The organism is Psychrobacter glaciei (assembly GCF_014652895.1).
Lineage (GTDB): Bacteria > Pseudomonadota > Gammaproteobacteria > Pseudomonadales > Moraxellaceae > Psychrobacter > Psychrobacter glaciei.
The window spans coordinates 57,672-115,342 of the sequence record NZ_BMZR01000001.1 but is presented as its reverse complement, the minus strand read 5'-3'; the positions used below and the strand labels follow the sequence as shown (position 1 = coordinate 115,342).

The 57,671-nt window shown below is 43.4% G+C and carries 49 protein-coding genes and 1 pseudogene (2 of these 50 cut by a window edge); 25 read left to right on the top strand and 25 right to left on the bottom strand.

Annotated features, from left to right (window positions below; translation table 11 throughout):
• The 3 genes from pyrG to IE130_RS00475 form a co-directional block, all read right to left on the bottom strand.
• Positions 1–448: the 5' end (the start) of a CTP synthase gene (pyrG, locus tag IE130_RS00485; RefSeq protein ID WP_189580122.1), read on the bottom strand. 1,187 nt of this gene lie to the left of the window's left edge; the window shows 448 of its 1,635 coding nt (coding positions 1–448); it begins with the start codon at positions 446–448; the stop codon falls past the left edge of the window.
• A 230-nt stretch (positions 449–678) separates the two neighbouring features.
• On the bottom strand, positions 679–1,764 hold the full coding sequence (locus tag IE130_RS00480) for a porin (protein ID WP_189580119.1): 1,086 nt from the start codon (positions 1,762–1,764) through the stop codon (positions 679–681).
• A gap of 299 nt (positions 1,765–2,063) precedes the next feature.
• Positions 2,064–3,200 (bottom strand): porin, encoded by a 1,137-nt coding sequence (locus tag IE130_RS00475; protein ID WP_189580116.1) that lies wholly within the window; start codon positions 3,198–3,200, stop codon positions 2,064–2,066.
• A 191-nt stretch (positions 3,201–3,391) separates the two neighbouring features.
• Between IE130_RS00475 and IE130_RS00470 the strand changes: the two are divergent.
• Positions 3,392–4,273: pseudogene (locus IE130_RS00470) on the top strand (IS982 family transposase).
• A 227-nt stretch (positions 4,274–4,500) separates the two neighbouring features.
• On the opposite strand, the gene IE130_RS00465 reads toward IE130_RS00470, so the two are convergent.
• The gene (locus tag IE130_RS00465; RefSeq protein ID WP_189580113.1) at positions 4,501–5,610 is read right to left on the bottom strand and encodes a porin; all 1,110 of its coding nucleotides are present in this window, start codon (positions 5,608–5,610) and stop codon (positions 4,501–4,503) included.
• A gap of 579 nt (positions 5,611–6,189) precedes the next feature.
• Positions 6,190–8,388: a malate synthase G gene (locus IE130_RS00460; protein WP_189580110.1), complete on the bottom strand. Its 2,199-nt coding sequence runs from the start codon at positions 8,386–8,388 to the stop codon at positions 6,190–6,192.
• A 607-nt stretch (positions 8,389–8,995) separates the two neighbouring features.
• On the opposite strand from IE130_RS00460, the gene IE130_RS00455 reads away from it, so the two are divergent.
• The gene (locus tag IE130_RS00455; protein WP_189580107.1) at positions 8,996–9,763 is read left to right on the top strand and encodes a MiaE family protein; all 768 of its coding nucleotides are present in this window, start codon (positions 8,996–8,998) and stop codon (positions 9,761–9,763) included.
• Between the two features lie 144 nt (positions 9,764–9,907).
• Here the strand turns inward: IE130_RS00455 and IE130_RS00450 are convergent, their stop codons facing one another.
• The 6 genes from IE130_RS00450 to mtgA form a co-directional block, all read right to left on the bottom strand.
• Positions 9,908–10,108, bottom strand: coding sequence for a hypothetical protein (locus IE130_RS00450; protein ID WP_189580104.1), 201 nt, complete (start codon positions 10,106–10,108; stop codon positions 9,908–9,910).
• Between the two features lie 93 nt (positions 10,109–10,201).
• Positions 10,202–10,558, bottom strand: a complete 357-nt coding sequence (locus IE130_RS00445; RefSeq protein WP_189580101.1) for a hypothetical protein — start codon at positions 10,556–10,558, stop codon at positions 10,202–10,204.
• Positions 10,559–10,641: 83 nt separating this feature from the next.
• On the bottom strand, positions 10,642–10,905 hold the full coding sequence (locus IE130_RS00440) for a hypothetical protein (protein ID WP_189580099.1): 264 nt from the start codon (positions 10,903–10,905) through the stop codon (positions 10,642–10,644).
• A gap of 85 nt (positions 10,906–10,990) precedes the next feature.
• The gene (locus IE130_RS00435) at positions 10,991–11,161 is read right to left on the bottom strand and encodes a hypothetical protein (RefSeq protein WP_189580095.1); all 171 of its coding nucleotides are present in this window, start codon (positions 11,159–11,161) and stop codon (positions 10,991–10,993) included.
• Positions 11,162–11,563: 402 nt separating this feature from the next.
• Entirely contained in the window at positions 11,564–13,744 is a 2,181-nt protein-coding gene (gene ppk1, locus IE130_RS00430) for a polyphosphate kinase 1 (protein ID WP_373299610.1), read from the bottom strand.
• Between the two features lie 498 nt (positions 13,745–14,242).
• Positions 14,243–14,929, bottom strand: a complete 687-nt coding sequence (gene mtgA, locus IE130_RS00425; RefSeq protein ID WP_010196335.1) for a monofunctional biosynthetic peptidoglycan transglycosylase — start codon at positions 14,927–14,929, stop codon at positions 14,243–14,245.
• A 196-nt stretch (positions 14,930–15,125) separates the two neighbouring features.
• On the opposite strand from mtgA, the gene IE130_RS00420 reads away from it, so the two are divergent.
• From IE130_RS00420 to IE130_RS00410, 3 genes are all read left to right on the top strand, one after another.
• Complete coding sequence (locus IE130_RS00420; protein ID WP_189580089.1) at positions 15,126–15,440, top strand: glutaredoxin family protein; 315 nt, start codon at positions 15,126–15,128, stop codon at positions 15,438–15,440.
• Positions 15,441–15,670: 230 nt separating this feature from the next.
• Positions 15,671–16,651, top strand: coding sequence for a rhomboid family intramembrane serine protease (locus IE130_RS00415; protein ID WP_189580065.1), 981 nt, complete (start codon positions 15,671–15,673; stop codon positions 16,649–16,651).
• Between the two features lie 115 nt (positions 16,652–16,766).
• Positions 16,767–17,579: a MipA/OmpV family protein gene (locus IE130_RS00410; RefSeq protein ID WP_189580062.1), complete on the top strand. Its 813-nt coding sequence runs from the start codon at positions 16,767–16,769 to the stop codon at positions 17,577–17,579.
• Between the two features lie 110 nt (positions 17,580–17,689).
• Here the strand turns inward: IE130_RS00410 and IE130_RS00405 are convergent, their stop codons facing one another.
• Together IE130_RS00405 and fumC are read right to left on the bottom strand one after the other, a co-directional pair.
• Positions 17,690–18,349 (bottom strand): hypothetical protein, encoded by a 660-nt coding sequence (locus IE130_RS00405; RefSeq protein ID WP_189580059.1) that lies wholly within the window; start codon positions 18,347–18,349, stop codon positions 17,690–17,692.
• Positions 18,350–18,617: 268 nt separating this feature from the next.
• A complete protein-coding gene (fumC, locus tag IE130_RS00400) occupies positions 18,618–20,021 on the bottom strand; it encodes a class II fumarate hydratase (RefSeq protein WP_189580056.1) in 1,404 nt (467 codons plus the stop codon).
• Positions 20,022–20,219: 198 nt separating this feature from the next.
• Here fumC and IE130_RS00395 point away from each other — a divergent pair, with 198 nt between their 5' ends.
• The 3 genes from IE130_RS00395 to IE130_RS00385 are packed head-to-tail and all read left to right on the top strand — an operon-like array spanning position 20,220 to position 21,571.
• Positions 20,220–20,870, top strand: a complete 651-nt coding sequence (locus IE130_RS00395) for a 5-formyltetrahydrofolate cyclo-ligase (RefSeq protein ID WP_227676091.1) — start codon at positions 20,220–20,222, stop codon at positions 20,868–20,870.
• Positions 20,870–21,112, top strand: coding sequence for a hypothetical protein (locus tag IE130_RS00390; RefSeq protein WP_189580053.1), 243 nt, complete (start codon positions 20,870–20,872; stop codon positions 21,110–21,112). The genes IE130_RS00395 and IE130_RS00390 overlap by 1 nt, the downstream gene beginning before the upstream one ends.
• Before the next feature lie 3 nt (positions 21,113–21,115).
• Complete coding sequence (locus IE130_RS00385) at positions 21,116–21,571, top strand: hypothetical protein (protein ID WP_189580050.1); 456 nt, start codon at positions 21,116–21,118, stop codon at positions 21,569–21,571.
• A gap of 132 nt (positions 21,572–21,703) precedes the next feature.
• Here IE130_RS00385 and IE130_RS00380 read toward each other — a convergent pair whose 3' ends face one another.
• Positions 21,704–23,065, bottom strand: coding sequence for a Na+/H+ antiporter family protein (locus IE130_RS00380; protein ID WP_189580047.1), 1,362 nt, complete (start codon positions 23,063–23,065; stop codon positions 21,704–21,706).
• A 469-nt stretch (positions 23,066–23,534) separates the two neighbouring features.
• On the opposite strand from IE130_RS00380, the gene lon reads away from it, so the two are divergent.
• The 4 genes from lon to IE130_RS00360 all read left to right on the top strand — a co-directional run bounded on the left by lon (position 23,535) and on the right by IE130_RS00360 (position 28,886).
• On the top strand, positions 23,535–26,189 hold the full coding sequence (lon, locus tag IE130_RS00375; protein WP_189580044.1) for an endopeptidase La: 2,655 nt from the start codon (positions 23,535–23,537) through the stop codon (positions 26,187–26,189).
• 145 nt (positions 26,190–26,334) lie between these two features.
• On the top strand, positions 26,335–27,462 hold the full coding sequence (locus IE130_RS00370) for an META domain-containing protein (RefSeq protein WP_189580041.1): 1,128 nt from the start codon (positions 26,335–26,337) through the stop codon (positions 27,460–27,462).
• Between the two features lie 42 nt (positions 27,463–27,504).
• Positions 27,505–28,152, top strand: coding sequence for an META domain-containing protein (locus IE130_RS00365; protein ID WP_189580038.1), 648 nt, complete (start codon positions 27,505–27,507; stop codon positions 28,150–28,152).
• A 176-nt stretch (positions 28,153–28,328) separates the two neighbouring features.
• Complete coding sequence (locus tag IE130_RS00360; RefSeq protein ID WP_189580036.1) at positions 28,329–28,886, top strand: superoxide dismutase family protein; 558 nt, start codon at positions 28,329–28,331, stop codon at positions 28,884–28,886.
• A gap of 118 nt (positions 28,887–29,004) precedes the next feature.
• Here the strand turns inward: IE130_RS00360 and topA are convergent, their stop codons facing one another.
• Both topA and IE130_RS00350 read right to left on the bottom strand, forming a co-directional pair.
• The gene (gene topA / locus IE130_RS00355; protein WP_010196278.1) at positions 29,005–31,662 is read right to left on the bottom strand and encodes a type I DNA topoisomerase; all 2,658 of its coding nucleotides are present in this window, start codon (positions 31,660–31,662) and stop codon (positions 29,005–29,007) included.
• Positions 31,663–31,941: 279 nt separating this feature from the next.
• Positions 31,942–32,523 carry a hypothetical protein gene (locus IE130_RS00350; RefSeq protein WP_189580033.1) on the bottom strand — a complete coding sequence of 194 codons (582 nt, stop codon included), beginning with the start codon at positions 32,521–32,523 and terminating at the stop codon, positions 31,942–31,944.
• A gap of 358 nt (positions 32,524–32,881) precedes the next feature.
• Between IE130_RS00350 and IE130_RS00345 the strand changes: the two genes are divergently transcribed.
• Positions 32,882–33,418, top strand: a complete 537-nt coding sequence (locus IE130_RS00345) for a DUF2799 domain-containing protein (RefSeq protein ID WP_010196273.1) — start codon at positions 32,882–32,884, stop codon at positions 33,416–33,418.
• Positions 33,419–34,046: 628 nt separating this feature from the next.
• Here IE130_RS00345 and IE130_RS00340 read toward each other — a convergent pair.
• The 3 genes from IE130_RS00340 to IE130_RS00330 form a co-directional block, all read right to left on the bottom strand.
• On the bottom strand, positions 34,047–34,448 hold the full coding sequence (locus IE130_RS00340) for an ExbD/TolR family protein (RefSeq protein WP_189580030.1): 402 nt from the start codon (positions 34,446–34,448) through the stop codon (positions 34,047–34,049).
• 82 nt (positions 34,449–34,530) lie between these two features.
• Positions 34,531–35,220, bottom strand: coding sequence for a MotA/TolQ/ExbB proton channel family protein (locus IE130_RS00335; protein WP_189580027.1), 690 nt, complete (start codon positions 35,218–35,220; stop codon positions 34,531–34,533).
• A 116-nt stretch (positions 35,221–35,336) separates the two neighbouring features.
• Positions 35,337–36,311 carry an energy transducer TonB gene (locus IE130_RS00330; RefSeq protein WP_189580024.1) on the bottom strand — a complete coding sequence of 325 codons (975 nt, stop codon included), beginning with the start codon at positions 36,309–36,311 and terminating at the stop codon, positions 35,337–35,339.
• Positions 36,312–36,834: 523 nt separating this feature from the next.
• On the opposite strand from IE130_RS00330, the gene IE130_RS00325 reads away from it, so the two are divergent.
• The 4 genes from IE130_RS00325 (at position 36,835) to IE130_RS00310 (ending at position 40,991) form a co-directional block, all read left to right on the top strand.
• Positions 36,835–37,887, top strand: coding sequence for a siderophore ABC transporter substrate-binding protein (locus tag IE130_RS00325; protein ID WP_189580021.1), 1,053 nt, complete (start codon positions 36,835–36,837; stop codon positions 37,885–37,887).
• A 195-nt stretch (positions 37,888–38,082) separates the two neighbouring features.
• Complete coding sequence (locus IE130_RS00320; protein ID WP_373299609.1) at positions 38,083–39,045, top strand: ABC transporter permease; 963 nt, start codon at positions 38,083–38,085, stop codon at positions 39,043–39,045.
• Between the two features lie 36 nt (positions 39,046–39,081).
• A complete protein-coding gene (locus IE130_RS00315) occupies positions 39,082–40,218 on the top strand; it encodes an iron chelate uptake ABC transporter family permease subunit (RefSeq protein WP_264997096.1) in 1,137 nt (378 codons plus the stop codon).
• A 14-nt stretch (positions 40,219–40,232) separates the two neighbouring features.
• Complete coding sequence (locus IE130_RS00310; RefSeq protein ID WP_189580015.1) at positions 40,233–40,991, top strand: ATP-binding cassette domain-containing protein; 759 nt, start codon at positions 40,233–40,235, stop codon at positions 40,989–40,991.
• A 433-nt stretch (positions 40,992–41,424) separates the two neighbouring features.
• Here the strand turns inward: IE130_RS00310 and IE130_RS00305 are convergent, their stop codons facing one another.
• Complete coding sequence (locus tag IE130_RS00305) at positions 41,425–42,771, bottom strand: PepSY-associated TM helix domain-containing protein (RefSeq protein WP_189580012.1); 1,347 nt, start codon at positions 42,769–42,771, stop codon at positions 41,425–41,427.
• A gap of 163 nt (positions 42,772–42,934) precedes the next feature.
• Positions 42,935–45,022, bottom strand: a complete 2,088-nt coding sequence (locus IE130_RS00300) for a TonB-dependent receptor domain-containing protein (protein WP_189580009.1) — start codon at positions 45,020–45,022, stop codon at positions 42,935–42,937.
• 486 nt (positions 45,023–45,508) lie between these two features.
• Between IE130_RS00300 and IE130_RS00295 the strand changes: the two genes are divergently transcribed.
• The 5 genes from IE130_RS00295 to IE130_RS00275 all read left to right on the top strand — a co-directional run bounded on the left by IE130_RS00295 (position 45,509) and on the right by IE130_RS00275 (position 49,897).
• Positions 45,509–45,784, top strand: coding sequence for a Trp family transcriptional regulator (locus IE130_RS00295; protein WP_189580005.1), 276 nt, complete (start codon positions 45,509–45,511; stop codon positions 45,782–45,784).
• A gap of 87 nt (positions 45,785–45,871) precedes the next feature.
• Positions 45,872–47,284 (top strand): anthranilate synthase component I family protein, encoded by a 1,413-nt coding sequence (locus IE130_RS00290; RefSeq protein ID WP_189580002.1) that lies wholly within the window; start codon positions 45,872–45,874, stop codon positions 47,282–47,284.
• Between the two features lie 78 nt (positions 47,285–47,362).
• Complete coding sequence (locus tag IE130_RS00285; RefSeq protein WP_189579999.1) at positions 47,363–48,010, top strand: anthranilate synthase component II; 648 nt, start codon at positions 47,363–47,365, stop codon at positions 48,008–48,010.
• A gap of 7 nt (positions 48,011–48,017) precedes the next feature.
• Positions 48,018–48,761, top strand: coding sequence for a lysozyme inhibitor LprI family protein (locus tag IE130_RS00280; protein ID WP_189579995.1), 744 nt, complete (start codon positions 48,018–48,020; stop codon positions 48,759–48,761).
• 188 nt (positions 48,762–48,949) lie between these two features.
• Positions 48,950–49,897 carry a DMT family transporter gene (locus IE130_RS00275; protein WP_189579991.1) on the top strand — a complete coding sequence of 316 codons (948 nt, stop codon included), beginning with the start codon at positions 48,950–48,952 and terminating at the stop codon, positions 49,895–49,897.
• Between the two features lie 192 nt (positions 49,898–50,089).
• On the opposite strand, the gene IE130_RS00270 is transcribed toward IE130_RS00275, so the two are convergent.
• The 4 genes from IE130_RS00270 to hutC all read right to left on the bottom strand — a co-directional run bounded on the left by IE130_RS00270 (position 50,090) and on the right by hutC (position 53,526).
• Complete coding sequence (locus IE130_RS00270; protein WP_010201060.1) at positions 50,090–50,836, bottom strand: amino acid ABC transporter ATP-binding protein; 747 nt, start codon at positions 50,834–50,836, stop codon at positions 50,090–50,092.
• 85 nt (positions 50,837–50,921) lie between these two features.
• On the bottom strand, positions 50,922–51,659 hold the full coding sequence (locus tag IE130_RS00265; RefSeq protein WP_275691767.1) for an amino acid ABC transporter permease: 738 nt from the start codon (positions 51,657–51,659) through the stop codon (positions 50,922–50,924).
• The gene (locus IE130_RS00260) at positions 51,659–52,495 is read right to left on the bottom strand and encodes an amino acid ABC transporter substrate-binding protein (protein ID WP_189579988.1); all 837 of its coding nucleotides are present in this window, start codon (positions 52,493–52,495) and stop codon (positions 51,659–51,661) included. Before IE130_RS00260 ends, IE130_RS00265 begins: the two co-directional genes overlap by 1 nt.
• A 305-nt stretch (positions 52,496–52,800) precedes the next feature.
• Positions 52,801–53,526, bottom strand: a complete 726-nt coding sequence (gene hutC, locus IE130_RS00255; protein ID WP_189582410.1) for a histidine utilization transcriptional repressor HutC — start codon at positions 53,524–53,526, stop codon at positions 52,801–52,803.
• Between the two features lie 312 nt (positions 53,527–53,838).
• Here hutC and hutU point away from each other — a divergent pair, with 312 nt between their 5' ends.
• From hutU to hutH, 3 genes are all read left to right on the top strand, one after another.
• Positions 53,839–55,566, top strand: coding sequence for a urocanate hydratase (gene hutU / locus IE130_RS00250; protein ID WP_189579984.1), 1,728 nt, complete (start codon positions 53,839–53,841; stop codon positions 55,564–55,566).
• Positions 55,567–55,598: 32 nt separating this feature from the next.
• On the top strand, positions 55,599–56,963 hold the full coding sequence (locus IE130_RS00245) for a YjiH family protein (protein WP_201574388.1): 1,365 nt from the start codon (positions 55,599–55,601) through the stop codon (positions 56,961–56,963).
• A gap of 226 nt (positions 56,964–57,189) precedes the next feature.
• Positions 57,190–57,671: the 5' end (the start) of a histidine ammonia-lyase gene (gene hutH, locus IE130_RS00240; protein WP_189579981.1), read on the top strand. Its footprint extends 1,081 nt past the window's final position; the window shows 482 of its 1,563 coding nt (coding positions 1–482); its start codon is at positions 57,190–57,192; its stop codon lies beyond the right edge, outside the window.

Below are 57,671 nucleotides of genomic sequence, written 5' to 3'. Positions count from 1 at the left end.
ACTCGATATCACCGACCGTACCACCAATCTCAATAATAGCGATATCATAACCCTCGCCACTGGCAAGGATTTTGCTCTTAATCTCATCAGTGATATGCGGGATAACCTGTACCGTACCACCAAGATACTCACCACGGCGCTCTTTATTCAGTACATTCTGATAGATACGACCGCTGGTAAAGTTATTACTCTTACTCATCTTAGAGTGGCGTAAAAAACGCTCATAATAACCCAAATCTAAATCCGTCTCCGCCCCATCTTCAGTGACGAACACTTCGCCATGCTGGAACGGACTCATGGTACCTGGATCGACGTTAATATACGGATCCATCTTGGTCATTGTCACGTTCACACCGCGCGCTTCGAGTATCGCAGCAAGAGAAGCAGCAGTGATACCTTTTCCTAGTGAGGACACTACCCCACCGGTCACAAATATAAACTTGGTCATAGTACTCTTTCGGTAATTGGTAAAGAAGGATTTTACTAAAAATACGCTACAAAATATAGGGCAAAAGCGCAAACTCTTTAAAACACTCAGTTTTTAACGCTTAATTGTCATAAGTGCGTAATCATCGTAAATACGTAGCTATTATAACCCACTGCGGCTTTAAAAAGGTCACAACAAAAAAACTCACCCCGAAGGATGAGTTTTTTATAATACGTTTTCTAATGTTTAGATTAGAATTTGTATTCAATACCCGTACCTACAATCAAGTCATCTTTGTTATTGTCACGGCTGATTTGCCCTGCATAAATATGACCCGTGGTCGCTTTATTGAATGCATATTCTCCACCAACTGCGATTTCATTTACATCAGCATCTTTTACGCCTTTTTCGTCAGTGGTATTAACATACTGTGCTTTAACTGCCCAAGGTGTTGCACCAACTTTATATTTACCACTAATTAGCCAAGATTTTTCATCTTCACTGGCTTTGTTAACGCGGTTGTTGTTAACGATTCTATAATTATCGTAGTATTGGCTTTGTTGGTATAGAGCACCTAAAGTTAAGCCCGAAACCATATTCATTTTGCCCATATCTAAACCAGCAACCAAACGCCACGTATTATCAATCACGCCAGTATTTACATTGTTAGCACCCATGTCTTTGTCATAAGCACCGGCTAGATAAACACCATTTTTGTCATAGGCTAATAAAGCAGAATAACCGTTATCTTTTACTTTTCTATCACGATAGACTGCAGGCTTCGTATCAGATGCTGCGGAAACGAGAATATCACCGTCGGCATCAGTTTCTGATAATGCGGTAGCTGCCATAAAACTCACTGGCATACCGACAATAACAGGTGATTGATAGGCCACCATATTGTTAGCACGGTATTCACCTGAAACACCCGCATTTTTAATATCAAATAAGCTATCATTAAACACGTCAACTTTGTTTTGTGCAAGTTTCAATGGGGTATCATGGCGTCCCGCTAGTACAGTACCTAAAGTGTTGTGGGCTAAGCCTACATAAGTATTACGTGATCTAAACTGTTGGCTATCGTCATCAACATCAATACCATATTCCAATTGATAGACTAATTTAGTGGTATCAGTAAGATCATCTTCACCTTTAAAACCAATACGTGATTGATTAGAGTTAAGTTTAAATGTATCTTCATCTGTCTTGTTAGCTGCATCGTAGTCTGTACTAACATAATCTAAGGTTAAAAATGCTTTACCATAAACAGTCGGTGCCGCTTGAGCTGTAGATACTAATAGCATTGCGACTGATGAGGCTAAAAATAGTTTTTTCAAAAGACATCTCCACTTTACAATTTTTTTGATAAATTGGCTAAGATTGGCCGATATATATAATGGCAGGGTGACTACCCTATAGAACATTTATATATATGAGCTAGAAGCATTACTTAGACACAACTTTACCAACCAAATATTACAGTAAGGTGAAAAAACCAAAGTTTACACAAATGTTATTATTAATTTTACGGATTCTGTTATTTAAGACACGCTGTTGTTCAAGACACAGTATTGATTACAAAACAAAAAAACCCACCCCGAAGGATGAGTTTTTTATTTAGATTCTAATGGTTAGATTAGAATATATACTCTAGACCAGCACCGACCACGAAGACGCTAGCATCACCACGCGCTCTGACAAGAATATCTTTATCACCGTCATCTTGACCAGCAATCAAAAGATCATTTTTTAAGTCTGCAGTGTTATTACCGACATAAGCATGTGCAATTATATTCTTTCTAAAGCTATATTTACCGCCTACGACGATTTGATCTGAATTATTTTCATTAATGCCTCTTAAGTTATCCGTTTTATTGTACTGTGCATATATTGAGGCTGGACGAGCGAGGTTACTTAGACCCATCTCAGCACTTAATATCAATCCTTTTTCAGTTTCATTAGTATCATCAAAATCAGCTTGTTGGTATAGAGCGCCCACTTTTACTGGATAAGCAACATAATTACTTAGATCGACAGTAGCCGTCCCACGGATCATATCGCCGCCCGTATTAGTACTACTGGGATTTTTAGTAGCCAGATCACTCTGATAAGCAACACCAGCCGTAAAGCCATTGCCTGGATTAAATAGTAATGAGGCACCATAGCCGCTGTCACGACTATTATCGTCAGATATAAAGTCTTCATCAGCACCATACTGCAACGCAAGCTCTAATGGTAACTCATTGTATTTAGGCGCTTTCCAGACGATAGAGTTATTAACTCGGTAACCATCAGCTAAGGTTAAAGCATTGGCTAGTGTATTTTTGCTTAAACTACTAGCACCCACATTGTCCCAGTAACCTTCATTGACCGTGACATTATCGATATAATCAACGACTGAGTAGTTACGACCAAAGCGGAATTCGCCAAGGTCTTTATTCTTTAGACCCAGATAAGTATCACGGCTTTTAAAACCGATGTTACTGCTGCCACTATCATCAACCTTGATTCCATACTCTAATTGGTAGATCACATCAGTATTGGCAGTCATGGCTTCAGAACCTTTGAAACCAATACGTGAAGATTTTGATGCGATTTCTACTGAACTGTTGTCTTCATTAATGCTTATACTACTATCGTCCATAGTTTCTCGTTCGAATGAAGCATTGACATAGTTGGCGGTAACAAATGCTTTGCCATAAACAGTCGGTGCCGCTTGAGCTGTAGATACTAATAGCATTGCGACTGATGAGGCTAAAAATAGTTTTTTCAAAAGACATCTCCACTTTCGTTAGCGTGAATTGAAAATAATTAAGAGTTATTGATAACCATTAACATCTAGATTATTATTACGTTAATAAGGCTAACTGTCAATACCCCACTCTCAACTTCGAAAGTGATTGAAAAAAGAAGAGCACCTCACTAATCTATTGTTTTCGACCAAGAATACAATGGAGTTGTGAGATGCCCATAGACGAATTTATCATCAATATCTATTTAATGGTAGAGCAATATTACAAAATAGTCGTCACCAAACCCTTGCGAAGTGCAGGTTACGCGCCAAAGCTAAGTGATCCTGAGGTTATTTGCATGGAGATGGTCGGTGAATTTTTACACCTTGATCAAGACAAACAAATTTGGCAATACTTTACCCAGCATTGGCAAGACTGGTTTCCAGCCATCGGCTCATACCCTAACTTCGCAAAGCACTGCGCCAATCTGTGGCAAGTCAAACAGCAGATACAAGATAAAGTCAGTGAACTTGAGGGCCGTGACAACATTCATTTTATGGATGGCTTTCCGATACCCGTCTGTCATTATGGACGCGCTTATCGGCATAAAAACTATCAAGACTTAGCGGCTTTTAGCTACTGTGCGGCTAAGCAAGAGAGGTACTATGGCTTTGAAGGACATTTGCTTGTTAACTTATCGGGCATGATTAAAGGCTTTACCTTTGCTCCTGCCAATGTTGATGAAAGAGCGGTTGCCCCAGAAATCACCACTCATATTCATGGGCTACTTGGCGCTGATAAAGGGTATATCAGCCCTAGTCTGACATCGTACTACGACGCTCAAGGCGTGGATTTACAAACGCCACTCAGAGCCAACATGAAAGAGGATAGACCCAAACCTGTGGTAAGGCGGCTAATGAAAGCCCGCCGTATCGTTGAAACAGTCATTGGTCAGTTATCAGAACGATTTAATATACAAAAGGTACGAGCAAGAGATTTATGACATTTGTCTCATCGATTGATTCGTAAGATTCTTTCACACAATCTGTGCTTTGTACTCAACAAAAAACTTGGTAACCCGCCTCTTCAGTTTGATTTGCTTATTTCAAGTTGAGAGTGGGGTACATTTATATATATGAGCTAGAAGCATTACTTAGACACAACTTTACCAACCAAATATTACAGTAAGGTGAAAAAACCAAAATTTACACAAATGTTATTATTAATTTTACGGATTCTGTTATTTAAGACACGCTGTTGTTCAAGACACAGTATTGATTACAAAACAAAAAAACTCACCCCGAAGGATGAGTTTTTTATAATACGTTTCTAATGGTTAGATTAGAATAAGTATTCTAGACCGCCACCGATAGCGAGTACATCAATATCACCACGTAAGTCGATTTCATTAACATTGCCGTCTTCGTCTCTCGAACCAAAACGACCATTGTTTAATTCCGCTGAATTTAGACCAGCATAGGCATGAGCGATCATATTATTTTTAAACGCATATTTGCCACCTACAACGACTTGATTTGAGTCATTATTCTCAAGACCACTGATATTGTCGGTTTTGTCATACTGAATATAAACAGAGGCTGGACGGGCAAAATTCGAAAGACCCATTTCAGCACTCACCACTAAACCGTCCTCTGTTGCAGTAGTAGTACCGGCATAGTCAGCTTCTTGATATAGAACGCCTAACTTTACAGGAGCTGCGATATATTTACCTAAATCGACGCTAGCACTGCCACGGATAATATCACCACTAACACTCATGTCTTGCTCATAAGCAATACCAGCGGTAATGCCTGTACCTGGATCAAACATCAATGAGGCACCATAGCCTGCGTCACGATCACTCTCAGATATAAAGTCTTCATCAGCACCATACATCAGCGCAAGAGCTAATGGTAGGTCATTGTATTTAGGCGCTTTCCAAACGATTGAATTATTGATACGGTTACCAACGGTCGGGGTCAAAATATTAGCAAAGCTGTCGTTGTTGTTCAGAGTACTAGAGCCAAGATTATCCCAATAACCTTCATTAACTGATACGTTATTGATATAGTCAATGACTGTGTAGTTACGACCAAAGCGGAATTCACCGAAGTCTTTATTTTTTAAACCTAAATAAGTATCACGACTTTTGAAGCCAATGTTATCGCTACCACTATCATCAACTTTAATGCCGTACTCTAATTGGTAAATTACGTCAGTGTTGGCCGTTATCGCTTCAGAGCCTCTGAAGCCTAAACGTGAAATATTAGAATTAACTTGTAATGAACCGTTGTCTTCATTAATTCTGTTATTATTATCCATATTCTGACCATCAATTTCAGCATTAACGTAATCAGTAGTAACGAATACTTTACCATAAACGGTAGGTGCTGCCTGTGCTGCAGATACAGATAGGGCGGCGATTGCTGTCGCTAAAAGTAGTTTTTTCATGGGGTATCTCCACTTTACAATTTTAGTAATGAGCGAGCTATGATTAGCTGGTACTCACAATGGTATCGTCACAAATCCTCAAAAATATAATGTGTAACTGGCTACCGAGATTAGTCAGAAACAAGTGTGGCGAAGTTTTATCACCGTAAGATGAAAAAAAACTGACTTACATAAATAGTAGTAACTACGTAACCATTATGTAAACCTGAGTCTTTAACGCCCTATTGTGTAACATCCGTTACCAAACTCATACTTCAGCTACAAGCATAACAACTTTGACATAATTTGCAACATATTTTTATGTTTTAGTGGCGATAATTGTTGGAATGCACAGCTAATATGAGACTTAACCTTAGTTAAAGGGTATACAGAAATACTACTGCTATTTGCTTAAGTAAATACAGAGACCGCTCATAAAGAGTAATAATAAAATGATACAAATAGTATTAATAAGTGGCTTTTTAGTGGCGGAAATAAAGTAAGAGGCAAAAATAAAGCGCTACTTATTAATAAATAAGTAGCGCTAATAATGAACTATCAGTCTTACTGAATAGATTTAATACCAATCATCACATCAATTTAGCAGTTGGCTTTTAGATCAAGGCGTGCTTGATGCAATAATGGCTCAGTATAGCCACTAGGCTGCTCGCGACCTTTAAAGACTAAGTCACACGCCGCTTTAAACGCATAAGATTGCTCAAAGTTATCTGCCATTGGCTGATAATCAGGATCGCCTGCATTTTGCCCATCGACGACTTTTGCCATACGTTTCATGGTATCCATCACTTGCTGCTCGCTGACCACATCATGATGCAACCAGTTGGCGATGTGCTGACTTGAGATACGTAGGGTCGCACGATCTTCCATAAGACCCACATCATTGATGTCAGGGACTTTAGAACAACCAACGCCTTGGTTTACCCAACGTACGACATAACCTAGGATACCCTGAGCGTTGTTTTCAAGCTCTTGCTGCTTCTCTTCTTCTGTCCAATTGGTATTTTTCGCTAATGGAATGGTCAAGATGTCATCTAAACTGGCACGCTCGCGTGATTTTAGACTGTCTTGAACCTCGGCGACGTTCACTTGATGATAGTGCATACTGTGCAAAGTTGCCCCTGTTGGTGAGGGAACCCATGCGGTACTGGCACCAGATTTAGGATGTGCAGCTTTAGTATCCATCATCTCTTTCATCTCATCAGGCTTCGCCCACATGCCTTTACCAATCTGAGCGACACCCTGTAGGCCAGTCTCCAGACCGATATCAACGTTCCACTGCTCGTAGGCTGGCTGCCATGCTTGTGATTTCATGTCACCCTTAGGGACAAATGGGCCTGCGTTCATACTGGTATGCATCTCATCGCCCGTGCGATCTAAGAAGCCGGTGTTGATAAAGATAACGCGCTCTTTTGCTTGGCGAATGGCTTCTTTTAGATTGACCGTCATGCGACGCTCTTCATCCATGATGCCGATTTTAAGGCTGTTGCGCTCAAGCCCTAATAAATCTTCTGAAGCGTTAAACAAGTCATTGGCCATTTTGACTTCTTCAGGGCCGTGCATTTTTGGCTTCACAATATACATCGAGCCTTTACGTGAGTTTGATAGCTCGTTCTGACCTTTCAAATCATTGAGCGTCAATAGTGGCGTAATCAAGCCATCCATTAGACCTTCAAAGATTTGTTCTTGACCATTACCCAAATCTACTAAGATTGCGGGGTTTTGCATCAAGTGACCGACATTGCGAATAAGTAATAGTGAACGGCCAGGTAAGATCAGCTTTCCACCATCTGGGGTGTTATATTCGCGGTCTGGGTTTTGCTTACGAGTGCTGGTCTTGCCTCCTTTTTCAAAGGTTTCTTGCAAGTCGCCATTCATTAGACCCAGCCAGTTGCGATATACTTCTACTTTTTCTTCTGCATCGACAGCAGCGATTGAATCTTCACAATCCTGAATCGCCGTAATCGCTGATTCTAATAACACATCTTTGATGTTTGCTGGGTCATCTTTACCGACCGGATGATTAGCATCGATTTGAATCTCAGCATGTAAGCCGTTATTTTTTAATAAAATACCAGTAGGAGATTCAGCCTCACCAACGAAACCAACAAATTTGGCGGTATCTTTTAGCTCAGTGCTGCTATCGCCTTGGACGATTTCAAGTTTGCCATCGACCACTTTAAAGCCAGTCACATCGTTATACGAGCCTGACGCTAAGGCAAAATGCTCGTCTAAAAATGCTTTGGCATAGGCGACAACTGCCGCACCGCGAGTCGGATTATAGCCGCCTTTCGCTTCTTGTCCATTATCATCACTAATGACATCAGTACCATACAAAGCATCGTATAAGCTGCCCCAACGAGCGTTCGTCGCATTGAGTGCGTAGCGAGCATTTCGGACTGGCACGACCAGCTGTGGCCCTGCGATATGAGCAATCTCATCATCAACGTTTTGCGTGCTAACTTTAAAATCATCGCCTTCTGGTAACAGATAGCCAATCTCTTTTAAGAATGCTTTATAAGTAGGGTAATCAATTTCGCCGTCTTTGGCAGAGTGTTGCAGGTGCCACTGATCGATCTGCGCTTGAATCTTGTCACGAGTTTCTAGCAGCACTTTATTACGCGGAGTAAATTCTTTGATGACTTTTTCAAAACCTGACCAATAACTTTCTGAATCAACACCGACTTTCGGCAGCACTTCGTTTTCAATAAAGTCATACATCTGCTGGTCGATGGCAAGAATGCCTTTTTGAACACGGTTGGCGTTAGAAGACTGGCTCATATTGTTATCCTTATCTGTTCGTGAGGTGTGTTAATGCTAGGTTGCTACTCTAATGGTTGGAAAATGTGTGCCCTTGCAGCATTTATGCCTAGTTTGCTTTACAGTGGATAAATAGCAAACATAACAGTATGTACTGTCAGCTATAATCGGGCAGCTGCTCATATGATATCTGGTTAGTGCAAAACCTGTTTGATGCAACATCTGGTTAATGTAGCATCTATAATTTTTGGACCGTCTTTAAGAAGATCTGGTCTATAAATCTTGTGTTTTGATACAGGATTGGCAATTGATATAATGCGCATTAGCCGCTACTAAATGATAATCAATAGTAAGACAAAATGCCTGAAAAGCAAAATCTCATCCTACTATCAAATAATAAAATAAACAAGGAAACGCCATTCACTAAGTAAATACTTAGGCTGTATAATAATGATACTCTATGAGCCATATACTCTAGGGGCATTAATCCATACTTTAGAGCTAGGCCGTTATACGTTCAGTATAAACTGTAAGTAATCATTACAGTCTCTACTTATGCTCAACAGTTATCTATTTAACTTTTAATATTTGATTAAGAAGTGTTTAACATTCCACTATGGCAAAGACTATGAATAAAGAAAGTATGAAACCCAGCAACAGCAAAGACGACGTTGCTTCCCACAACCGTGTAGAAGACGTTATAGACAAAGACAATATAGAAGAAAACAGTGTAGAAAAAGACTGTATAGAAAAAGAGAGTGCCGATATCGCACAACTGCGCACCCCTATCAAGGTCGACCTATCCGCTGTCTATGACTTTTTGGGCTCGCGAACCACACAGGCGTGGGTAGATGCGGCTACTGCGGATGTGCCATTAATCATTCAAGATCATGCCAACTGCGAAAAAAAAGCGGCTGGTACAGCGATGAATCTCTTATTCCGCTATGAGTTCTCGTATGATTTGCAGCGCAAATTGGCACAACTGATACGTGAAGAGATGCTGCATTATGAGCAAGTGCTCGGCATCATGCATGAGCGCGAGCAAGAGTGGAGATATCTGAGTGCGGGGCGTTATGCCAAAGGGTTGCTCAAGCACAAGCGTACTCATGAGCCAGCAGCGATGGTCGACGTGCTAATCATTGGGGCATTCATTGAAGCACGCTCTTGCGAGCGCTTTGCTGCGCTTTCTGACGTCATCGACGATGAGCGTTTGGCAAAATACTATCGCTACTTATTGAAGTCAGAAAGCCGCCATTTCGAAGATTATTTGGCATTGGCACAATCGCTATCTGATGATGATATCAATGAGCGCGTCGCATTTTTTAAAGCAGTAGAAGCAGAGTTGATATCCAGTCCTGATACTGAGCTGCGCTTTCACAGCGGCACCCCTGCTTAGCGTTTAAGCTGACAGATTTTGTTAAATAAGCGCTATATAAAAGTACCCATATCGATCGCATAAAAAATCTAACATTAGCGTCTTAAACCATGCCTAGCGTTAGCTTTTTTATTTGTCTGTACAGAATATAATGGTCAGTTATGACTATTTCTTATCTTCCATAAGCGGACTGTCATACTGTTTGTGATTTTTCGCGACATTATGCGGATCATGATCGTCAGTCGCTTGTTCTGCAGCGGCTGGATTTGCTTTTTGTAATGCATCATCAGGGACGATACCATTATTATCATTTGCATCTTTGAGCTGATGGTTATCGGTGTCAGCCCTATCATTTGAGTTATTCATCACCACTCCTTGTTATAATAGTTATCTTTCACATCGAGCACTCGATAACTTGACGATACTCGTATTAATACTCAGAAATATATTGCTAAGAAATCAGTCTTTTTCGTCTGGGTTTAAGACGCGAGTTTGTGCATTGTCAATATTGGCATATCTATTCATGTCCGTGATGCCTTCACTTTTTGGTGCTTCACTGCCCACGGTATCTTCGTTAACATTGTCATCAAACGGACTGCTGCCTTGTTGATCACGGCGGTCAGGCTGGCGTGCAGGATTATCATTGTCATTCACATGTTCTGAATCAACGACTTCTTCTTTTAAAGTATCAGTCCCTTTGTTTTGATTGGTATGGCTTTCAACGTCGTCATGGTCATTGACGGGTTCTTTATGCATTGCCTCAACATTAGTATCATCAATTGCGGTTCTACTTAGCGCAGGATCTTGCGGTTGCATAGTCATGTCCTTATCGTGTTAGGAGGCCAACGAATAGTGTCAGCGTTTTAATTAATAGAAAATACCAAGCAGTCATGCAAATACTAGGTGTTGTTATTTTTACTCAAATCATAAGCATTGAGATCCGCCACGTTTTTGCCACCTGCTGGTAAGTTTTCTTCTTCACGTGGGTCGGAATATATCTCGTCTGTTTCCTGTGAATCCTGCTGTGGTCCATCGATATCAGGTTCGTGTTTACGACCTTTATAACTGTCTTTAGTGTTTTCGTTGGTATTTTTTGGTTCTGATGCTACGGGATCATCGACCAATACTTTCTCTTTGTTATTTGGTTTTGTATTGACTGTCATAGCGTGTCCCTCGCGTTTATGATGTTAATTCTTCATTGAACATAGTCATTGATATCGTTGTTATTGATATCGTTCAAACTGCTGCTTACTTGTCTGTCCGTAACTCATCATCAATAAAAGAGGTTTGCTCTTCTTTGCTCAACTCTTCAGGAGCATCTACCTTTTTATCTTCATTTAAGTTTTTTTCAATTTGATGATCATCTGCCTGCTCTGCTGCTTTTTTAATGTCTGAAGTATCGTTGTTAGTATTACTCATGGTGCAATTCCTATTATTATCATTGTTTAGTAAACCAACCATCCTTTTTACGCTTACCTTTGTAAAATCGAATAAGATTCTACAAAGGTAAGCATCTAAGTATGATTTTTATTAAAAATATCTGTGCAATAGCGGTAGAACTGTCATCAATTATAGTTAAGCCAACCAACAGCGCACCAGTGTACTGCCGTATCAATATGTGAATAAATGTGAGGTTACAAGACAGTTTGTAACTTATCCGAGCGCAAAAAAACCAAGCGTCGGTCGTAGCCAGCGCTTGGTTCAATAAATCATAGGGCTTTTATAGGGCTAATGCCATTGAGTGACATTCATACGTGTGGCGACACTAAACAGGCAGTCACAAGTTACAGCATTAGCAAACAATATAAGCAAAACCTTCGTCTATATTGGCTCACCGACATGATTGATCACCCGTAGCAAATGATCTTGGGCAATATGTGTTGCTTCATCGGCGGCTGGTTGACTTTGCTGCCACGCCCCATCGCCATTAAGTAGCCATGCTTGGACGTTATCTTGTAGATAATTGAGCAGCCCATCTTGATAAACCTGCTTGAACAGTTTTTTATTTTCAATCGGAAAAGCGACTTCGACACGATGGAATAGATTGCGATCCATCCAGTCAGCACTGCCACAATACAATCGCTCATCACCATCATTATAAAAGTAATAAACGCGCGTGTGCTCTAAAAATCGTCCGATGACTGAGCGTACGGTGATATTTTCAGATAGGCCTTTTACTTGTGGGCGCAGACAGCACATGGAGCGCAGAATCAATTCTATTTTGACACCTGCCTGCGAGGCATCGTATAACTTGTCGATCAGACGACGTTCGGTTAAAGCATTTACTTTGATAATAATATGCGCACGCTTGCCTGCTTTGGCATGAGTAATTTCATCATCGATAAAGCTCATTAACTTTTCGTGCAACGTAAATGGCGCGTGCAACAGTTTTTTTAGATTGGCAGGTTTGCCCATACCCGTCAGTTCTTGGAAAATTTTATGTACGTCTTCTGAGATATCAGGGTCAGCGCTAAACAAGCCATAGTCGGTATAGACTTTGGCATTGGCTGCGTGATAATTACCGGTGCCGAGATGCACATAACGGCGAATGCGGTCGTCTTCGCGGCGCACGATGAGCATCAGCTTGGCATGGGTCTTGTAGCCGACGATCCCGTAAACCACCACTGCCCCAGCCTCTTGTAAAAAATTGGCGACAGCGATATTGGACGCTTCATCAAAACGGGCACGTAGTTCGATGACAGCCGTGACTTCTTTGCCATTGCGGGCAGCAGCAGCCAGCGCCTTGACGATTTCTGAATTGGTGCCTGATCGGTACAGCGTTTGTTTAATCGCCAATACTTTAGGGTCACTGGCCGCTTCCCAAAGTAGATGGATAATCGGTGAAAACGCATTAAAAGGATGATGTACCAAGACATCGCCTTTGCGCATGGCAGAAAATATACTGGTACTTTTATCAAGCTTGTCCAGCTCACGGCGAAAGGGCTTTGGCACAATATGGGTAAAAGGCTCGTAGCGCAGCTTGGGTATATTAAAGTCAAACAGCAAGCGCGTTAAGTTCACTGGACCATTGACACGGTACAGCTGATTGTCATGTAGCTCAAACTCATTGAGAAGATAATCGCTAATCGGTGTTGGGCAATCAGTCGTCACCTCAAGCCGCACTTTGTCGCCAAAGCGGCGGTTTTCAAGCTCGCCTTCTAATGCCTTAGCAATATCCTCGACATCATCTGCTAAGTCCAAATCGGCATTGCGCGTGAGCCGGAACTGATGGCAGCCTGTCACTTGCATACCCGGGAACAGCTCACCGATGTGCTCGTGAATGATGGCGGACAGCATGACATGGTGCTCTTTACCACCAGTCAGCTCATCTGGCAGACGAATGACCCGTGGCAGGCTACGTGGCGCTGGGACAATCGCAAGATTGATATCCCGACCAAAGGCATCTTTGCCCTCTAAAGTGGCAATAAAGTTGAGGCTTTTATTCACCAACCTCGGAAACGGATGCGCAGGATCAATGCTAATAGGTGTCAGCACTGGTGAGACTTGTTCTGTAAAATAGCGCTTCATCCATGCCGATTGCTCAGTATTCAGCTCATCGCGTTTTAGATATCGAATGTCTTCTTTGGCGAGCGCAGGCAAGATGTCTTCGTTAAGAATACGATACTGCTCAGCGATGGCATCATGCGTGATAACGGATATCTCGTTTAGCACTTCACTCGGACGCATCCCATGAGCACTGGTCGATACGTCACCTATATTGAGCTTTTGCATGATACCCGCGACACGAATCTCAAAAAACTCGTCGAGGTTGGATGAAAAAATAATTAAGAAAAATAAGCGCTCAAGTAGCGGATGGTGAGGACTGGCGGCTTGCGCTAAGACCCGCAGATGAAACTGCAATAAGGACAAATCACGATTGATATAACTACTGGGCGAATAGCTGCCATCTTCTGAGCGCTGCCATGCAATGTCAGTCAGCTGCTGGCTAAGCTGTTCTGTTCTAGATTCTGTTGCACTATCGGCTGCGTTAAGCTGGATCATTTGGTGCATATTCAGGTCGTTAACATCGGTATTGTCGTTAGTCATGACACTGTCGTTCTGATTATTCATATCTGCCATACCGCTATTCCCCTGTCGTTATCAATTTATCATCAATGAGTAATTTGTCTTTACTGTCATCAGCTATCTTTTTTATTTCTAACTTATTTGAAAAGCTTTATTTTGATACCTATATATAGTCGATACTGAATAAAGTAGATACACGATATTATCGTATGAGGCTGGTACAAATTTTTCTTGCTTGCTGTGCCTACGCCGACAGAGGCTGCAAAAAATTATCCCAGCCTCGTTGTATCCTTTTTATATTGACTTATCTATAGTGTATATAGTGGCATTCATAATAGTGAATTTAATAATAGTAAATTTAATAATAGTGACGTCCTATCATTGCAGCCACGTGACTATTGATCATGTCATTCGTTTATCGTGCTATTTATAATTGTATTTATCATTCAGCAAACCACCACAAGCACATGTCGATTAAGACGCTTGCGGTAATACTGCATTCTTCATACGCTTTTTAATAATACGCTGCTTGTTACGTAAGCGTCTGTCACCTTGATTGTCTTCGTAATACTTTGGATTGGTGAGCATCGCAATGAGGAGTGCTGATTCGTCTCGATTCAGATTGGCCGCAGACTTGTCAAAATAGTGATGCGCTGCTGCGTCAATACCATAGATACCATTGCCAAACTCGGCGACATTAAGATAAGCGGTCATAATACGTTGCTTATCCCATAGCGTTTCAATCATCACGGTGATGATGGCCTCTTCGCCTTTACGAACATAAGAGCGATGCGACGTCAAAAATAAATTTTTGGCCAACTGCTGAGTGATGGTCGAGCCACCAGCCGACATCTTACCCGTCTCTTCGTTTTTCTTTTGCGCCGCTTTGATCCCTTTAAAATCAAAGCCACTGTGCTGACTAAACGTCGAGTCTTCACTCACGATCGCTGCTTGCTTGGCTGACTTGGCGATAGCATCGTATTCAGCCCACGTCTGAGTGACCGTGCCACCAGTTAAGCGATGCGTCAACATAAACATACTGTTATTAATCGGCTGTGTTTTCCAGATTAATAGTAGCCCAACTATTAAAATATGGAATGCGACAACCAATAACATAATTGCCAATAACAGTCGTTTAATGAATGTGCCAAAACTTGCCATGCGCGATATCCGAGTGGTTAAAGAAGTAATAAGATAAAATTGATAATCATAAACAGCAGCTCATCTTACCTAATCTCACAATCGCTGTCATTATTTACCCCACTTCTTTATCATGTCATAACCGCTAAGCCACATTGATGTGTCGGCTTAAAAACGCTAAACAAGCATTTTGAAGGCATACAATAAGAGTAGAAACATGCATAATGATAATAGTATAAAAACATTACGGAACCGTGTTATTGCAGCACGCCCTGATCTTGGGAACACTGAAAATATTGATCAATGGTGGTTACTTGCAACGACCGGCTGTCACTTATGTGACGTGGTGACGCAGCTGCTGACTCAGTTTCAAGCAGTACAGCCACTTACCTACCAGTATGTCGATATCGCCGACTTTGATGAATCTCTGATGATGGAATTTGCCACTAGCATTCCCGTGCTACTGACAAAGACGCAGCGTCTGGATTATCCGTTTTCAGTCATGGACTTACAGCAGCTGCTGGCGTCATAGTATCTGCCATAGGGTAATTACTATCCCGTCATCAAGTAACACTGCGTCATGAAGCACCAACACTAAAATGTTTATGAGGCACAAGACATTAATATTGAAAGCCTATAAGATGCATTTACTTATAAAACGTCATATGGGTTTTGATATCGCTAATAATATGCCATTGACTGACATGATCCGATCATACCCTTTATACTCTACGCCACCTTTTGAATTGATAGCTAGCTTTTATGACCATTCAACAGCTTTTAAAAACAGCACCCGTGACTACCCTGCTCTTAGTCAGCTTTATTGGACTATTCATCATGCAGGTGCTGACAGGCGTCGATGCCAATAATCCATCGACTGAGGCATTGCTTAAATGGGGCGCTAACGCCTTGCCTTTTACCATGGGCGACGATCCATGGCGATTGGTGAGCAGTGCGTTTTTGCATATTGGCCTCATGCATTTATTGTTTAATGGCTTTGCTATGTATTTTTTTGGGCAGATTGCCGAGCCGATGTTTGGCTCTGCTAAGTTTTTGGCGTTGTTTTTATTGGCAGCCATCGGTGGCAATTTACTTAATAGCTATGTGACGTGGCAAGGTATTTTGGAAGGAACCGGACAGCCAGGAATATCGGCTGGTGCCTCTGGCGGTATCATGGGTATCGGTGCGGCGTTACTAATAGCTGCTGTATTTAAAATATCGGTCAATGGCTTAGTGCTTAATTTAAAGAGCCTGATACTTATTATGGGCATCAACTTGGTGTATGGCTTTGCTGTTCCGGGCATTGACAATGCTGGTCATATTGGCGGTGCAGTTACTGGATTGATCATTGCACTGGCAATCGGAATCGTCCATCGTCAGCGTATGGCAGCCATCATGCAGACAGTCGCTATCAACCAGAGCCATTATCAAGCTAATACCCAAACCACCACTCAAAACAATTACCAAACCAACTATATCGATCAGTCAACGATAAGCAACGTTGATTTGGATAATAATGCTCATTTTGATGACGACACTGGTGTAAACTTACCTATAAATATGAACGCTAATCGTGTTCACATTATCGAGCAAAAAGCAATCGAGCAAAAAACAGCGGTCAAACCCGCCTTCATTTGGCAACTATTGCCATGGCTGGTGATGTTGCTCATAAGTATTGGCTTTGTCTGGTGGTGGCAAGATATTCATCAGCAGATAGTGCAAGTGCTAAAAGCTGTTGAGTAAATGCTGACACTTATCTATGATCATTAAACGGCTCACAAAAACAGACATCTGATTTTGGCTTTCCTTATTCCTCTATTGTTATCCGGCTATTTTTACCTACTTACGAGACTTGATTATGTTTAAATCTTCAGTGCTACCCACTATCTCTAAGCGCACCTTGCTCAACACATTAATAGCTACTGCCCTATTTAGTGTTGCCAGCATGTCAAATGCCGCTTTTTTCAATAAAAACTTACCGGCTGATCCAGATGCTGAGCTAAGCGTTGGTGTTAACGTCATGGCGGTCAAGTCAGCCTATGATCTAGAAGACAGCACCGAAGTGCGGGTGCTGCCGGGTGCATTTTATGACAATAATAAGTTTTATGTGCGCGGTGCTCAAGCGGGTGCATATCTAATCAATGATGGTGTGAATCAGCTTTCTGCTTATGCCAAGCTCGCGGGCAGCGAGTTTGATCCTGATGATGCCAATGGCGCGCTTCAAGGTCTTGATGAACGTAAGTCCTCAGCAGAAGCAGGGCTTAGCTATCAGCGCCGTACACCTGTCGGTGGTTTCCGTGCTCAAATAGGCGCTGACGTGTTAGATCGTAGTGGTGGTAACACGGCGCGCTTGACCTACCTTGCCAGAATTACTAAAGACAAGCTAACGGTCTATCCAAGCATTGGCTTTGAGTATTATGATGCTGACTACAATGAATACTACTATGGCGTCAGTGAAGAAGAATCAGCAGAAACAGGCGTTGCTGCTTATAAATCTAATTCCAGCTTAAATCCTTATATCAATATTAGTGCCAACTACGATTTCAATGAGCGTTGGGCAGGATTCGCCAGTCAAAGCCTAAGTTATCTGCCGACTGAGCAATACGACAGCCCAATGGTAGACTCACGTACTGAAGCGGCAACGACGCTTGGTTTGCTTTATAAGTTTTAATTGAGCTTAGATTGTTGATATGAAAAAGACCTTACTGCGTCATGTGATAAGGTCTTTTTTTGGCTAATCAGTTTATTCAACGGGTGAGATAGGTTATCACCTGCCCTATCTTATAACTCTGTAGCGATCTTAATTGAATTATTTTCAAGTTTATTAATGGCTAATTGAACCAAAGCGCACAAAGCATAGTAATTCATTTTATTGGAAGCTCTGTTTGCAGGATGCCAATAGTCAATATAAAGAACACCTTCTGATAAGTAAGCTCTATCAGAAATTTTATGGTGTGAAATTTTTGTCCTTATTAGAGACCAAGTGTTTCCACAAATTACTATTTTCGGTTGAATTATTGCAATTTGTTCAGAAATTAGATCCCAATCTTCTTCCACATATCTTGCTAAGTTTTTACTACTAGATTTTTTTGCACCACTACTTTTTTTGAGATTGATAATAGATGAGGATAATAAAGCAAGCTTTACATCGGCTCCATCTTCTTGAAAGGGTATAATTTCTTTATTTTCCATAAGACCATGAATACCATATACCCATTGCGCCATAGGTTTGAAAGTTCTGCCAGAAACCTTCTCACGACGTATCAATGTTGGCAAATCCCATGATCCTTCAACTCTTTTTGAGTCATAAGCTTCTTTAAGCAAAAATAATACTTTATTTTTAGACTTATCCCAAAGCTCCTTGTCAATTACTCCATCTGTTATGAACAGTTTACCCTTGTGCGACTCTCTATTTTTCCAATCACCAAATAGCATTTCCAAAAAACATTTCCTTACAGTTATATAATACAAAAAAATACAGCATGCTTTATCAGACTGAATAACTCTTTTCTTGAAGTATACCTGTTAATAGGTTTAATAGATTTCTATATTGGCAAATTTGGTAGTCATCATTAAGATTTAAAGATATTCCCACTCTATCTTCGATTGACTGAGCAAGAGAGGAGCTAAAATCAAAATAAGCTCCGAAAATATAAAAGACCTTGCCACACAGCAAGGTCTTTTTTGTTCCAAGACAGTATTAAATAACTTACTTAGGGTTCACCATATCAGCAGGAATTACCCACTCATCAAACTGAGCTTCAGTTAATAGCTCTAACTCAACCGCCACTTGCTTCAATGTCTTGTTTTCTTTATAAGCAGTTTTAGCGATTTTCGCAGCGTTTTCATAACCAACATGACGGTTCAATGCAGTCACTAGCATCAATGAGTTGTGCAAGAAATCATCGATTTTGTCTTTTACTGGCTCGATACCAACGGCACAGTTTTCATTGAAGCTGTTGCAGCCATCACCCAATAGTTTGATAGATTGCAATAAGTTAAACGCGATAACTGGCTTATAAACGTTTAGCTCAAAGTTACCTGATGCGCCAGCCATGCTGATCGTCACATCGTTACCCATGACTTGAGCGACAACCATCGTCAATGCTTCTGACTGAGTTGGGTTTACTTTACCCGGCATGATAGATGAGCCTGGCTCGTTCTCAGGAATCGTCAATTCGCCTAGACCACAACGAGGACCTGATGCCAACCAACGTACGTCGTTAGCGATTTTGTTCAAGCTAGCCGCTAGCGTTTTTAGTGCGCCTGAGGCAAATACTTCTGCATCACGAGCCGCTAGTGCTTCGAATTTGTTTGGTGAGGTGACGAATGGCAAGCCAGTCAATGTCGCTAATTGCTCAGCAGCAGTTACTGCATAGTCAGGATGGGCATTTAGACCAGTACCAACGGCAGTACCACCTAGTGGCAATTCATATAGACCTTGTAACGCGTTATCAATACGTACCAATGAGTGATCAAGTTGGCTAACATAGCCGCTGAACTCTTGACCTAACGTTAATGGAGTAGCATCTTGTAAATGCGTACGACCGATTTTTACGATGCTATCGAACTCTTTGGCTTTAGCAGCTAGCGTATCGCGTAGTGCTTTTACCGCTGGAATCAATAAGCTGTTGATCTGACGAGCAGCAGCCACACGAATCGCCGTTGGGAAGCTGTCGTTGGTAGACTGTGCATGATTGACATGATCATTTGGGTGAATTGGCGTGTAGCTGCCGCGCTCAGAACCAGCAATTTCGTTGGCACGGTTGGCCAATACTTCGTTCATGTTCATGTTTGACTGCGTACCAGAACCCGTCTGCCATACAACCAATGGGAACTGATCCGTTAGACCACCATTGATGATTTCGTCAGCAGCTTGCACGATGAGATCACGCTTGTCGCCTTCGATACGCTCAAGGCTAGCGTTGGTAATCGCAGCAGCTTTTTTGACCAATGCCATTGCTTCAATCATCGGACGTGGCAAAGTCTCGCCACCGATTTTGAAGTTTTCGCGGCTACGCTGGGTTTGTGCACCCCAATAAGCGTCAGCTGGGACTTCTACATTGCCCATGGTGTCTTTTTCGGTACGAGTTGCCTGATTCTGTGTCGACATAACTACCCTCTTTACTGGTTTGTTGTTAAATAACTGAACGATAAAAAGTGCAACAGCTGCTGCACATAAAGGAGAATACGATGTAAAGTGGCGTTATGATAGCATGACTACGACCCGTTGAATATTGACAAATAGCCATTGCTAACGTCTAAAAGCAGCTGTCATCATCAAACTCACAAACTAGCGGATAGTATAGATATGCATCCTGAACCAAAAAAAGCAATGTCAGAGGAATCAGAAGTTAGTAACCCACCTAGACGACACTTTACTCGCCAGCGTCGACAGTTAAGTGATGGCGCGCGTAGGAATATGGGACAAGCAGCGAGTATGCATTTGACGAAGTTACAGCAGCGATTACCAAAAAACGCACGTATTGGCTTATATTATGATGGCTTTGGTGAGCTACCTACTCAGCCAATATTAGACTGGTGTCAACGCTTAGGCTATTTTCCTTATTTACCAGTCGTCGGCTCGCTCGGCCGTGATAGCAATGGCAACGATGATAAACATCTACGCTTCGTACCTGTTTATCACTCAAAACTACTCAACATACCGACACATATACATCGGTTAGGTATGAAGCAAAACCATCATCGCCGTCTACTTTGGGCGCGAGAATTGGATGTGATTATCTGTCCGTTAGTGGCAGTAGACCTCAACGGCAATCGTATGGGCATGGGTGGTGGATTCTATGATACGACGCTTGGGAAAAGCTATCGGTCGGGCGCTAAAAAGCCATTAAAAATTGGCTGGTGTTATGACTTTCAAGTGGTTGAGCAATTAGCGCGCCAACCGTGGGATGTGCCATTAGATGGCTTAATTACGCCAAGCGGCATAAGGTGGTTTTAATGAAAGACGATAAGCAAGCAATGGACGCTAATTCTAGCGCTGATAATGTGGATGAGTATTTGCAGACATTAGGCAATGAGGACGCTAGAGAGCTACGTTACTACAGTCAAGAACAGGCTTTTAGTACTGATGAGTTATCAGCGGTAATTAACGAGAAACGCTTAAATGAATTACTGGCGCAAAGTGATGAGTTTTTGAGTAGTTTGAATGGTGAGATTAGAGATTTTGATGATCAGGTATGACACATGAGCACAAAAAAAATCACCATAAAGGCAGTCACTGGCTACTTTAAAGCCAAGCCACTACGAATAGTTTTCGCTATTCTATGGGCTCTGTTTGTCGGTCTTATTATTACTTCAGGTTTTGATCCAAATCCTTATGCGTTAGAGATGCTTGATGCTCCTGAGCCGCACTCATATGCTATGGAGCTCGTCATAATATTGGTGGTTGCGATGATTTTTCACTTAAGCTTTCTCGTTACTATCGATATATATATGCGTAGCCGATGGAAGTTTTTCACCATGCTGATTGTTACCACGTTATTTTTACTTTTCTTCGGTATGATGATTATACATGCACCAGCGCCACTGGGCTGGATGATTGCGTGGAGCTTTTTATCATTTCTACTGTTTTTAGTTATTTGCTTTTGTCAGGCTTGCTTGTTTCTTTTGCAGCGATTTTTTGGTAGAAAATCAATTTAATGGCATAGTACCCGGTATTTAAAAATGACTTAAATATCCAACTTGTGCTAACTAACAACCAAACTAAAACAGGCTAATGATTATAAAATCACTCGCCTTTTTCATATCTATTATAAGAGTTTAAATCATTTACTAAAGCACCATCGCCGCAATCCAACCAAATATCAACAAAGGAATATTATAGTGAATAAAAGTGGGGATTACACTGTCTTTGATATGGTCATGCTGTCCATCGATATTTAGACCAGACGTTGGTCCTAATGTCGAGTCTGACGCAGGCGAACCTGCATCACCCAGCGCGCCAGCCGTACCGATAATAGCAACAGTTGCCAAAGGCGAAAAACCTAAAGAGATACACAGCGGCACATAAATCGCAGCGATAATCGGAATAGTCGAGAATGATGAGCCAATACCCATCGTTACGACCAAACCAATGCCAAGCATGACAAAAGCAGCAATGGCCTTATTACCGGCAAACAAGTTAGTTGCCCCATCAATCAGTGGCGCAATCTCACCCGTCGCTTTCATGACTTCTGCAAAACCCTGCGCAGTAATCATAATAAAGCCAATCATCGCCATCAATTTGATACCGTCATTAAAAACGCCATCAGCATCACGCCACTTCACCACGCCGGTCGCCATAAAGACACCAAAGCCAAACATCGAACCCAGCAATAGCGAATCAGTATAAAGCTGTACGACAAAAGCAGTCACGATGGCAGCTAGCGCAACCAGCGTCTTTAGCTTGCTTTGCGACTGTGCGCCAGCCGCAGTTTTACTCAATGCATCGCCTTCTACGACGGCATCATGCGCTTGCTGATCTATCGCAATCTGCTGATATGCGCGTGGCTTACGATAGCTGATAAATACGGCAACCAGCAAACCAATTAGCATACCTAATGCTGGAATCCCCATGGCCTTGACCACAGAAATATTAGTGATATCAATGCCTGCTTCACCGACGTTTTTTAGCATGATTTGATTGAGGTAGATATCACCAAAGCCATATGGGATAAACATATAGGTGGTGACCAAACCAAAGGTCAACAGACAAGCGATCAGACGTCTATCAATATGCATTCGATTAAATGCCAATAATAATGGCGGTACAAGTAGCGGAATAAAGGCAATATGAATAGGGATTAAGTTTTGGCTAAAGCAGCTCATGGTAATCAAGCCTGCAAACAGCATGTACTTAATCATGCCACTGGTGCCACCTGCATCAATGCGCTTGATGACTGATCCTGCCAGTGATTGCGGCAAGCCCGAATGAGCAATGGCGACCGCAAACGCCCCAAGTAACGCATATGAAAGTGCAATCTGCGCCCCATTACGAATACCTTCTTGAAACGCATTGAGCGTATCAGTGATACCAAGACCCGCTATTAATCCACCAGCCAGCGCACCAATTAATAAACTGAGCACCACGTGCACTCGCGCAAGTGACAGCCCCAACATGATGATGACTGCCAGCAGTACCGCATTGATTGCCATGTGTTGCCTCGTATTCTATTTGCTTTGGTTCAATTTAAACTTATTGATATCTCATAATGTATGGATATCGCCATCGTCTCAAAAATGCTTTTTCTCGAATGTGTCTATAAAGCGTTCTACTCTAAAACACACCGTTTAAGACGCGCGACAGTTTACCTTATTTTGCCTATAAAACCTATGCGTAGACCCCAATAGATATTTGATAGATGCTATTTATAAGTGATCTATAAGCATCTGTTATGACTGCTTTCTATGATTCTTGTATGGTTACTTCCGATATACTGATTATCACCAGTGACACATTAAGCTTATAACCATATGATGCTCTGTATTCAGTTAGATATAAATATTTTGCACAGTTAAGCAAGTGAGTTTGAGTACAAGCCTTGCAATTTTATCTGGGAGCACCATTTATCTAAACATGAACCACGAACTTGACTTTACAAGTCTGGTGAACGAGGAAAAATATATGAGTGAACATAAAATAGCCCAAGACAATATCGACATAGATGTCGACGTTTCATCTACTGTTGCTGATGATAACCAGCCAGACACGTTGTCTAGTCATGCGTCAGAAAGCGAGTTAGAGACAGCGTCTGACAATACTGAAACCACTGTCAAAGATGACGATAGTGAAAACAGTACCAGTGAAGACGACGATGCTAAAGACAGCGTTGAAGACGACGATGCTAAAGACAGCGTTGAAGACGACACCTACTTACCGTTATTGGCACTGCGTGATGTGGTCGTCTATCCACATATGCAAATTGCCTTGTTCGTAGGTCGTGCACCATCGGTTAAAGCAGTTGAACTGGCACAGGCTGAGTACGGTAATAAAGTACTGGTCGTCGCTCAAAAAGACTCGCTGACCGAAGACATTGATCAAGACAACTTGTATCAATACGGTACGGTGTGCCGCATCGTCAGCACCATGCCACATGATAGCGATGAAAATTGCATCAAGGTATTGATCGAAGGTCAGTATCGTGCGCGCGTTGACAATATAGAAGATCATGACACGTTATTGATGGCGAAATTTGAACGTGCTGACCTCGATGTCAGTATGGATGAAAGCCAGCAAAAAAACACCATTCAAGCGCTGACCACGCTATTTGAAAGCTATGCTGATGCGCGTCTGCGTAATGCGCGTGAGCTAACGCGTGTGGCGAAACGCATCGACGACTTACTTGAGTTGGTGTACTTCATCTCAACTCGTGTGTCGATGGATCTTGATATCAAGCAGTCGTTCTTAGAAAAAGACGATATCAAGACACATATCAATACCTTGACTGAATACTTGGTCAAACAAAGTGCTGAGCAAAATATCGAACAAGATATCCAAGAAGCTGTCCGTCAGCAAATGGAAGAGAATCAGCGCGAATACTTCTTAAATGAAAAAATGAAAGCCATCAAAAACGAGCTGTCAGATATGAATGACGGCGCGTTCGATGGTGAAGACGATGTCGCCGAGCTTGAGCAGCGCTTAGAAGATGCTGACCTGCCAGAAGATGTACGCAAAAAAGCAGAGCAAGAGTTTAAGAAGCTCAAAATGATGCCACCTGCATCGAGTGAATCATCAGTCGTACGCAACTATATTGAGTGGATTTTGGACACGCCGTGGAATGCGACGACTAAAGTTTCTATCAATCTAGACAAAGCTAAAACCGTATTAGACGAAGACCATTATGGTTTACAAGATGTAAAAGACCGCATCTTAGAATATCTCGCCGTGCAATCACGCGTGAAAAAACTTCGTGGTCCGATTCTATGTCTCGTCGGTCCTCCAGGTGTCGGTAAAACCTCACTAGGTGAATCTATTGCGCGTGCCACTGGTCGTAAGTTCGTACGTATGGCACTTGGCGGCGTACGTGATGAAGCGGAAATTCGTGGTCATCGCCGTACCTACATCGGTGCGATGCCGGGTAAAATCGTCCAGTCACTGGCAAAAGTAGAAGTTAAAAACCCGCTATTCTTATTAGATGAAATCGATAAGATGGCGCAAGACTTCCGCGGTGATCCAGCATCAGCCTTGCTTGAAGTATTAGACCCCTCACAGAACGATACGTTTAACGACCATTATTTAGATATGGACTTAGACTTGTCGCAAGTGATGTTTATCTGTACTGCCAACAGTATGGATATTCCAGCAGCGCTTCTTGATCGGATGGAAGTCATTCGTCTGCCGGGTTATACCGAAGAAGAAAAAGTAAATATCGCGCAGAAGTACCTTGTGCCAAAAGCAATCAAGAATAACGGTCTTAAAGAGGGCGAGATTGAGATTGTTGAAGCGGCGCTGCACAGCATCGTTCGCAGTTACACGCGTGAAGCAGGTGTGCGTAACCTTGAGCGTGAAGTGAATAAAATCTGCCGCAAAGTCGTTCGCGGTTCGGTTGAAAGCCATGGCGCGCGTGCTCCAAAAAAAGCAGAGCGTGAGCTGATCGTGGTCGATGACAAAAACATCGATGACTATCTCGGCGTCCATCAATATGACTATGGTCTAGCTGAAGAAGAGCCTGAGATTGGTCGTATTACTGGGCTGGCGTGGACGCAAGTCGGTGGTGAGCTACTCACTATCGAAGCAGTCGCCATGAAAGGTAAGGGCGAGCTGAGCTTTACGGGTTCACTCGGCGATGTCATGAAAGAGTCTATTCGTGCGGCTATGAGTGTGGTTCGTGCTCGCGGTGATAGCTTGGGCATTGACTATGAGACGTTTAAAACAACAGATGTCCATGTACATATGCCAGAAGGTGCCACGCCAAAAGATGGCCCATCAGCTGGTGGTGCATTAACTACAGCACTCGTATCTGCATTGACAGGTATTGCGATTCGCCCAGATATTGCGATGACAGGTGAAATCACTTTACGAGGAAAAATCCTACGTATCGGTGGTCTCAAAGAGAAACTACTTGCGGCACATCGCGGTGGTATCAAGCATGTGTTGATTCCAGCGACCAATGAGCGTGATTTGGCCGATATCCCTGATAACGTCAAAGAAGGCCTGACTATTCAGCCAGTCGCAACGATTGATGAGATATTAAAAGTTGCGTTGGTGAGTATGCCAGTGCCGCTGAAACCTGCAAAAGTGACGGTTGATAAAACCTCAAGCAAAGCGCTGCATAGCTAATCTGATCAATTACTAATCCAGTCTTACAAATTAAAGAGCCGCTCATCGTAATGATGGGCGGCTTTTTTTTGGCAAAAATAAACAACAATCTCTCTAAAACCCTGTGCTATATTTTATACAAATGTTTGTTAATTAGGAAAGTACAATGTTAAATCACTTAAGGGTGCCTCTAGTTGTAATAAGCACATTACTACCCCTCGCTTTGTTAGGCTGCCAGACCAACAGCCTTAATCATTCAGCACAACCCAGTACCGTTATCGACGATAAAAACTGGTCAGCGACCACACTAAAACCCAGACTGTTTCAAACGATCACCAACTACGACTGGCAATTAACGCATGTCAGTGATGGTGATGATAAACTCATAGGTCTCACTCTTCAGCCACCCCTAACTATGCACGTTCGCCCAGACCTATTAACCTTCGATGACGGCTGTTACCGATATCTCGTGACTTTTGATATGTGGTTGCCCTTACCTTATCCTTATACAGATGCATCAGTACAAGATACAGCTAAATCACCAGTCACGGCTGCTGACTGCACTTCGATATATCAAGCAACCACCCAAGACTGGCGTGGTAACACAATCATCCCTAGCGATACAGCACATCTACTAAATATGACTTTTGGGCGCTACGCAGGAACAAATTTTATATTTAATCCCGCGATAATTCAGTCCATACAGGTTAACAAAACCGTAGAAAAACAGCTCGCTTTAAAGACCAGTAAGGGGAAAACCCTTATCTTTTCGGGCACGCCCAAACCTGAACACCCCGTAGCTGGCATAGCACTCACCAATGAATTATTAGAGCGCTATCGCTGGCAGCTGGTACAAGTGACGGACAAAGCAAGCGCAGTCTTGAGCGAATTTACGCAAATAAAAGAGCCTATTATGCTTTCCTATGGTTTGGATAACTATGGTGGCGATGAGAGTGACGAACAAAATGGCTTTGAGTCAGGTATATATGGTCAAAGCTTTGGTATCTCTATTGGCTGCAACGGCATTAGTGGACCTTACGCCCTCTCTATCAATCAAAGTTTACTAACTGGCAGCTTTCCTTCTACTATGATGAGCTGTGGCGATGCTCTTGATGATGTCGAATCACGGCTTCGACGTATGATGACCCATAGTAAGAGTCGACTGATCTTAACGCACGCGGATAATAAGGCAAAGACAACTACAGAGCAGTCAGAGCCAAACTACTTACTCACCCAAACGCTAGATTCTGGCGAAACACTGATATGGAAAAGTAAAGCAAAGAAAATACCCTAGCTCTCTATTTATGTTTATCTATTTTGACAAAGGATTAACTTAATGTTTTTACTCAATAAAGCTCGTCCATTGATTCTTACCAGCCTATTTGCAGCCTTCGGTGTAGTAGGTTGTCAGTCCACGGCTACCACATCCACCCCACAAACGGATAAAAATGAAGATATTAACCACTTAATTTCTGCAGGCTCAGCCAAATCATTAGCATCTCCCACTGGATTACCCATCAATAGCGAGTTATTGGAGCGCTTCGATTGGCAACTGGTCAGCGCCGTCAGTAATACTTATGATGAAAAAGGGGAATTAACCAGAAAACCTTTGGGCAATTTTTATCACCCTGACCATCCTATTTCAGCGAGCTTCGAGAGTTGGCCTGACAATCAATACGCATTCTTTAGTTCAGGATGTAATGACTCGCGCGCACCTTATTTTTTACTCAATGATAATACCTTCAAAGTCGGCACTATTATTAGTACCGTAATGGGCTGCGGTGAGACAGGCAATAGAATCGAGTCCGCTTTGTTTGATTTAATGCGTAATAGCAATAGCCAACTAACTTTGAGTTTGCAACCTTCACAATCAATATCGCCAACAGCAGACGATCAGACTGATATGCCTCGCTATAATTTATTGCAAACGATGGCAACAGGCGAAACCTTGATCTGGCAAAACGAGGCAAAGCAAATACCTTAATACACTTTCAAACCCATACGATACTTACATTTATTAACCGATTGTTGCGCTTTTAATGAATATCTATGACAAGCCCTTGGCTATACTGATTGCGACATCAACGAATGTTGTAACAAAACCAGTAACGATTATAAATATAAACATTTGAAAGACTATTTAAATAAACGGAGAAGACGATGAAAAAAGTAATTCTTGCAAGCGCTCTATTATGTGGTTCTGCTCTAGCTATGACTGGTTGCCAAAGCACAGAAGGTCAATTAAAGACTGGCAATCCATTGAATCAACCTGTGTTGAAATCAGCGCTTAAAACAACAGACGCGAATAAAACGGAAGTTGGACAAGTTTTCTTACGCCCAGTCGATGGTGGTGTACAGGTCTACGGTAAGCTAATGAACCTGACACCGGGTCAGACTGTTGCCCTACATATTCATGAAACTGGTAGCTGTGATGTTATGGGTAAAGCGGCAGGTGGTCACTTTAATCCGGACAAAAAGCCACACTCTAACCCTGATGATATGAATGGTCATGCAGGTGATTTGCCAAACCTAACGGCAAATGAAAATGGTGTCGCTACTATTAATTATGTGAACAAAAAAATCGCGGCAACAGAAGCAGGTAAATACAGCGTTAATCGCCTAGCCTTTATCGTTCATGGTGGTACTGATGACTATACTAGCCAGCCAGCAGGTAATGCAGGCGACCGTATCGCTTGTGGTATCATCGAAAAGAACTAATGACATTTAGAGTTTATTGACAGCATAAAAAAACCTCTTAGACTATCTAAGAGGTTTTTTTATGACTTAAAATATTACGATGGCAAGATGGAGATACAAGCCTAAAGGTAAAAAAGGATTACTCTTCTACCCACTCGCCTTTGCGCCAGTACACACCCCAACGCGTGGCTTTGCCGTTTTTCTCAGAGCCAATATATTGCTCTTTTTTCTTACGTGACCAACGTAGAATCGTTGCATTACCTTCAGGATCTTCGTCTGGACCTTCAAAGAGATATTGGAACTTATCTTCCATTTTATCTTTAATTTCTCTTAGCTCAGCGAGCTTAGGTGCACGTGTCTCCCTTACTTTCGGGAACTTAGATGCTGCCAAGAACATCCCAGCTGCGCCTTCACGCAAAATGAAGTAATCCTCATGCTTGACCGATTTTAGCTCTGGCAAGTGAATAGGATCCATGCGCGGTGGTGCTGCTTCGCCTGTTTTTAGTACTTTACGAGTGTTGTCACATTTCTGACAAGCAAAATATGGACCAAAACGTCCCGTCTTCAGCTCCATCTGCCCATCACATTTATTACAATCGATGGTAGGTGCGTCTGAACCCGGTACTTCGAATTTACCTTCTTCTAAAATATAGCCGTCGCAGTCAGGGTTATTACCGCAGATGTGTAGCTTAAGGCCACCATCCACGATATAGCCGTTCATTGCGGTGCCACATTTCGGGCAGCGTTTTTTCTCCATCAAATCTTTGACTTCGGCCGCTTCGTCTTCCTCACCTTCGGCATCATCAAGATTAGCAAAAGCTTCGACTGGCATTAAGTTCTTGGTGCCTTTACAGCGCTCTTTCGGTGGTAAATTGTAACCCGTACAACCTAAGAAGACACCCGTAGAACCTGTACGTAATTGCATCGGACGATCGCAAATATCGCAGTGGACGTCTGGTACATCGGTCGGATCATTTGGACGCATGCCGTCTTTTTCTTTAGCACGATCCAGAGTCGTTTTGAAGTCACCGTAAAAATTATCGAGGACATCTTTCCAGTCTGTATCGCCTTCTGCCACATGATCAAGCTTGTCTTCAAGCGCGGCGGTAAAGGTATAATCCATCAAATCTGGGAAACTTGCCGTCAGTCTGTCAGTGACGATATCGCCCATTTTTTCGGCAAATAAACGCTTGTTTTCAAGCTTCACATAACCACGATCTTGAATGGTTGAGATGATAGAAGCATAAGTCGATGGACGACCGATGCCTTTTTTCTCAAGCTCTTTGACTAAGCTTGCCTCGGTATAGCGCGGTGCAGGCTTGGTAAAGTGTTGGCTTGGATCAAGCTTGTCTAGCGTTAACTTATCGCCTTTTTTGACATCAGGTAACAAGGTATCATCGGTCTTCGCCGGCGGCATGACTTTGGTATAGCCGTCAAACACTAACGTACGACCACGAGCTTTTAGCTCGACATCATCAGCACCAACAAACAAGTTCACTGACAGATACTTTGCTGGCAGCATTTGGCAGGCGACAAACTGACGCCAAATCAGCTCATACAGACGTATCGCATCACGTTCAACGCCTTTCAGCTGTGTCGATTTCATATTGACATTAGACGGACGAATCGCCTCATGCGCCTCTTGTGCGCCTTGCTTATTACCGTAGAAGTTAGGCTTTTCTGGTACATACTTCGCGCCATAGCTGTCTTCGATATAGCCACGGACAGCGGCAAGTGCATCGCCAGATAAAAAGGTCGAGTCGGTACGCATATAGGTAATATGACCAGCTTCGTATAAACGCTGCGCCAAAATCATGGTTTTCTTAACCGAAAATCCCAATCGCGTACTGGCTGCTTGTTGCAATGTCGAGGTAATAAATGGCGCACTCGGACGTGATTGTGTTGGCTTTTCTTCACGCTCTTTGACGATAAAGTCGTTGGCGTTAAGCACTTCTAAGACTTTATCCGTCTGCTCTTTATTGACGAGCTTTAGCGTTTTGCCACCTTGCTTGGTTGCCTCTAAACGAATGGCAATTTGTTCAGCGTCTTTTTTACTGCTAGCGACGTGAGTATCAGCATGAATCTGCCAGTACTCTTCTGGGATAAAGGCGCGAATTTCATGCTCACGCTCGACCACCAATCGCATAGCAACTGACTGTACACGCCCTGCTGACAGACCGCGTGCAACCTTTTGCCACAATAATGGCGATATCATAAAACCAACGACGCGATCCAAAAAGCGGCGTGCTTGCTGGGCATTGACGCGATCGATATCGAGTTTTGAGGGCTGCTTAAAGGCATTTTGAATAGCGGTTTTGGTAATCTCGTTAAAGACCACGCGCTCATACTTGCTATCAGCGCCACCGATGACTTCTTTGAGATGCCAAGCGATAGCTTCCCCTTCTCTATCCATATCCGTTGCCAGATAGATTTTGTCAGCGTCTTTGGCTAAGGCTTTGAGCTCTTTGATGACTTTGGTTTTGTTTGGCAGTACTTCGTACACTGCTGCCCAGTCATGTTCAGGGTCGATACCCATGCGACGTACCAATGCTTGCTGCGCTTTTTCTTCTTTGCTCAGACTGTCATCTTTTTTGCTAGTCGCTGGCTTCTTCGCGCTTTTACTCGCACCGACGGGTAAATCGCGTACGTGTCCGATACTCGAGCGAACAACGAAGTCATTGCCGAGGTATTTATTGATCGTTTTTGCCTTGGCTGGTGACTCGACAATCACCAAAGACTTACCTTTGGAGCTGTCAGAGACAGGAGCTGGACTTTTTTTAGTTGTGGTTTTTGCCATATTTGACGACACCATAATATAAGTAGTTTAAAAGTAAGGTTAAATTCAGCAGCACGGCAATTTATGGAAGCTGATCATCATAGATCAACGATTTATTGTAATAATAGCTGCCGATATAAAAGGGTATAAAGCAAGCAACAACGCCGATACGAGTCATAAAACAGCAATAAAGATACAAAGACGTTACACTGCTAGGCGCTGAGCTGTCAACTGTAAATAACTGGGGCATCGCAAAACTGCTTGCCTATTGCTCATTAATGGAGACTAAAAAACGATTTACTAGTTCTTGCGATTTTTTTGCATCTGTAACGCCCACGCTTCAAGCTGTGCTTTTAGTACTAGTAAGTCTGCCTCAATCATTTTTTGCTGATAATTAGGGTTTGTCACTGGGCGCACATAAGCGATATCTTCCCAGTAAATTACAATGCTATTGGACTTGATTAATAAGGCTTTTACAAACGGCTCAATACTGGCTGGCAATGCTAGCGGCACTTTATCCAAGCTAAAATTGGTTTGAGGTGGCGTATTGCCATTACTACTGCCACTCGCATTTTTGTCTGCAGGATTTGCGTTGCTGTTTGCATTGCTATCTGGTCGCCAGCACCCATCGATGACCTGATAACGGGTTAGCGGCAGTTTGACATTATCTAGCACCAAGCCATACTGACCAAGCATCCCGCGACCATATTCATTGTCTTTGCCCCTGATCCAATCCGGACAAGCGATCAGTTTTGGGTTCAACTGTAAGCGACGGGCGGTCATGCGTAAATGATCCAAGCGCTGATCGATACCGCTCGGTTTGAGCGCCATCATACTCCCTAGTACGAATAGTACAATGGCGATGACAATCCATATTCCCATAACAACCTGACCTTTAGCTGAATTAAAATACTGCTGAGGCGATACATTTGACCTGATCTGTCATAAAACCTATTAACGAGTAACTGACTGACCAGTGATTTGTCGTACCCGTCCTTATAATAAGCACGAACCATAAAAAATCAAGCAGGGCTCATAAAGGGATTAATCGATAATCAGGTGATTGCCATTTGATTGGCACTCGATTGGCAAATGCATTTCACCCAGAAATCCTACTGTTTATACTGGTATATCAATCAGTTAGTACGCAAAAAAATAAGTTTAATAACAAGATACAAAAAGTTGTACGCAGCAAAAAGTGCTATGATAAACCATAATTTTAGACGCGCGCAGGTTTATTATGAATTATCTTATTGAGTCAAACTCATCAACCGCTCTTTTAGCCAGCAAACTGACGAATAAATTCATGAGTAAAACCAGTATCGTCTTCTCGCTGATGAGCGCCGCATTATTCACCCTGTCAGGCTGTGCCACGACCCAAAGTCTCACACCGCAGCAGTGCCAAAGCAGCAATTGGCAAGAAGTCGGCTACGCAGATGGCATCCGTGGACGCTCGGGCGCATACTTTGGGCAATATACCAATCAATGCGCCAGCGTCGGCGGTGCTAGCCCCAACCGCATTCAATGGGAACAAGGTCGACAGCAAGGTCTGAAGACCTACTGTACTGAGCTTAATGCTTATAAAATTGGTCGCGAAGGCTATGACTGGCAGCCTGTCTGTCCCCTTGAGGGCATCGAGAAGTTGGAAGAAGCTTATTCTCAAGGACGCTACTATTATATTCGCCAGCGTGATCTTGATTACCTACGCACGCCCTATCCATTTGCCTACGGACCTGCTGGTCGTTATGGTTATAGTCCGTTTGTCTATGGCTGGTAATCTAGGGCGTGTCATCAATTAGCACATTTATATATTTAGTGGTCTTAAAATGGCTAAATTTTGCTAAACATCGTCATCCTTGCTAACCATATGAAGCTTCTTATCCCTTCAAAAAACCATATCGAAATCAAGATAATGATAATTGAACGAGATATTGTGGCAAACGGGACAGTGTAGTAAACAAATCTTGCATTAAAGGAAACCTCGCAAGGTTACCCTAGCGAGGTTGAAAAAAGTTTATTATTTTAATTATTCTTATTATTATCTTGGGGTCTGTTGAACATTCAAATATTAGGACTGCTGATCGCTAAAATCGCATCAAACCTTTTATCGAATCAGCGTAAACCGACGATAATGTCGAGACCTTAGCTAGGTTTATAACAACGTTTGAGGTGATTTTAGCATCAGCCTTTCAGGGCAAGGCTATTTTTTGCCAATACATGGCGAAACTGTCTAACCTAGAATGACTAGGCATCAAAAATTTCACTGCGCATTGTCTAAAAAATAGCCACTACCAGTACCACATTTGAATGTTCAACAGACCCTAGTTATTTTTATATCGCTCAGCCTGCTAATTTTACTGATAAGCTTCTTAATATAAGCACGGCATTAGGCACGGCAAATTACTTTATTCGTTAACAAAAGCTATTTTACTAAGACCAGCCTGACTGGCAGCAGCGAGCACTTGAGCAACGGTGTCGTACTTACTGTCTTTGTCAGCACGCAATTGTACAGAAGGGTCTTTACCCGCAGCACCTTGCTGTTGTAACCGTGCCTCTAGCTCCTCCATGCTAATTGCATCGCTGTCCCAAAATATCCCTGCGTCTTTATCAATGCTGATTTGAATAGCCTCCGGCGGTGTTTCATTGATCTCGGCACTGGTCTTCGGCAACTCTAATGGCACCGTTGGATTCAAGACGGTCGCCGTCAATAGAAATATAATCATCAATACCAGCATGATATCGATAAGCGGAATGAGGTTCATCTCATTCATACTTTGACTATCATCATCGCCCAATTGAAATGCCATAATCACTCTCAATACATTTGGTTATTCGCAATACAGCTCGCTTGGCTCTCGCCTAACGGACTGTTTCATCAATGGATAATTGTTAAGGCTGCGACGCGGCTGAACTCTGATAATGCGTCACTTGCTGAGCATCTGCTGCGTTTGAGTGCATACTTTTTGCCAATGGATCTTGGGCAACGGTAGACTTGCTGTCTATTGAAGGTTGCTGTGTGACTACCATCTCGGCAGAATGTGCCAATAAGTCATGCGCTCTATCGTTGGCGTGATACATCACACGGCGGTTAATACGCACTGCAAGGTTATAAAACACCACCGCTGGAATCGCCACGGCAATCCCCAAACCTGTCATAATAAGTGCCTCACCAACTGGTCCTGCCACTTGTCCCAAGCCCGCTTGCCCACTCATACCGATATTATGCAGTGCATGGAAAATACCCCATACCGTCCCAAACAAGCCAATAAACGGCGCAATCGCTGCCGTCGTCCCAAGGATAGGCAATCCACGCTCGCTTGCAAAGCGATAACGACCAATATGCTTTAGTAAGGTCTGCTCAGTAACCACACGGCGAGTAGAGGCATCTGCAGCTATCACCTCGGCCTGTTTTATCTGAATCTGTTGACTCAAATCATCTGCAACATTGACGGCCAATTTGCGGCTTTGTAGCACACGAATAATGCCAGTCACCCAAGAGAGGATAGATAAAGCCAGCAACAAAAAGAACAAAGTTTTTGTCACCATGTCGCTGATTTGCCAGTATTGCATAAAGTCCATATTAGACTCCTTAGAGTATTGTTTTATTATCTAGTCTCGCTGCAGCTAATAAATCTATGCAGATGACAGCGACGACATTAGTGCCATATATAAATAATGAGTCAAAATGCTTATGGTCAAGGAACGACATATTCGATCGGCAAGGTCACGTTGCCTACCACTGGCACACCAGCTTCGGTAAAGGGCTTAAACTTGCCAGAGTCAGCTTGTTTTTGTGCAGCTTGGTCTAATAATCTATTACTAGAAGATTGAGCAACGCGTACATTATCAATCCCGCCCTGCTTATTTACTCGCAACACTAAAACGACAGTCAATTTATCACCTGACCTAGCTCTGCGTGCCGCACTAGTCGGAAAACTAAAGTTCGGTCGTGACGCCCAATTGGCATTGGTCGCTGTGAAGTTCACAGGAGTATTACTTGCGGCGGCAGCGGCGGCCTGTGCTTTTGCACGAGCAGCGGCTTCTGCGGCCGCTTTAGCCGCTTTTGCTTCTGCTGCTTTTTTGGCATCCGCTTCGGCTTGAGCCTCTCGTGCAGCCTTGGCATCGGCTAATTGTTGGGCTTCTTGCGCGGCTTTTTCAGCTTGTGCTGCCAATATCTTACGGTTGTTATCAGCAGCTAAAGCATCTGCTTGAGCTTTTGATATCGACTCTTGCCGTTTTACTTCATGTTTAAAAGGTTCGTTTTCCACAGCCTTGGTTGTATCAGGTTGCGCCTTCGTTTTAGGCTTCAAATTAGGCTTTTCTGATATTACCACTGGTTTGACAGCTGGTTTAGTCTTCGCTAGCGGCTGAGATTCTTTCACTATTTCAGGTTTAGTGGTAGCGACAGACCTAGGCTGTGGCTGTGGCTGTGGCTGTATAGGTTTTACAGGCTCAGCAGTATCTATCACAACCTTTGGCTCTTTCGTTTCAGCCGGTAACGTCACCATCTCGATCTCGATAGGTGGTGTATTTTTTTCTGGTTCAACTTTTATCTCAGGGGTCTTGATCGCCACCAATGCGACTGCCGTCAGCACGTGCAAGCCCACCACTATAATAATAGCCGCGAGTATCAATTTGAGTGGTGGCGCGTCTAAATCCGTTGAACTCATAACACCCTAATATTCATTAACCGAGGTAGAATGGCGTAGATAATAATGCAAACGATAACTATTATCAATAATAAATTTATAATGATTTGCTTATCAGGCAAATGCTGAGCCAATAATTTGCCTTATTTGAAAAGAAAAATCTGCTTAGTCATTCGGCTATCCTATCTCGAATATCGCTATCGAAACTTATTGTGTTATGGCAGTCAAAATCAATAAGCACAGAAACGTTAATAAAACTCATTATCATTTGTATTGATAATGAGTCTCAATTAATTTATCATAGCCACTGATGGATTGCCCATCTTATAATATAAAAACTTTTAAGATATTAGGGCATATCTTAATAATATAAGCGTCTCTATATTTAAGCGTAAAAAACAATCAATAAAAAACATGACCTTTAAAGCAATACCGTCGAGCATTGTATGGCGTGAAGCATCACGCTAGACAAGCTCTCTTTATTTTCATATGGCCAATCATTTTATTTACACGTTGTCCAACCAGCTGATATACCGAGTTATTTATGTCTATTGCTTTACTTTCTAACCGTTCTCCGGCCCCTTTTTTTAAACGTCCTTTACTGACTGCTATGATGACCGCATTCGTAGCGACTGTCAGTGTGGCAGGCTGTAGCTCACCTGAGTCTAACGACTCTGAGCCTGCAGATGCTAAAACTGAAAATCAAACGGCGGATAATGCTGCGAATGTCGCCAATAATGATGCTGTCTCTGTTGAGAAAATAACGGTCGACACGGTAAAAGGCACTGTCGATTTGGCAATGAATCCATCGCCGTTAGTGGTCTATGATATGACGTTGATGCAGGATTTGGCTGCGTTAGATGTGGCAGTCGATGGCATGCCAAGTGGTCTAAAATTGGACAATTTACAGTCTAAAACACAGCCTGAGCCAAAAACAGTCGGCACCGTATTTGAGCCAGATCTTGAAGCGTTGAACGCGATGCAGCCGCAAGCTATCTTGGTCGGCTCACGTATGGCAGAAAAATATGATGCGTTATCTAGTATTGCGCCAACGCTTGATATGACGATTGATACCGCAAATATCTATGAGTCAAGTAAGCAGCGTTTGCATGATCTAGGTGCATTGTTCGGTAAAAGCGCTCAAGCAGCCAAACTGCAAGGCAATATCGACGGGCTCATTGATGAAACCAAAACATTGACCGAAGATAAAGGCAAGGGCTTAGTGGTCATGGTCAATGGCAATAAGCTGTCTACCTACGGCGACAAATCCCGCTATGGCTTTATCCATACTGTGCTTGATATTCCAATGGCAGATGACCAAATCGCCGACGCGCGCCACGGTCAGCCAATCTCGTTTGAATACATCCAAAAAACCAATCCAGATTGGCTATTCGTCATCGATCGCAGTGCCGCCATTGGGGAAGATGGTGCTGGTGCCAAAGCCGTATTAGACAATCCGTTGGTCGCGCAAACCAACGCATGGAGCAAGCAGCAAGTGGTTTACCTTAGCCCAGATTCTTACCTAGCCTTTGGCGGTTATTATCAGTGGATGCAGGATCTAACGACGATTAAGACAGCCTTCGCTAACGCGAAATAAAAGCGATGACCATACAAGCCATATTTTTAATCAAATACTAATAAGCCAGTAGACGTTATGTCGTTATTTTCCTCTCGCGCTCATGCCAGCGTTAAAGCTAATACTTCTTTGCCAACAGCAACATCAAGTTGGAAAAGAAGCACTGGCAACAGTCTCAATCCTAAACATCGACGTGCCGTCATACCACCGTGGTTAATGAATACAGCAAGCCTCATTATTATGGGGCTTTTGGTGTTATTGAGCTTATCGATTGGTGTGGCTGATTTTTCATGGTCCGGTTTTCTACACAGCCTTATCAATCATAGCGCCAACTCTGATAGCTCGCTTTTTTTGGTTAGCCGACTCCCCCGCACTATTGCGATTATCTTGACGGGTATCTCGATGGCAGTTGCTGGGATGATTATTCAAGTGGTGCTAAAAAACCGCTTTGTAGAGCCATCCATGGTGGGTGCAACTCAAAGTGCTGCGCTCGGCTTGCTGGTGGTTAGCCTACTATTTCCAGCCAGCGCACTCATTATCAAAATGGGTGTGGCGACCATCACAGCGGTATTTGGCATGATGCTGTTTATGCTGCTTATTCATCGGATTCCACCGACAGATTTTTTGATGATTCCACTGATTGGTATTGTCTTTGGCGGCATTCTCGAAGCAGTGACGACCTTTATCGCCTATCAGACTGAGTCATTACAGATGCTCAGCGTTTGGCAGTTTGGTGATTTTTCTGGTGTGCTAGCCGGTCGATATGAGTTGCTTTGGCTGACGGGCGCGCTGTGTGTTTTGGCTTATATCATCGCTGATAAGCTCACCATTGTGGGACTTGGCGATAATATCGCACTGAACTTAGGTATTAGTAAACGGCAGGTAACCTGGCTTGGTGTGGGTATGGTAGCCATGATGAGTGCGGTTGTCGTTGTCACCGTTGGGATGATTCCTTTCATCGGTTTAGTCGTGCCCAACATTGTCAGCCGATTGATGGGAGATAAGTTACGTCGTAGCTTGCCAGCAGTCGCATTGCTCGGTGCATCCGCCGTCCTACTCTGCGATATCATTGGTCGCTCTATTCGTTATCCATTTGAAGTGCCTGTCGCTACAGTGTTTGGCGTGGTTGGTACCGTGCTATTTTTGTGGCTACTATTGCGCGCACCGGCTGATCGATAAGCCTGATATTTATGCTTGATACTACAGGATTCGCGTATGTTTTCACCGTCTACGCCTCGCTCTGAAAAAACGACCATGGCTAAAACCAATACAACAAAATATAGCTCGATAGAAAGCGGTGCCTTGGAAGATAGTATTTTGGAAAACAGTACTTTAGAAAATAGTGCTTTGGAAAACAGTGCTACTGCCACGGCTTGGCAAAGTCGTCTGGCACAACTTTGGGTATGGATCGTCAATCATCCAAAGTCGATTGCCACTGCTATCTTGGTCATCTCAATGTTGCTATTTTTGACACTCAACGTCAACGGACATTGGGACTTTGCCCTACCATTACGTGGCAAAAAACTGCTGGCATTAATGGTGGTCGGCTATGCTATCGGAGTGTCGACACTACTGTTTCAAACCTTAACGCACAACCCTATTCTCACACCTTCCTTGTTGGGCTTTGACTCACTATATATCTTACTGCAAAGCCTACTGGTCTTCTTTTTAGGTGCGATTAGCTTTACCAGTATCGACCCTCTTGCCAAATTCACACTTGAAATTGTCTTGATGTTTGGCGCGTCATTATTGTTATTTAAGCTGCTATTTTCAAAAAGCAGTCAGGATTTGACGCGGCTAATATTGGTAGGCGTTATCTTTGGCGTGCTATTTCGTAGCTTATCAACCTTGATTGCTAGGCTGATTAATCCTGATGATTTTGTCATCGTACAATCTAGCAGTTATGCGCAGTTCAATACGGTCAATCCGCAACTGCTTGGCATCAGCCTAGTTATTTGCCTCATGAGTGCGGTATTTATCTGGCGCTGGCGCTATCAGTGCGATGTATTGATGCTCGGTAAATCACAAGCCATTAACCTTGGTATCCATTATCAACGTCTCGCATTTGGCCTGTTGACCATCATCGCCATATTAGTCGCCACTGCCACTGCTCTAGTCGGCCCTGTGACCTTCTTTGGCTTATTGGTATGTGCATTGACCAATCGTATCGCCCGTCATATGTACCACAGCGAGCGACTGATATTGGTCAGTCTGGTCGCCATGATTTGCTTGGTACTCGGTCAGACTATCTTTGAGCAAGTACTGGGTATGGCAGGCGTATTATCGGTCGTGATTGAACTGGCAGGCGGCTTGGTATTCTTATTATTAATCTTTACGACACAACGTAGATAAAGACAAGAAGCACTATGATTAAACTAAATAATATCTCATACCATATTGGCAAACAGCAAATTCTACATGACATTACGCTGTCTCTGCCAAGCGAACAAGTCATTGCTTTGATCGGCCCTAATGGTGCTGGTAAATCCACCCTATTTTCCGTCATGGCACGCCTGCAACCGCTGCAGTCAGGGCAAGTGTGCTTTGGTGAGCATGATATCGTCAGTTGTCATGCCCGGACGTTGTCCAAAACGGTGGCCATGCTCGGCCAAGACAATCAAGTGCAAGGACGACTGCGCGTGCATGAGCTGCTGATGTTTGGACGTTATCCATACCATCAAGGGCAGCCAACCGCTGACGATCAGCAAAAAGTACAAGAGATTATCGAGCGATTTGAGCTGGGGCTGTTGGCCGACCGCTTCTTATCGACATTGTCCGGTGGTCAACGCCAGCGCGTACTGATTGCCATGATTGTTTGCCAAGATACGCCTTATCTATTGCTAGATGAGCCGCTGAATAATTTGGACATGTATCACGCTGGTCGCCTGATGCGTGAACTACGAGAGCTGAGCCACAGTCAGCAGAAGACCGTCGTCATCGTCTTACATGATATCAATCAAGCCGCACAATTCGCTGATACCGTGGTCACGATGAAAGAAGGCCAAGTGATGGCTGTTGGTCAGCCAGTCGATGTGATCACACAAGAAACGATGAAACAGTTATACAACGTCGATGTGATCGTGCTAAACCATCAAGGTCGTCCAGTGATTGTTGATGCGGTTTAAGTACAGGACTTTGCAAACGAAAAAAGGAATTGTCGATGCATAAAGCTTTATTGAATAATCGATGGATAAACTATAAAAATCTATCTATATTAATTTTAGTAATTAGCTTTTGCTTATTCATTTTTAATGCTTTAAATAAAGAGATATCAAATACCTTTTTTTGGTTAGGAATAACTTTATATGCTCTAAGATTGGTGGTTATTCCTATGGATTTTACTCAAAACATCTCTTCAGTAGACTACACAAAGAACTACGATGAAAATAATACATGGCATAAATGGGTGATGCTAGGTGAAAGATTTTCTTCCTTTATTTTTACTGTCTTGATAGCATACACAATATTTTTGCAATTCAAGTGATAACTAGGGTATGCCTTTAATTCAGTAGATAGCTATTTACTGAATTAAAAGCTTACCTTAGAAATCTGGCAATATTACCTACCCTTTTGCAACGCTTTTAAGCGCTGTTGACGCCCTTTCCACCATAGATAAACACCAGTAATGGACAATATGGTCACAGCCAAACCTATCAATGCTAAAAATATTTGATACAGTAAATGGCCAATACCTTGACTAATATGCCCCATATGTAAGGTCGATAGCCATTGATCGGCTTTGCTGCCAAATGATGAACTTTGATAGCCAAAATTTACACGCTCGATGCTACCCGTCCTTGCATCGACAGTAATAGACGAAGCGCCGCCTTTTTTGCCGATATCTCTATCTGTTTTAAAACGCAGTTGCCATTGACCTTCATCCTCTACCCAGCGTACGCCCAATAGCTGTTGTACTGTCATGCCCTTACTTTTGGCAGCGATGTCTGCCTGTTCGCTTAGATAAGCAATGCTATTGGCTTTATTGACAATATCCATAGCATCGACATTACTAGCCTCGTTATTCAAAGTCTCGCCCTTTGCAGCGCCAATCCTCGCACCCCTGTCTGCACTAGCAGTCTGCCCAACTTTTTCACGTGGTTTTTTTGTTTTTTCTTGTTTTTCGCCTCTGCCTTCGAGCCCAACGATTGCCTGCATGACAGGTCGATAGACTTGCTGTAAATTGAAGCCAACACTCGACCAAGCGATGACAAATAACATGCCCCAGAGCCACAATCCAAAGGCATGGTGCAAGTCATAATTCAGTTTAAACAGATTGTTTTTGCGGCGAATTTTCCAAGCAGGTAGCCAACGTTTAAAAAGCGAGGCGCGCTTTTTGTTAGAAGCTTGCTTGGTTTTATTTGATTTAACCGCTCGTGGAAAGGTTAAATAAAAACCAATAAAGCAATTGATAGTCCAGACCAGTGAGACAATGCCCAAGACCCATTTACCAATGTCGCCAAGCAATAAGTCGCGATGTAACCAAAACACTTTCCACATGGTGTTGTGCCATGCCCATGCCTCCTTATCACGAGTTCCAATGATGTTACCGTCATAGGGATTCACATAAACTTCTTGAAACGGTGCTTTCGGTTGGTTTTTGCCCTTATCTCGGTTTCTATCGACTGAAAACATCACTGACTTATCGGGCGATACAGACGTAGGCATACTTGAAAAATTATACTCAGGATACGTTGTAATGACTTTGTCATGCAGCTCGGCAATAGAGAGTAGCGGTGCGTTTTGTGCGTCAATACTGGTCAGCTTACGGTTGAACACATCATCGAGCTCATGATGAAAAGCTAATAGTGCACCAGTGATACTGGCGATAATTAAAAAAGCTGCCATGGCAAGCCCAGTATAACGGTGAATCCATAAGCAGGCTTGGCGAAGATTAAGTGAAATCATTGGTCTTGGTTCTTTGTCATATGTTGTTTTAGTAGGTACTTATCAGTTAGCACGTCACTGCTGTTGTAGCCAACTTAAAAGCTAATAGGCAATAAAAAGCCAGCTCTCATGTAAAGACAGCTGACTTGATAAGTACTATTAGACTTAAACTAGATAAACTAAATTAGAACTGATACGTTAAAGACGTTTTGATATTACGTCCCATCTCAAAATCAGTATAGGCATCATCGATAGAGTTGCGTGACGCATGGCTCGCATAAGTCTTATCAAAGATATTGTATACACCTAGTGTGGCTTTTAAACCTTCGATTTGAGTTGGCGTATAAGTCATAAAGATATCGTGCACGTCATAGCCTGGTTTTTCGTTGTCATCACCAGCGGTATTCGGTGTCACATCGGCTACATAAGTACTGCGCCAGCCAAGCTCGGTAGTGTTGGTTGGAGCGTAACCCATGTTGATCATGTACTTGTCGCCAGACTCAGAGCCACTACCACTGACAGAAGAAATGTTATAACCAGTATCTTCGCCTTTGCTACGCGCACGAGCATAGCTTAGACCCATGTTAAAGTTATCTGCTCGATAGTCGGCTGATAGCTCTACCCCTTTGATTTTGAAATCTTCGTCATTATTAATGACACCTTGGCAGGCTTCAGGGGCAGCACTTGTACCTAGTTGGCCAGTTGTGCAATTCATACCAGTTCTACTACCACCTGCACGTACAAATTCAATATAGTTTTCGATATTGGTTTCAAAGTATTTAGCGCTTAACTTTAAAGAGTCATCAGCCATAGTCAGCCCGCGCAGCGTTGTAGCAATACCGACTTCTGCATTGTCACCTTCTTCTGCTTTTAGATCATTGTTCACATAGGTATCAACACCATCGGAATTAAAAATCGTTTGGCTAAGGTCTGGACCATTAAATAACTGAGTATAGCTCGCAAATATTTGGGTACGTGGTGCAATCTCATAACTAGCAGCTAATGCGCCAACGACATTGTCATAAGTCTTGCCAGCAGATACATACTCTGGAGACTCATAACGGTCATAACGGACACCTGGCGTTAAGCTAAGCTTACCCATTTGCCATTGGTCTTCTAGATAGACTGAGGTATTGGTCGCTTCATCGGTACTGGTGTTACCAAAGTCGCGTGTCATCTCAGATTCTTTTTTGTAATGCTCAACCCCAGCGACTAACTTATGAACCCCTGGCACACCATTGATGATACTGCTATCGACGATACTGGTGTTTTGTACTTTGCCGCCTGTGGTTTTTACTTCTGCATCAAACTCAAACCCAGGCTCGCCATCAGAGTTACGCAAAATCTGCGTGCTGGTCTGATATACATTGGCGTCTACATTGACCAACTGGTTGGCAGGACTGTAAACGTAGTCAAGCGCGTAGGTATCGCGTTTGACTTCCTGCGGAATGATTGGGTTCCAGCCACCAGCAGGAAAATCTGGACGTAATGGGAACTTGCCTTTGTTTTCGGTACGGCTGAAGCTAGCACCTACATGATGATCACTACCGACATAAGCACCAGCTTTCAATAGGATGTTTTCGCCTTCGCTGTCTTCAGTTTGGATTTTACGGCCTTTGCCGTCTTCGCCAGCATTGGCATCACGCTTGCCATAATAAGCCAGTAAATCAATATTCTCTGTTGGCGTACCATAAACAGTGGCTGAGGTTAGCAGTTCATCATTGTTGCTAGCATAACCCGTATGAAGCTTAGCACCTACTTTTTGACCTGGCTTGAGTAAATCTGCCGCGTCAACTGTCTCAAAAGCAACCGCACCGCCGATAGCATCATTGCCTAGCGTCACTGAGTTATTACCGACTGATACCTCTGCTTGTTTTAGCAGATCTGGATCGATGGTGACATCACCCATATGGTAGAACAAAGCGCCTTCTTGACGTGCGCCATCAATCGTTACTTTTAAATTAGTATCATCAAGACCACGTACACGAATACGTTGGTTGACCGATGATGTACCGCCCACGCTTACCCCTGGCACAACGTCCAGAAAATCGCTCAAGTGGCTGGCTTGTGCCGCTGGCGTATAGTCATCTATATAGACAGAGTCTTCTTGTACAGCGTTACGTACTGAGCTATTCGCTGTTACGGTAATAGTCTGTAACGTCGTATTTGGCATATCTGCTGCCGTTGCGGCACTGGCAGCTTGCGTCCACAGTACTGCTGCGACACCCATTGACAATACCGTCAATTGACTAGATAACTTTACTTCGCGCATAACACACTCACTTTATTGACTATCAGAAATTAGAATTTTTAGAATTATTTTCAAAGGTCGTTAGATAACCTTTGAAATAGTGCCTATCAGAAGATTTAGTACTTTAAAACACTTGACTCATCGTGCGAATAACATTATTAATGTTAATGATAATTATTAGCGTTTAAATAATGAGAGGCATAATAACGAAGTATTAACAATTTGGCAATAATTAATATAAAAATTTGCATGAATAATGCTGGTCAAGCACGAATATAAAATGAGATGCTTTGATAATTACAAATACAAGAGTATGCAGGGCTATAAGCACGGCTGATTTAGCATTGATGAAAGATCAACTAGTGATTGTCTTGATCAATAATAACGATATGGTCTAGCACTTGTTTTTCTTGTACTACTGTACTAGAATACTGAAACAAGATAGTTCTCAGCGAAAAATTACTCGATGAGCGACTTATCTATTTTCTTTGGCTAAGATTACCTATTATGACTACAGATCCTTATCAGAGCTTAGTGAAACATTTGACGAACTGTACTGATAGCTCAGATATCGACAAGCTGCTCAGTGCACTGCTGACGGATAAAGAGCAGCACGACATCGCCAACCGTATTCGGATTTTTGATTTGCTTGATCGCGGCATCACGCAACGTGATATCTCTGAGCAGCTACGCGTTGGTATCGCCACTGTCTCTCGCGGCGCCAAGGCTAAGCAAAGCCATGACGTGAGCGCGTTGCTGGCCACTCATAGAAGCCGCTCTTAAGCCATTTATTTCAGCACTATCCACCTTTTTAATTGCTACTCTCTTACTTATTAATCGACACACATTTGATGAATTTCGGACTTTGTTATGACCTCTATTATTCGCATACAGACCAAGCCTGCTCCTATTGATATTCCGAGCAAACCAAAGCGTATTAAGCTCACGCAAGATATTGATTTCTTTGCGCTATTCAAACGCATCGAGAGCGCTTTTGATACCTGCTATTTGCTCGAATCATTGGGCGAAGACAGCCATATCTCACGCCATCATGCGATAGGTTTTGATCCTGTCACGACCATAGCTGCATTAGATCGCACTACGCTTGCCATTACCGATAATAAAACCGCTGAAACCAGCCGTTATCAAACTGACAACCCTTACCAACTGCTCCGTACCATCACGCCGCAGCATGTCATCGCCCGCGATCAAAGCGGCGGTCTGGTCGGTTATTTGGGTTATGACTGCGTTAACTTCTTTGAGCCTAGCCTTAATGCAAAAGCCAGCGAAGATTTTGAGCCATTTAAGTTTGGTGTGTATTTAGATGGATTGACCCTAGATAAAATGACGGGGGAAATCTTCTATTTTTATTACCCGACCGCTCAGCAAGAAAACCGTATTGAGCAAATCAAGGCCCTACTCAATGAGCCAACGCCTAGCTATGAAGCGCCGAAAGTCGAGTTCTTAGGTGATGGCATGAGCCAAGAGGAGCATGCCAATGTCGTCATGAAAGTCAAAGAGGACATCATCGCTGGGCGTATCTTTCAGTGTGAGGTAGGCTTTAAGTCTAAATATCGTATTGCCGGTGACAAGATGCCAATCTATGAAAAGCTGCGCGCCGTCAATCCATCACCGCACATGTACTTTATGAAATTCGCTCAGCAGTGCATCATTGGTGCCTCTCCTGAGCTGCTATTCCGCTTGCGTCAGGGTGAAATGGAAACGTATCCGCTCGCAGGCACTGCCAAGCGCGGGGTCGATGTGATCGAAGACCGTAAGCTTGCCCGCGCACTGCTCAACGATGATAAAGAAATTGCCGAGCACAATATGTTAGTTGACTTGCATCGTAACGATATTGGCCGTGTGGCACGATTTGGTACGGTAAAAGTCCGTAGCTTGATGGATATCAAACGCTTCTCACACGTACAGCATATTTCTTCTGAAATCGTTGGTATCTTGCACCCTGATGAAGACATGTTTAGTGCCCTTGCCAGCAACTTCCCTGCTGGTACCCTATCAGGCGCGCCTAAAGTAGAAGCCATCAAAGTGATTAATGAGCTAGAGCCAGACGGACGCGGTGCTTATGGCGGCGCATTAGGCTCGTTTAATTTCAATGGTGATTGTATCTTTGCCATTCCTATTCGCAGTCTATTCATCAATGGCGAGTCTGCCTATGCCCAAACTTGTGGTGGCAACGTTTATGACTCAAACCCAGCCGATGAATACTTAGAGATTCAGCGTAAACTGTCTGCGATGAAAGTCGTATTAGACAGCTTTATGTAACTGTAATTTGTACCAACCGTAATTCGTACATTGACCATATTTTACCTAGCTATATTTTTACAAAAGAGTTTATGACCCATGAATGTTTTAATTATTGATAACTACGACTCGTTTACCTTCAATCTCTACCAATATGTGGGTGAGATTTTGCAAACCTTGAACAGTGATAAAGAAGCCAGTGTCATCGTTAAACGCAACAATGAGATTACCTTAGCAGATGTGCAAGCGATGAATCTGGATAGAATCATCATCTCACCTGGCCCTGGCTCCCCCGATGATCCAGCGTACTTTGGTATCTGTGCAGAAGTCATAGAGACACTGGGTAAGACCGTTCCACTACTAGGCGTCTGCTTAGGTATGCAAGGTATCGCTCATGTGTTCGGTGGTGATGTGGTGCGTGCCAGCGTACCGATGCATGGTAAAGTCTCATCGATTCGCCATAATGGTTTAGGTATCTATCAAGGCCTGCCGCAAGAGCTTGAGATCATGCGCTATCATTCACTAATTGTGAAAGCCGATACCATACCAAGCTGCCTCACGATTACCTCTGTGGTCGCCAATGACAGCCGTGCGGATTTGAGCTTTGATGAGTCAGCGCTGACTGGGGATGAGATTATGGGACTGGCGCACAAAGACTATCCCATCCAAGGCGTACAGTTTCACCCAGAGTCCTTTGCGACTGAAGGTGCGAAGCGTCTGTTAAGTAATTTTTTAATGCAGGTATAGATCCATCATGTCTATCATATCCCCAAATATAAAGCGCTCAGTCACACGTATGACAGTGTTTGCTAGCCTGATGCTAGTGGCTTTTATGAGCTCAGCAGTGGCACCTATCGAGGCAAACTTTATATTGGGCATGGACGTTCAAGGTCAGCGTCTGAATCTCTATGAAGACTGTGCAGAAGGCAGCGTGACTTGTGACAATATGCTACTGGTCGCACCTGATGTAGGGCTGTTGCTTCAAACAAAGCAGGCGGGCAAAAGACTCGGTAACACGCCTTATGCCGTCAAGCTTTATCCTGCCAAAACCAAGCACAGTGTGTGTAATGATGGCGTGACCCCTTGTGGGTTTCAGGGCTATACATTTAAGGGTGAAGACTTCAATGGATTTATAGATCCCTTAAGTAATGAGCTATACATAACCAGTAACTGGACAACCGATAGCGATACTTTTCTCTACACAGAAAACCGCACGTATTTGCCATTGGTTTCGCAAGCCAAACTGATTGATACGATGTATAAAACCTCCGACCAAACGTTAAATAGTGGCTACAATAATACACGGCAGGAGGTCAGACGCCTCTATGGCACACAGATGGCAGACGACTTAAAGCTAGAGCAGCAAGCGTGGATAAAGCAGCGTTCAAAAGACTGCGGTGCCGACGTCAAACATCAACCAAGAACCCAAGCTGAAAAAGTGTGCTTTATTCAGCAAAACGATACCCGAGAACAAGCGTGGTTTTTGTGGATTGATTAAATTTAGGGTACACCCTAGTAGCCATTTCTTCTCTTTTAGTGATAGACTAAAAAACAAACAAAAGACAGCCTTTCATCAGGTTGTCTTTTCTTATTTGCGCGACTTTCAGTATGTGCTCGGGCGCTTGACTTGAGTCGCTGGTAATCTTACAAAACCTTGTGTCACTTAGATAATAAGAAGAAAATAATATGGCAAACACCGATAGCGTCATGTCAGCGCGGCAATCATGGATAGGCACTATCCAAATCATTACGGCAGCTGTCTGCTGGGGTACGTTAGGTATATTTTCTACCTACCTTAATCAAATTGGCTTTAGCGGCTGGCAAGTGACGATATTACGCATCGTCACGGCAGCATTTATTATTCTAGCCATGCTACCAAAACTGTGGCCACATCTGATCAAACTACGACCCAAGCAATGGCTCGGACTGGCGCTCCAGTCTTTGATAGGTGTGCTTGGTATGTCGTTATGCTATTTTTTTGCGGTGATTTACGTCGGTGCTGGACCTGCTGTCGCCTTGCTATATACCGCACCCGTTTTTAGCTTATTATTTTCGAAATTCTTGCTTAGTGAGTCCATTACACGCAAATCAGTCTTGCTGGCATTAATGGCAGTGTTTGGTGTCGGCTTAACGATGCTGGGCGAGCAAGCGCAAGTCAACTGGGGTATTTTACTCGGCTTGTCAGCAGGAATGTGCTACTCCTTATATGGCGTGTTGGGCAAGCGCGCGATGCACGATGCTCACCCTGCCCCTTTGGTATTCTTTACTTCCATTATCATTAGTGCCGGCGTACTACTATTCTTGCCCGACACCTATAATACCTATGAGCAGCTGCTCACTTTACCTTTACTGACTTGGGGCTATGTTTTAGGGTTGTCATTATTGGGTACCGTGGTGCCTTTCGGGCTATACATGAAAGCGTTAGAAAAATTGCCCGCCACTCGCGCATCAGTCTTTACGATTTTTGAACCGTTGACTGCGATTGCCCTTGCGGTGCTGTTACTACATCAATCCTTGTCTTGGATTCAGTATCTGGGCGTGGCGCTTATTTTGCTCGCGGCTTTATTAAATGCGGTGTTAAACGGTACTGCTACGCGCGTACCTCGTTGGTTAAAACAACGGCAAAAGATATAGGGTCTGTTGAACATTCAAATATTAGGACTGCTGATATCAATTTTTCTTGCTTGCTCATTTAAAATACACTCTATCCGTTTCTATAAAAAAGCCCCAACCATGACATCATAGTTGGGGTTTCTTGGTTTCATCGCTTAAAGACGAACACTGTACGATAAGAAGAGCTAATAGACAGCTTGAATTATCTCAAGCCTACTTCTGATCAATACGCTGTAAAAATGCTTGCGTACGAGGATGCTTTGAGTCCTCAAACAACTGCTTGGCACTGCCTTCTTCGACGACAACACCATCTTCGATTAAAACCACATGATCGGCGACATCACGGGCAAAATTAATCTCATGCGTGACTACGACCATCGTCCAGCCTTCAGACGCAAGCTGTTTCATCGTTTCAAGGACGTCTTGTACCAGCTCTGGATCAAGCGCGGACGTTGGCTCATCGAACAGCAATAATGACGGTTCGATAGCTAACGCACGTGCAATCCCAATACGCTGCTGCTGACCACCAGATAGCTGAAACGGATACAGATCGGCTTTATCTGACAGACCAACTTTCTCAAGCAAGACCACTGCCTGCTCGCGGGCTTGCGCTTTGCTTTGTCCTTGCACCACCGTTGGTCCAAGCATCAAGTTTTCAATGGCTGTCTTATGTGGAAACAAATTATAAGACTGAAAAACCATACCTGACTTACGTTGCAGTGCGAGCAAGGTTTTTTTCTTAGGTTTAGTGGCAAAATCGACCGTAAGGCTGTCATCGTCAAAAGCAATCACGCCTTGATCTGGAATTTCCAGCGCATTAAGACAACGTAAAAAAGTCGTTTTACCTGACCCAGATGGTCCTAATATCACGACCACTTTGCCTTTTTCGATGGTCAAATCAATGCCTTTGAGCACTTGATTGCTACCAAAGGCTTTGTGAATATTGGTGACTTGAATCATAAAGGTTCCTGTTGTGCTGATGATGCTAAAGCTATCCTGCAATAGGTCAGTAAGCAATGTCATACTAACCTATTGCTATCTGGCGCTATTTCGCCACGTAACGATCAAGCCTAGTTTCAAGCTTGCCTTGGATAAAGGTCAAGAATAAACAAATACCCCAATAAATCACCGCTGCCTCTGTATAGACCAGCATAAACTCATAGTTACGAGCCGTGATAATCTGCGCTTGTTTAAACAGCTCAGTGACGAGCACCAATGATGCAAGCGACGTGTCTTTTACCAAACTGATAAAGGTATTAGACAACGGCGGCACCGACACTCGTAGTGCTTGCGGCAAAATAACATGGCGGAAAGTCTGTAGATACGTCAAGCCAACGGTCGATCCTGCTTCCCACTGTCCTTTTGGGATGGACAAAATAGAGGCGCGCACCGTCTCCGATGCGTAAGCACCAATATTCAGCGAAAAGGCAATAATCGCGGAAGGAAACGGATCAAGCTTCAGTCCAACACTAGGCAGTCCGTAAAAGATGATAAACAACTGTACCAGCATCGGTGTACCGCGAATCGCAGACACATAAATACGAGCAAGCCTGTAGACAATCTCATGGAACCAGCTGGCACGCGGAATGATACGAATCAGCGCCACTGTCAACGCAATCGCCATACCAATCGCAAATGAGATCAACGCTAGCGGTATCGAATAATAGATACCGCCTTTGAGCATTGGCCAAAATGAATTGATGACAATCTGCGCCCGATCCGGATCCATGAATGGCAACAATGCCAGCAATTCAGCTATCCATGAGGTTATAGAAGCTAGCATTATTTTTGTTGACTTATATCAGCACCGAAGAAATCTTGACTAAGCTTGGTCAACGTACCATCAGCTTGTAGCGCAGCCATTGCTTCATTTAATTTTGCTACAACAGCATCATCGCCTTTAATCAAGACTAATCCTGAACCAGTCTGCTCACTAGCAGGAGCAACCAATTTAATCTCAAGCGCGCTGTCTGGGAATTTTTTCAGATAATCTAATATTGCAAGGTTATCATTCATCGTAAAGTCAGCACGGTCTTGTTTGACCAATTGAATCGCTTGTGCCATGCCATCAACAGGAACGATTTCTGCACCGTAACGCTCTGCAAGTTCACCATAGTTACTGCTGAGTGATTGCGCCGTACGTAGACCTTTTAGGCCTTCCCACGAGCTATAACGATTATCGTCCGTTGGTGCCAATACAACCGCGCCCGACCAACTATAAGCTTGAGCCTTATCGTACTTAGCTAAGCGCTCAGGCGTCGTCAAGCTGACTTGGTTGGCCACCATATCAAAGCGTTTTGAATCCAAACCTGCCAGCATCGCATCCCACTGGGTTTCTTTGAATTCAACCTCTACGCCCAGTTTTTCCGCCACTGCGCGCGTCACTTCGACATCATAACCCGTGAGTTTGCCACTCTCATCATGATACGTGAACGGAGGATAAGTACCCTCTGTACCGACGTTGATGGTGCCGCCATTATTGATACGCTGTAGCAAATCAGAACCGCCTGTTGCAGCGCTGTCAGTTGCCGTGGTATCGGCTTCGTTGGTAGTAGATTGACCACAAGCGGCAAGGAACATAGTGCTGGCGGCAAGGGCTAAAAGAGTACGACGTTTCATAAGACGTCCTTATAAGAGTAAATGAATAAAGTGAAAACGCATAAAGCTAATAAATAGGGAAAGCCGGCACAAGAGAACAGTATAAACTGTCCTGCAATATTCGGCTTTGACTGCCCAATTTGAGGTTATTTAGGCGATTTTTCAATGCTATTTCTAGTTTATTTTTGAATTTTTAACGCTTGTTCAAATCCTATTACTATTCAATAAATAGTAATTGCTGCTCATTAAATACCAGCTTATGGATATAGTATCTCACTTTAGACAGAAAAAACGTACACAATCAGTGAGTATACGTAAGGTGCTGGCTATAATTCACCTGAAAACTGATAGCGATCACCAGCATGCCACATTTTCACAAAAGTAACGACTTGGCCTGCCGAGTAGGTCTGGCGACGCAATACGAGCGTCGGTGACTGCGGGGCAATTTGTAGTGCACTGGCTACTTCATCAAGTGCCGCTAAGGCCCGAATAGTATAGTTGCCACGCTCTAGTGGACTTTTGGCAATGAGATAGTCACTGGTATTGACCACACTAAAATCCTGCTCGATAAACGCTGGTACTTTATTCGCATCTACCCAACGTTCTTCGAACTGTATGGGCTGACCATCGGCAAAGTGAATGATTTTTACCTCGTATAAAACAGCTACTTCGTGTTCATTACGATCATCATCCTTATCAATACCAAATTTACGCCGTAATTCATCGTCCAACATAGCGGCAGTTAGCGTGCGCTTACTCACTACTTGTGCCTGATAATCGCGATTGGCAGATTTTAAATCCTGTGCAATATTACGCACTTCTACAAACGTATGATTGAACTGCTGCTGCGCGACAAACGTTCCCGACCCCTGCCGACGCTCTAATACCCGCTCTTCGCTCAGCTCTTTTAGCGCACGGTTCACCGTCATCCGCGACACACCAAACTCCGCTGCCAGTGCCATTTCTGTCGAAATCGCATTACCCGCTTGCCATTTACCAGAATGAATGTTGTCTAATATGGCGTTTTTTATACGTTGATACGCCGGAATCATTTTTGTCATGTTCGCCTTTAACTGTCAGTTTCACCAATGAGAATAGCGTCATAATATCACGAGATACCCTCATGAACGTCAGCAAAACCACATGACACCTACCTATCTACCAAAATGCGCACAAAAATAATTGAGTTATTTATAAAAACTTCTTGCATGAAAAAAGTATCTTTGATAATTTGTATATACAACTTTACAGCAGCATAAACAATCTGCTTTATCTACTCGATATTTTGCTGCGTTTATAGCCTGACTATAAAACACATACTTTGATTACTGTATCGACCTATTCGCTATCACAAGGATATGATCATGACGACTGACCATGGAACCAACAAAGAGACTAAGCTGACCCGCCGTGACGAAAGCCGCGAAATCGCTGCGCCTACTGGCAGCACCCTACATTGCAAAAGCTGGCTGACTGAAGCCCCTTATCGTATGCTGCAAAACAACTTGCATCCTGATGTGGCGGAAAACCCAAAAAGTCTAGTGGTGTATGGTGGTATCGGACGCGCAGCCCGCAACTGGGAAAGCTATGATCAAATCTTAGAGTCATTAAAAGAATTAGAAGATGACGAGACATTATTGGTGCAATCTGGCAAACCCGTCGGCGTGTTTCAAACACATGAAAACGCACCACGCGTGTTGATTGCTAATTCGAACCTAGTACCGCGTTGGGCAACGTGGGAGCACTTCAACGAGTTAGATCGCAAAGACCTAATGATGTATGGCCAAATGACTGCTGGTAGCTGGATTTATATCGGCACGCAAGGCATTGTCCAAGGAACTTACGAGACTTTCGTTGAAGCGGGTCGTCAGCATTATGATGGTAGCTGGGCAGGTCGTTGGATTTTGACCGCTGGTCTTGGCGGTATGGGTGGCGCACAGCCATTAGCAGCGACTTTCGCAGGTGCGACATCTCTTAACATCGAATGTCAGCAGTCTAGTATCGATTTCCGTTTGCGCACGGGTTATGTCGATAAGCAAGCGGACAATCTTGACCACGCTTATGAATTGATTAAACAACATACCGATGCGGGTGAAGCCGTCTCTATCGCCCTACTTGGCAATGCCGCAGACATCTTGCCTGAGATGGTCAAGCGTGCCAAAGTAGGTGGCGCTGGCGGCATGAAGCCTGACTTGGTCACCGATCAAACCTCAGCACACGATTTGATTAATGGCTATCTGCCAAGTGGCTGGACAGTGGAAGCATGGAAAGCCGCACAAGAAGATTCAGAGCAACACGCAGCACTGACTAAAGCAGCAGCCCAATCTTGTGCGGTACACGTACAAGCGATTTTAGATTTACAAGCGATGGACATTCCAGCGACCGATTATGGCAACAATATCCGTCAGGTCGCTTTTGATGAAGGGGTCAAAGATGCCTTTAACTTCCCAGGTTTTGTCCCTGCTTATATTCGTCCGTTGTTTTGCCAAGGTAAAGGCCCATTCCGCTGGGTAGCACTGTCAGGTGATCCAGAAGATATCTATAAGACTGATCAAAAGATTAAAGAGCTGTTCCCTGAAAACCAACATATCCATCGCTGGTTAGATATGGCAAAAGAGCGCATTCAGTTTCAAGGCTTGCCTGCTCGTATCTGCTGGTTAGGATTGGGCGAACGTGACAAAGCTGGCTTAGCGTTTAATGAAATGGTCAAAAACGGTGAGCTAAAAGGCCCGATCGTCATTGGTCGTGATCATTTGGATACTGGCTCTGTTGCCAGTCCAAACCGCGAAACAGAAAGCATGAAAGACGGCTCAGACGCGGTATCTGATTGGGCACTATTGAACGGTATGCTTAACGTGGCAGGCGGTGCAACTTGGGTATCACTACATCATGGTGGCGGTGTTGGCATGGGCTACTCGCAGCATTCAGGCATGGTTATCGTCGCAGACGGTACGGATGCGGCTGCCAAACGCTTGTCACGAGTACTTGTCAATGACTGCGGCTCAGGGGTTATGCGTCATGCTGATGCAGGTTATGAGTTAGCGATTAAAACAGCGAAAGAGTATGGTTTGAATTTGCCAATGATTAAGTAGCCTGTCAAGCACATTTTATCAAGGAGGATAATATGATTGAGCAAAATACGACACCCGGTCTGAACGATGAAAACGCGACGACATCGTCCAAAAAACTGCTATCAACCCCTATTGCATTAATACAGCTTATCGTATTCAGTGCTATCGGTTTAGTCATGTTTTTCGTACCATTTACCATTGGTGAAAAAAGCACGATTTTGTTCGATCATGGCGCGACCTATCTGGTCACTCAGCAGCATACCTTGTCCGTGACATTACTGTTTTTACTCATGCTCTATGGAGTGAGTAAACCATTTATCGATGGCTCATGGCGTAAAAATATCACCCATATGATTATGACTGCTTTTAAAATCATGGGTCTGATACTGGCAGTGATGTATGTTGCTGACGTAGCGCCCGCCTTTATGATGGAAAAGGACATGCTGCCGTTTCTATTTGAAAAATTGGCCTTACCAGTCGGCATGATTGTGCCAATTGGCGCGCTTATTTTGGCCTTCTTGGTTGGTTTTGGCTTACTAGAAATGGTCGGTGTACTCATGCAGCCGATTATGAAACCTATTTGGAAGACCCCGGGTTCATCAGCGATTGATGCCGTTGCTTCTTTTGTCGGTAGCTACTCTATTGGTTTGCTCATCACCAATCGTGTGTACTTGCAAAAGCAATATTCAGCGCGTGAAGCCATTATTATTGCGACTGGATTTTCGACTGTATCAGCGGCATTTATGGTTATTGTTGCCAAAACGCTTGGATTGATGGAGTTTTGGAATATGTTCTTCTGGTCTACGCTAGTGATTACCTTTATTGTCACTGCGATTACCGCTCGTATTCCACCTATCAGTCTCGTTGATGATAGCGTTGAACGTCCAGCTTTAGACCATAAACGTGGTACACGGCTAGCAGCTGCGTTTGATTTAGGCTTGTCCACTTCGCGCCGTGCCACTGACCTCAAACAAATCTTATGGTCTAACTTTCGCGACGGTCTAACGATGGCCGCTGCTATCGTGCCATCTATCATCGCTGTCGGCTTAACAGGATTGCTATTAGCAAAATATACGCCAGTTTTCGATGCCTTGGGCTTGCTTCTTTATCCCTTTACATGGCTTGGCGGCCTACCAGAGCCGCTCGTCGCGGCCAAAGGAATGTCAGCGGGATTGGCTGAGATGTTCTTGCCAGCATTATTACTAAGTGAGGCAGATATTCTGACACGCTATGTCGCAGGGGTCATTTCCATTAGCAGTGTGCTGTTCTTCTCAGCCATGATTCCGTGTGTGCTTGCGACCGAGATTCCAGTCTCTGTTGGCAAAATGGTCATCATTTGGTTCGAGCGAGTGGTACTCAGTATTTTATTGGCTGCGGCATTCGGACATCTGGCGATGTACTTCAACTGGATTGGTTAGAAAATTGAAACCCGATAATACATATTACGTTAACTAAAAATACTTAAAAAACGCCATTTTAGCAAAGACACCCATTAAAAATAATATAACCCATATAGTTGATTCAATTTAAAAGTAGTACAAGGCAACCGAGTGTAGATGTATATGTAATACTTCAAGCGAGGTTAACGCTGTAATACCTTTATAGTGGAATGACTATATGGCTTACAACACTAGGATTACCCCTATGAACGACATCAAACAACTAACCTTACACCCTCGCCAGCTTAGCTTTAAAATGCTACGTGATATCTATGAGCAGCCTGTCATATTTACACTACCTGAGAGTGCTTATGCCGCAATAGATGCCTCACACGAAGATGTGCGTACCATCATTGCACGAGACAAAAGTGCCTATGGCATCAACACGGGTTTTGGCCTGTTAGCAAAAACACGTATCAGTGATGATCAGCTTGAGCTGCTTCAGCGTAACCTGATCGTTTCTCACTCAGTGGGTACTGGTGAAGCACTTCCTGCCGGCGTAGTACGACTGATTATGGTGATGAAAGTTGCCAGTTTGGCTCAAGGTGTTTCTGGCGTACGTCGCGAGGTAGTAGATAGTTTGCTGGCCTTAATTAATAATCAAATCACGCCAAATATCCCAGCCAAAGGATCAGTTGGCGCATCTGGTGATTTAGCCCCTTTGTCACACATGACACTTGCGATGAT

Bases quoted from the DNA above. Each gene is read 5' to 3' on its own strand.
- IE130_RS00465 (WP_189580113.1), bottom strand. From the start codon at position 5,610: ATGAAAAAACTACTTTTAGCGACAGCAATCGCCGCCCTATCTGTATCT.
- IE130_RS00460 (WP_189580110.1), bottom strand. From the start codon at position 8,388: ATGAGCCAGTCTTCTAACGCCAACCGTGTTCAAAAAGGCATTCTTGCC.
- IE130_RS00455 (WP_189580107.1), top strand. From the start codon at position 8,996: ATGAATAAAGAAAGTATGAAACCCAGCAACAGCAAAGACGACGTTGCT.
- IE130_RS00450 (WP_189580104.1), bottom strand. From the start codon at position 10,108: ATGAATAACTCAAATGATAGGGCTGACACCGATAACCATCAGCTCAAA.
- IE130_RS00445 (WP_189580101.1), bottom strand. From the start codon at position 10,558: ATGCAACCGCAAGATCCTGCGCTAAGTAGAACCGCAATTGATGATACT.
- IE130_RS00440 (WP_189580099.1), bottom strand. From the start codon at position 10,905: ATGACAGTCAATACAAAACCAAATAACAAAGAGAAAGTATTGGTCGAT.
- IE130_RS00435 (WP_189580095.1), bottom strand. From the start codon at position 11,161: ATGAGTAATACTAACAACGATACTTCAGACATTAAAAAAGCAGCAGAG.
- ppk1 (WP_373299610.1), bottom strand. From the start codon at position 13,744: ATGATCCAGCTTAACGCAGCCGATAGTGCAACAGAATCTAGAACAGAA.
- mtgA (WP_010196335.1), bottom strand. From the start codon at position 14,929: ATGGCAAGTTTTGGCACATTCATTAAACGACTGTTATTGGCAATTATG.
- IE130_RS00420 (WP_189580089.1), top strand. From the start codon at position 15,126: ATGCATAATGATAATAGTATAAAAACATTACGGAACCGTGTTATTGCA.
- IE130_RS00415 (WP_189580065.1), top strand. From the start codon at position 15,671: ATGACCATTCAACAGCTTTTAAAAACAGCACCCGTGACTACCCTGCTC.
- IE130_RS00410 (WP_189580062.1), top strand. From the start codon at position 16,767: ATGTTTAAATCTTCAGTGCTACCCACTATCTCTAAGCGCACCTTGCTC.
- fumC (WP_189580056.1), bottom strand. From the start codon at position 20,021: ATGTCGACACAGAATCAGGCAACTCGTACCGAAAAAGACACCATGGGC.
- IE130_RS00395 (WP_227676091.1), top strand. From the start codon at position 20,220: ATGCATCCTGAACCAAAAAAAGCAATGTCAGAGGAATCAGAAGTTAGT.
- IE130_RS00390 (WP_189580053.1), top strand. From the start codon at position 20,870: ATGAAAGACGATAAGCAAGCAATGGACGCTAATTCTAGCGCTGATAAT.
- IE130_RS00385 (WP_189580050.1), top strand. From the start codon at position 21,116: ATGAGCACAAAAAAAATCACCATAAAGGCAGTCACTGGCTACTTTAAA.
- IE130_RS00380 (WP_189580047.1), bottom strand. From the start codon at position 23,065: ATGGCAATCAATGCGGTACTGCTGGCAGTCATCATCATGTTGGGGCTG.
- lon (WP_189580044.1), top strand. From the start codon at position 23,535: ATGAGTGAACATAAAATAGCCCAAGACAATATCGACATAGATGTCGAC.
- IE130_RS00370 (WP_189580041.1), top strand. From the start codon at position 26,335: ATGTTAAATCACTTAAGGGTGCCTCTAGTTGTAATAAGCACATTACTA.
- IE130_RS00365 (WP_189580038.1), top strand. From the start codon at position 27,505: ATGTTTTTACTCAATAAAGCTCGTCCATTGATTCTTACCAGCCTATTT.
- IE130_RS00360 (WP_189580036.1), top strand. From the start codon at position 28,329: ATGAAAAAAGTAATTCTTGCAAGCGCTCTATTATGTGGTTCTGCTCTA.
- topA (WP_010196278.1), bottom strand. From the start codon at position 31,662: ATGGCAAAAACCACAACTAAAAAAAGTCCAGCTCCTGTCTCTGACAGC.
- IE130_RS00350 (WP_189580033.1), bottom strand. From the start codon at position 32,523: ATGGGAATATGGATTGTCATCGCCATTGTACTATTCGTACTAGGGAGT.
- IE130_RS00345 (WP_010196273.1), top strand. From the start codon at position 32,882: ATGAATTATCTTATTGAGTCAAACTCATCAACCGCTCTTTTAGCCAGC.
- IE130_RS00340 (WP_189580030.1), bottom strand. From the start codon at position 34,448: ATGGCATTTCAATTGGGCGATGATGATAGTCAAAGTATGAATGAGATG.
- IE130_RS00335 (WP_189580027.1), bottom strand. From the start codon at position 35,220: ATGGACTTTATGCAATACTGGCAAATCAGCGACATGGTGACAAAAACT.
- IE130_RS00330 (WP_189580024.1), bottom strand. From the start codon at position 36,311: ATGAGTTCAACGGATTTAGACGCGCCACCACTCAAATTGATACTCGCG.
- IE130_RS00325 (WP_189580021.1), top strand. From the start codon at position 36,835: ATGTCTATTGCTTTACTTTCTAACCGTTCTCCGGCCCCTTTTTTTAAA.
- IE130_RS00320 (WP_373299609.1), top strand. From the start codon at position 38,083: ATGAATACAGCAAGCCTCATTATTATGGGGCTTTTGGTGTTATTGAGC.
- IE130_RS00315 (WP_264997096.1), top strand. From the start codon at position 39,082: ATGTTTTCACCGTCTACGCCTCGCTCTGAAAAAACGACCATGGCTAAA.
- IE130_RS00310 (WP_189580015.1), top strand. From the start codon at position 40,233: ATGATTAAACTAAATAATATCTCATACCATATTGGCAAACAGCAAATT.
- IE130_RS00305 (WP_189580012.1), bottom strand. From the start codon at position 42,771: ATGATTTCACTTAATCTTCGCCAAGCCTGCTTATGGATTCACCGTTAT.
- IE130_RS00300 (WP_189580009.1), bottom strand. From the start codon at position 45,022: ATGCGCGAAGTAAAGTTATCTAGTCAATTGACGGTATTGTCAATGGGT.
- IE130_RS00295 (WP_189580005.1), top strand. From the start codon at position 45,509: ATGACTACAGATCCTTATCAGAGCTTAGTGAAACATTTGACGAACTGT.
- IE130_RS00290 (WP_189580002.1), top strand. From the start codon at position 45,872: ATGACCTCTATTATTCGCATACAGACCAAGCCTGCTCCTATTGATATT.
- IE130_RS00285 (WP_189579999.1), top strand. From the start codon at position 47,363: ATGAATGTTTTAATTATTGATAACTACGACTCGTTTACCTTCAATCTC.
- IE130_RS00280 (WP_189579995.1), top strand. From the start codon at position 48,018: ATGTCTATCATATCCCCAAATATAAAGCGCTCAGTCACACGTATGACA.
- IE130_RS00275 (WP_189579991.1), top strand. From the start codon at position 48,950: ATGGCAAACACCGATAGCGTCATGTCAGCGCGGCAATCATGGATAGGC.
- IE130_RS00270 (WP_010201060.1), bottom strand. From the start codon at position 50,836: ATGATTCAAGTCACCAATATTCACAAAGCCTTTGGTAGCAATCAAGTG.
- IE130_RS00265 (WP_275691767.1), bottom strand. From the start codon at position 51,659: ATGCTAGCTTCTATAACCTCATGGATAGCTGAATTGCTGGCATTGTTG.
- IE130_RS00260 (WP_189579988.1), bottom strand. From the start codon at position 52,495: ATGAAACGTCGTACTCTTTTAGCCCTTGCCGCCAGCACTATGTTCCTT.
- hutC (WP_189582410.1), bottom strand. From the start codon at position 53,526: ATGATTCCGGCGTATCAACGTATAAAAAACGCCATATTAGACAACATT.
- hutU (WP_189579984.1), top strand. From the start codon at position 53,839: ATGACGACTGACCATGGAACCAACAAAGAGACTAAGCTGACCCGCCGT.
- IE130_RS00245 (WP_201574388.1), top strand. From the start codon at position 55,599: ATGATTGAGCAAAATACGACACCCGGTCTGAACGATGAAAACGCGACG.